Here is a 57,671-nt window from a genome sequence, read left to right as displayed (position 1 = left end):
TCTTTCACAAGCCCCTGCTGTAAAAGGAAAACTGTCTGATTTAAAATCATTATTATTAAAACGATCTGGCATAAGTTCAGTTCAATTAGGGCGTTTAGATGCGAAAACAATTTTAAAAAGCATAGACAATGAATTTGGCAATAGTCTCGAAATCAAAATCCCAGGGAATGTTAATGTGAACAAATGGAATAAAATTTAAAAGTAAATATACCCGTCATCTTTCAAGTTGCTGCTTCGTTGGCTACGTTCACTTGCCGCCACGCTGCAATTTGAAATCTATTGGGTATATTATCAGAGGTAATAATATGCTAAACAACAAATACAGTGAAAAAGTTAATCACTCAGAAAACAGAGCGGAAAAAGGCGCAATACATCCTAACCAATATAATATGAATAGCTGCACATTGGGGTTAGGATTGGATTTACCGCCAAAGAGAAAACTAAGAATAGGAGATGAAAGAAATATAAAAGATGCACAACCTTTTATTCCATCCCCCGCGAAACAAAGACAATATAGCACCAGCCCCATAGCAATGTCTGATATATTAAGCGAAAGCGCACTGACTTCACAACCGATTATTACCGATTTAATTAATCCGCAAAAAATAAAAATGTCAGAAGGCGTAAGAAATATTTTAAATAACAAAGAAGGAGGAGGAAATTTGGTATTCAAGGCACTACAAATTAAACCATCGGATGAAACTCTGCCATTCAATGCATTAAAAATCGTCGATACCTGGCAAGAAGAAATGCCGGATCAAGACATGTCTATTTTAGCTTATTGGGCACCACAAGGAGGATATGTTGATATCCCGGCCCAACCCGATCTCAGTCGCCATCCACAATATGTATTTACCCCAGGATTCAGTGGATGTTCATTTGTGGTCGATAAAATGAATAAAGATATTCTCCGGGTTCGGCACGTACAAGGTGGTCAAGAAGACGTTGAATATAATAACCAGAATATTGATCACGGAATGGGTATGATGTCGGCAATGGAATTCCGCGATTATGGATATCACGAGGCCGATGGCAAAGTGATGGAAAATACCTATGGTTTTGCCTTTTTAAAATTTAACCCAGAGAAAAAACAGTGGCAACTTCACTATCAGAAAATAGCCGCAGCCCCTAATATCATAAATATAAAAACTGAATCTAGTTGGTTGCCATTCAGTAAGCCTTCAATTGAAGCCAATACCTTTACCTCCAAAGATATGAAAGTTTCTGGGTATAATAGGAGACATATTACAGACATTAAATAGTATGCCATTATATATACCCTATGGATTTCAAGATGCATCGCGGCGGCAAGGGAGCGAATCCCCGGGAGCATATACCCAATAGATTTCAAGTTGCAGTGCGGCGGCAAGAGAACGCATCCCCGGGAGCATAGATAACTATGTGACTGGGGTAAGTGAACGCAGCCAACAAAGCAGCAGCTTGAAAGATGAAGGGTATAGATAACTCTGTGACCGGGGTGAGAGAGTGCAGCCAACAAAGAAGCAACTTGAAAGATGACGGGTATAGAAAAACCGGGAGCTGTATTTGAGAACATAGCTCCCGTTATTCCCCACGATAATTGATTTTTAAAACCAATCTATCTTCAATAGCAGAATAAAACCATTTCCCTTGTAATTTAATAATCTCTTTAAATTATTTCCATGATGATTATTTTATGATTATATTTTTCATAATCATTAGTTCACCAAAAAATTATAAACAAACTCATTTCCTCCAATTAATATAAAAATCAATTAAGATATGTAGACACATAAAATTATCAAAACCGGCCATATCAATTAATAATTACCCTTATTATTAATTAACACTCCCATTTACAAGCTCAATGCCTATAATTACACCGCTCTTTTTACACCGAAGTAATTTAAATAATCGTCAAATAACCACCTGACTCACTAAGGTTATTTCATTTGGCCTTTTTGTAATGAGGGGGAATAGGTCCCATACCCAATAGATTTCAATTTGCAGGTGCAAGCAGCCAACAAAGCCGCAACTTGAAAGATGAATATGAAAATAACCGCTATACATCAGGTTATTGCGGTAGCTATACCCAATCGTTAGGTACTAAGAAAAACAAAGTAATAGCCGTTTTTCTTATATTCAAAATGTAAACAATCAAGGAAAAAATCATGTCTACAACTCCAGAACAAATTGCTGTTGAATATCCCATTCCTACTTACCGATTTGTTGTCTCGATCGCTGATGAGCAAATCCCTTTTAACAGCGTTTCTGGCCTCGATATTTCTCATGATGTCATAGAATACAAAGACGGTACCGGCAATTACTATAAAATGCCCGGTCAACGTCAGGCGATTAATATCTCGCTGCGTAAAGGGGTATTCTCTGGCGATACTAAACTTTTTGACTGGATTAACTCTATTCAGCTTAATCAGGTGGAGAAAAAAGATATTTCAATTAGTTTAACCAACGAAGCCGGCACTGAAATTTTAATGACCTGGAGCGTGGCAAATGCCTTCCCAACCTCATTAACTTCCCCTTCTTTTGATGCCACCAGCAACGAAGTTGCCGTGCAGGAAATTACCCTGACCGCAGATCGAGTCACCATTCAAGCGGCTTAAGACTCATTTATACCCGTTATCTTTTTGAAATCCATCGGGTATATCAAGCTGTCTACTCAGAATATTGCACAATAATTGGAGGCAACATGCCAACGGTACCAACCTATCCCGGCGTTTATATCGAAGAGGACGCCTCACCCGCACTCTCTGTTCAGTCCGGTGCAACAGCAGTGCCTGTCTTTGCCGTCGCAAAAGACAATTCATTAATAACCGATGATTCTTATATTCGTGTTAATAGCTGGCTGGAATATTTGTCGCTCAAAGGGGGGCAATTTACGGCCACCGATAAGCTTGATATCGCACTACGCGCTTATTTTATTAATGGCGGTGGATATGGCTATCTGGTTAAAACCGCAGAGTTAGAAAAACATGTGCCAAAACTCGATGATGTGACATTGCTGGTTGCTGCCGGAGAAGAAATCATGACTGCCGCAGACGCCCTTTGCAAATCTGGCAAAGGATTATTCGCCATTTTTGATGGTCCAATCGCTCAAATAACCTCAGACCAAAAACCCGATGACGTGCTTAAACCCTATTCCGCTACAGCCTATGGCGCAGTTTATTATCCCTGGCTGACCGCTGAATGGGGAGAAAATAAAGCCACCATTGATATTCCACCCAGCGCCGTCATGGCCGGTATTTATGCCCGTGTCGATAACAACCGGGGCGTTTGGCAAGCACCAGCAAATGTCGCTGTGCAAGGCAGATTGCAACCTAAATATCCGATGACTGACGACCTGCAAGGGAAATATAACCAAGGTAAAGCGCTGAATATGATCCGCACTTTTCCTAAGAGCGGTACGCTGGTCTGGGGTGCTCGCACACTTGAGGACAATGATCATTGGCGTTATATCCCGGTTCGCCGCCTGTTTAATAGCGCAGAACGGGATATTAAAAATGCCATGAGTTTCGCGGTCTTCGAACCCAATAGCCAACCCACTTGGAAAGCGGTCCACCGTGCTATCGATAACTATCTTCACACCCTCTGGCAGCAAGGCGGCTTGATGGGCAGCAAAGCTGAGCAGGCTTATTTTGTTCAAATTGGTAAAGACGTCACCATGACTGATGACGATATTAAGCAGGGCAAAATGATTGTCAAAGTGGGTCTGGCGGCGGTTCGTCCAGCCGAGTTTATTATCTTGCAGCTTACGCAGAATATCGCTCAATAACCGGAGGAAATATGCCAGCTATACCAACTATGTCAACAACACCAACTTATCCTGGCGTCTATATTGAAGAAGACGCCTCACTGGCACTTTCTGTTAGCCAGGGAAATACCGCAATACCCGTTTTTATTGGGCGTTTCTTACCGAAAAAAACCAGCGCGACACCTGAAATAACCCGCGTGAGTAGCTGGTTGGATTTTACTAACCTATTTAACGTAGGTTGTGTTAGATCAATAGCAATCACATCAACCGAACCCACGCCTCCCAAACCCGAACCGACTCCTCCTGAAAAACCTCAAACAGTCGAAGACGATGTATCAGTCAAAAACAACGAAGGAGTTGAAAACGATACAGAAGTTGCCGCCACGACACAGGCTACAACGCCCAATGCAGATGAAACTCCCCCCGGATACACTTATCAGGTCGCCGTCGATATCTACACAATAAGCAGTGATGCTTTAAAACTTTATTTCCAAAATGGCGGCGGACCTTGTTATATCCTGCCAATTGCTGATACCAGCAAGGCTAATACGCTGGCATTAATCCCGGCGTTGATTGAGCAGGCTTTAGAAATCACGTTAATTGTCTGTCCTGAACAGGATGCTGATTATCAGAGCCAGATATATAACAACCTGACCCCTTCATTATTAAATAACGGCTATTTTCTTATCGCCGATAACCAAGATAAAGCAACCGCTATCAGCGCTAATGTTCCCTCACAAACTGCAACGTATTATCCCGCCGTGAAAGTCTCACAGTTGATGCAAACGGAAGAGGCTCTCGTCGCTGTTTCAGGCTATAAAGATGCCAATACAACCCCAGACAAAGTGACTAATCTGGTACAGCTCAAAGAGAAAAATCCCGATGTCTATCAGCAAGCGGTGACTGCAATACAGAACATAAGTAAAACGATTCCCGCCAGTGCAGTGATAGCCGGTGTCTACTGCGCCACCGATGCCAGTCGCGGTGTCTGGAAAGCACCCGCTAATGTTGCGCTGAGTGGGATTAGTGATGTAGCCGAACGGCTCACGGAAGATGAGCAAGGTACCATGAATCAAAATGGTATCAATGCGATCCGTTATTTCAGTAACAAAGGTTTTGTCGTCTGGGGTGCGCGTACTCTGCAAAATGATGATAATTGGCGCTACATTCCAGTTCGGCGTTTATTTAATGCGGCAGAACGGGATATCAAGCAAGCCATGCAATTTGCCGTGTTTGAACCCAACAGCCAGCCCACCTGGGAACGCGTCCGCTCAGCGATTGATAACTATCTCCATCAACTCTGGCAGCAAGGGGCACTGGCCGGTAACAGCCCACAGGAAGCCTATTTTGTCCAGATTGGTCAAGATGTCACCATGTCCGCCGACGATATTAAGCAAGGCAAAATGGTGGTGAAAGTTGGCATGGCAGCGGTCCGTCCGGCTGAATTTATTATTCTGCAATTTTCGCAAAATGTAACACCGTAACCGTATGGGGCGCGGTTCGCCGCGCCTGTTCTAGTGAGGAACCGAGAATGGAAATAAAACAGCCCGGCGTCACCATCACGGAGAACCTGATATCCCAGCATCAAGATGAGGCATTTATCGGTGTACCGGTTTTTATCGGCTATACCCAACCGGCTAAAAATAATCATGCTAAAAACAATCGTATTAGTGACAAAACCGCCGTCAAGCTCCACAACCTGACCGATTTTACCCTGTCATTTGGTGAATCAGGATTAATGTACTATTCCGTGCGCCACTTTTTTGAAAACGGGGGTCAACAAGCCTATGTGCTGTCGCTAGGGTCTGATGAACCCCGAGACAATTTTCAATCATTAACCACCACCCTACAACAAGATTGGGTTAAACAAGCGATTTCGGCACAGAGTGCTATCACGCTGATTGTGGTTCCCGATATTGTTTATCTGAATCAGATGGATGCTCCCGATTCAGAAATCGATCAACACGATAAGATTCTATTCTGGCAACAGTTTTGGCAATCCGTACTCAACCTTTGCAACAGCCGACGCGGCATCATGGGATTGCTGGATGCCCCCGATGATCCCGCACTGGCCGCTGAATGTTTAGCCCAGTTCTCTTCCAGTGATCGGCAATGGGGCGCGGTATACTGGCCAAGGCTGAACAGTGCTTATCAGGAACAAAATCAGCCTGTTGTACTTTCACCTACTGCGGCGGTGGCCGCCGTCATCCAACGTAACGATAACCAAATGGTCGTCTGGCATGCCCCCGCGAACATTACGTTAGCCAAAGTCATCAACCCGATACGCTCTTATATTGAAGCTGATGACCTGTTTAATCAGAACGGCACTTCGTTAAATCTGGTTCGCAGCTTCCCCGGCAAAGGAACAAGGATCTGGGGATGTCGCACGCTGGACAATACCCCCGGTTCTCCCTGGCGCTATATCCAGACGCGCCGTCTGGTTTCCTATATCGAAGCCCATATGACTCAACTAGGCCGGGCCTTTGTGTTTGAACCCAATAACGCCATCACCTGGATGAAGTTTAAAGGTCAGGCTTACAACTGGTTACGTCAGTTATGGCTAAACGGCGGACTGCGCGGTACACAGGAAGATCAGGCATTTGAGGTGTTACTGGGGATTGACGAGTCGATGAGTGAAGCGGATCTACGGGCCGGGAAAATGATCATGAAGATCAGGCTGGCGCTGTTAATTCCGGCGGAATTTATCGAGCTGAATCTGACATTTGATACCCGCACCGGGATCACCCATTAAACAGGGGCAAAATATGAACAATTTATACACCCCGTCGGTATCACACCGTTTTATCGCCAGTTTTCTGTTTAACAATATCCCCAGCCCTCTCGACATTGCCTTTCAACGGATATCTGGCCTCAGCCGTGAGTTACAAACTAGCCAACACAGTCAGGGGGGAGAAAACGCCAGAAATACCTGGCTGGCCGAGAAGATCCAGCATGGCAGTCTGGTACTGGAGCGCGGCGTTATGACCGTTACGCCACTCACTCTGACGTTTGACCGCGTCCTGCGGGGTGAGAAAGCCGTGTATGCCGATGTGGTTATCATTCTACTGAATGAACATTCAGTTCCCGTGGCAAGCTGGACATTAAGTAATGCGCTGCCAGTTCATTGGTCTACCGGGGATTTTGATGCCAATAGCAATACGGTGCTGGTCAATACTCTGGAGCTACGTTATCAGGATATGCGCTGGTTAGGAGTGAAAGCATGACCGTAGAAATTAAGGAGCTGATTATTCAGGCTAAAGTGACCGATTCAGCCAGTCACTCCAGCGCACCACGCACACTGGCGCAGGAAGCGCTGGATAACGCCCAACTGATTGAAAAGGTGAAACAAGCCGTGTTAGATGCCTTGCGTGAAACAGGAGGTCATTATGAGCTTAATTGAACGCAGCCTGTCCAAACTCACCCTCACCGCTTTCAAGGACCGCGAGGGGAAAATCTCGGTAGGCAGTTTGCAAGCCATGTATAACCCCGATGCCATCCAGCTCGACTACCAAACCCGTTATCAGCAGGATGAAAGCGTTAACAGTGCCAGTCAAAGCAGCCGCTATGTATTATCCCAACCGGCGGGTCTGTCATTAGTCCTGTTATTTGATGCCACCATGCCCGGCAACAACACCGCAGTAGAAACGCAGCTGGCAATTTTAAAAGCCCTGTGTGCCGTGGATGCCAGTACCAACGTTCCCCACTTTCTTAAAATTAAATGGGGCAAAATGCGTTGGGAAAACAAAGGCTATTTTGCTTGCCGTGCCAGTGGCCTTAGCATCAGTTACACCCTGTTTGACCGGGATGCCACGCCATTGCGGGCCAGCGCGACCTTATCCCTAGTGGCAGATGAAAGCTTTGTGATTCAAGCCACCGAGCAACAGTTAAAATCACCACCCGTCACCGCAGTCAATGTAACCGATATGCTCTCCCTGCCGTTGATCGCCTTAGGTGCCGGCGCTTCTTTGGCGGGTGGAATCGATTATCTCTCGCTGGCCTGGCAAAACAATTTGGATAATCTTGATGACTTCACCCCCGGGCAAACACTGCAAGCGCAGGGGGAAGCATGAAGATACCCGCAATAACCATCAAAATAGGGGGTAAAGCCCTCAGTCAATTTACGGTTATCACTCTGACAATTCACCATCAAATCAATGGCATCCCCTCGGCTAACATCACGCTGGGGATCGCCGGTGATGCCAGCCATATTTTTGACGCCAAAGCGCAAGCTGAACTGGTAAGCTGCCGTCCGAATCATGAACTTAGCGTGCAGATCGAAAAAACTGTGGTGTTTAAAGGGATCATCGTGCGGCAAACATTGGGGCTTAAAGGTCAGGACAACCTCATTACCCTAACCGCTAAACACTCGTTACAAAAATTAACTCACAACTTCCACTCACAACTGTTCAACAAACAAAGTGATGAGGCAATTCTCAAAAAACTATTCAGTCAGGCCGGTATCCCTGTCACGATAAAACCAGCGCCTCAGCTTAAAACGGTGCATGAGCAAATGGTGCAATTCCGCTGTAATGACTGGACGTTTCTAAAAAATCGGCTGTTCGCGACCCATACTTGGTTATTGCCCGGCAACGATAGCGTGACACTGGTCACCCCGGAATCCCTGAACCGGTCAACCGTGCATACCCTCCACCAGCGAGCTAACCCTCAGGATGCGGTGTTATTTGAAGCGAATCTGCAATGGGATAACCAACGCAGCCCCAAAACCGTGAGTGTGCAATCCTGGGATATCGCCCAACAAAAACTATCTCCAGCCCATCAGGCAAAAAGCAGCGGTCTGGGTCGCAATCAACTTGCCACAGATAGTCTGACATCATTGACCCACCAAGCATGGCAATGGGCTTTCAGCTATCCATTGGACAATGAACAGGCCAAACAGCTTGCTCAAGGTATCCTGAATAACCGCCGAAGTCATAACGTCTCCGGTAATTTTGAAGTCGAAGGCGATAACCGTTATCAAGCAGGGGATGTGCTGGCGTTAAGCGGCTTTGGTCATGGGATGGATGGTCAGGCGATTATCACCGGTGTCAGTCACACTATCAACCAACGGCAAGGCTGGCGTACCCGGCTAACGCTGGGGCTATTACCGGAAACAGAGCAAGTTGTACCGCAGGCAAAAGAGCTGCATATCGGGATCGTGGAAAAATACCAGCGGGATAGCCAATCATTGGGTCGTATTCCGGTCAAAATCCCCGCGTTAAACTTAACCAACGGCACTCTTTTTGCCCGGCTGGGTAAGCCTTACGCCAGTCATGAAAGCGGTTTCTGCTTTTACCCTGAACCGGGAGATGAAGTGATTATCGGCTTCTTTGACGGTGATCCGCGCTTTCCAGTGATATTAGGCTCGATGCACAATCCTAAAAACAAAGCGCCGTTAGAACCGAGTGAAAAAAACCCGGAGAAAACCTTAGTGATTAAACAAGGGGAAAATCAGCAGGCATTAACATTTAACCATAAAGATAAAACCCTCACCTTAAATAGCGGAAAAAACACCTTATCTCTGCAACAGGATAAAGATATTACGCTTAATTCTGCTAAGAATCTTATTACCCATGCTCAGGAAATTAAAATAGAGGCGCAAAAATCGCTGTCCGCCTCCGGTAAATCCGGCGTAGATATTAAAGGTGCGAAGATTAACTTAACCCAATAATAAGGTAATAAGATGACAAATAAAGCACTAGCCAATAAAGCATTAGCCGAAAAAGTATTAGCCGATATTTATGGTCGGGGTTGGGCCTTTCCGCCACAATTTTCTATTAAAGATAGTACGTATAAAGATAGTACATATAAAGATAGCGCTCATCCTGAAATACCCACGGGCGTCACCATGGCGGAAGGGGCCGAAAACGTTCGCCAAAATATGAAAATTCTTTTTCTCACCGAACCCGGCGAACGAATTATGCGTGAGAATTATGGCTGTGGCCTGAATGATTATCTGTTTGCCAATATTCGTGACGAAATGATGGCAGAAATTCAAACCCGGATTGAAGAACGGGTATTACGTTATGAGCCCCGCGCCGATATTAGCGAGATCCAAGTGAACCAGAGAACCGACCTACCCAATACCCTGCATATTCAGGTCACCTACACGCTGAGAGGCAGCGAAATCAGCCAGCAGATTGAAGGCGTCCTCGAAGTGAATGAAGGCCGGGTACAGGTGAGTTTATGAGCAAACAACTGGTGGTAGATGGCGATTTCTTGCTGTTCGAACCATTATTTGGCAACCGGCAAGTCACCATTCTGGGGCCAGCAACCATCCGGGGTAGCGGACATGCCCAAATCCAAGGCAAAAAGATCGTTATGATCGGTGATGAAAAAAAGCTGCAATTTCAGGCGCAATATATTACTCCCAGCCACCCGGTGCCCGGCATGGGGATGGTCACCATTGCTCAATTAAATGCCAGCCAACAAGTCAACTTTTGCCGCAGCCCGGCCACGGTAATTGTCGTCGGGCAACAATTTATCGCCCGATTTACCCCAACCCAACCCGCTAATAATCCATCAAGTGGCCCGGATGTAACGGTCCCCAGTATGGGGAAAGGCCGGTTTATTGCCAGTCAATATGCGGTCACTGCCGGATAAATAACCTCTTCAACTTTATTTTACATAACAGGTGATATAAATATGGGACAGGCCGAGTTAGAAAATAAACTCTCTGCTATTGTGCCGGATACTGCATTTAAACTTGATGAAAGAAGTACGCTGGATATTTTAAACTGGCTACAAGAATACGCTAAAAAAATCCCTTTCGATCAAGAGAAAAAACAGTTCTGGGACAGTTTTTACTTTATTCAAGCAAATAATCCGCAACAATTAGCGGATATTTACCAAAATGTAAATAAAGCCGATGGCCGATTACCTGCCCATCAAGCTTTTGTTTTGGCTTTCTTAACGTTATTAGAAACAACCAACCGATTATTAAATACCTTTCCGGCCCGGCACCGTGATCTTTATTACCGGGAATTATTAGGGCTGAAACCTAAAAAAGCCCAAGCGGATCAGGTTGCGCTAGGAATTACCCTCAATCCTGACAGCACAGAATCGCTGATAGTCCAAGGCACACTGTTTGACGCCGGGCAAGACAGCGCCGGCAATCCGTTACACTATGCATCAGATACAGATTTACTGGCGAACCAAGGGGAACTGACCGACCTATATTGGTACCGAAAAGATAAAGATGGCTGGCAATCAGCAACCCCACTGAACCGCTCAGATAATTTGGCATTACCCGAAAACGGTATTCGGCTTTTTAGCCCAACGGCCAATGATGTTCCGGTGCTGTCCGGTTACCTGATTACCTGCCCCTTGTTTGCCATGTCGGCAGGAGAACGCCGGATTAAAATGACTCTGGCAAGCGCATGGACGGGTAATGCTGATCACATCACCGCGACAATCAGCGCAGGAGATCATTGGCTCTGCTTGTCAGTAAAATCTATCGACAAAACCACGATGGAGCTTGGATTATCATCCAGTGATGCCGCTGTCACTGCCCCTGATGCCCTGGATAATATGGCGTTTAATGTACCGGCATTAAAACTGGGTATCACTCAAGGCCCTATTCTGCCGGAGATTACAGGCATCGAAGTCAGTATTAATGGCAACCGCAGTGTGCGCTATGCCTCTGACAACGGTATTGAACAGACGGATATCGCCAGCTTCCCGTTTGGTCAATCCCCGTCGCTGGGTTCCGGTTTTAATCTGGTTGCCCCGGAATGGTATGGCTCTGAAAACGCAACATTGACGATTACGCCTCAATGGGTTGGCTTACCGACAAGCAGTTTTTCAACATGGTATGGCAAATATAATCCGAAGCCTGCCAGTAATGGGGTGTTCAAAGTACAAGGTTACTTAGTCACATCTCAAAAGAGAGACGCTCTCAATAACGCTAAATCTCAGTCATTATTTGGTGGAACAGGCACCCCACAAGGACAAAGCCTGACATTGACTTTACCAGTGATGAATTATCCCCTTGCAGACAGCCCATCCCCCAACGAATGGCCGGCATCCGTGCGCATAGAGTTGGCTGAACAGGATTTTATGCACGCCCAATACTGGCAAAATCCCACGGATAAAAATGTCCCCTATACCCCGCAAATCAGTGCATTGCAGGTACAGTTCAACGCTAAAGCCAAACCTGAGCAATTCACTGTTTATCCTCTGACCCCTTTTGGCCGAGCCGAGGCAACAGCAAAAATGCCGACACTCACCCATGAAGCCTTCTATTTAGGCTTTACAGGCGTATCACCGGGACAAATTCTATCCTTATATTGGCAATTAGCAGGGATTCAAGCCCTCGCTTTATCTTGGTTTTATCTCAACAACAGCAATAGCTGGAACAAATTAGATGAATTAGTTGACGACCAAACCCATAACCTGTTTGACCGGGGTATCTGGCGTACCTTATTACCCCAAGATGCGGCAAATCAGGCCCCTCTGATGCCGCCGGGACGCTACTGGCTAAAAGCTGAGATAACGGCTCAGACCGATCCTCAGGATTACCCCAGCATTAAAAGTCCGCTATATAACGCCACGACAGCGACTTTAGTAAATGCCCAAACCATTGAACAAGCTCATTTTATCAACGGATTGGCCGCTGGCAGCATTAAACAGCCAACCAGCACATTAGTCGCAATCAGCAACGTCACCCAACCTTGGGCCTCCTGGAACGGTCGCCCGCCAGAAACCGAGCAAGCTTTCCTGACACGTCTGCCCGCCCGGTTATCTCACCGTAATCGGGTACTGAGTTGGGGCAACATTGTCACCTTATTAAAAGAGCAATTTGTCAGCCTGTTTGACGTCAAATATCCTTCTGCCAATGAATTAACCAAAATCCCGGCACCAGAAATACAACGACTGATTGTGATCCCTAACAGCCGTTACAAAGATAACGATGATGTACTACGACCCAAATTAAACCCTGCCCGGCTGGCAGAGATGGTCGAATGGATCAAACAACTTAGCAGTCCCTGGGCAACGATTGAAATTAATAACCCCTCCTACGTTGACGTTAATGTGGACTACCAAGTGACCTTTATCTCAGGGATTAACCCCGACTACGGCCATCATCAGCTACAACAGCAATTAAGCCGAAAATATATGCCGTGGGGCGAGAATCCGACTATCGGCGTGACAACCGGTAACCGTATTGACTACTACCAACTGTTAGCCAACATCCAACAATCGCCTCTGGTGGAACGTGTCACCCATTTAAGGATAACCATTGCTAACCGGACCACCGGTGCCATAGGTGAAAGTATCGAAGCTGCCGATGATGAAGTGCTGATTTTGGTCTGGTCAGAGAGGCAGCCCTTAAACCAAGGAGTTAACTCATGAGTCATCAGGATGCCCTGTTTCCCATCGTCAAAGATGATATTACCTTCGATGCTTTACTCACTCAGGCCAAAACAGTCATTGAGCAGCAATCCGGCCAATGCTGGAGCAATACCAGTGAAAATGATCCCGGTATCACTTTATTGGAAGCCTGTTGTTATGGTGCATCTGATCTGGCTTACCGTCATTCATTACCGCTGAAAGATCTTCTAACCCCCAAACCTGCGGAACAGATACCCGGCGACGGTATTTTCCCTCAGGAGTTCGGCCCACAACAAACACTGACCTGTGGCCCGATCACGGCAGAGGATTATCGCCGGGCTTTATTGGATTTACATAGCAACGACACAGTTAATGAGACAAACAACGGTTATTTTTTCTTTAATGATGTCCAACTGATCCGTGAACCTGAAGAACAACGCTATAAATATTGGTATAACAAACAGGAACGTAAATATACCTTTAACGATTTGGGTGCCGACGGCAAATTAACCTTGAGAGGAAATTATTGGCTTTATTTACTGCCTGGTCAGGAAACTCAGGCTGATAATAAGCTGGCTCAGCAGAAGCTCAACGATTTCCTAAAAAATAACCGTAACTTGGGGGAATCCGTCAGCAAAATTATCTGGCTGCAACCCATCAATTTCCTCTTACAGATTGATATTGAACTTAATGATAACGTCATCGATATTCCTGATATCTTCGCTCAAGTTTATAGGGCGGCGGAACAGATGGTGCTGGAAAAGCCCGTGCGCTATACCACTCAAGCCATGAAAGATCTGGGCTACAGTAATGAAAAGATATTCTCCGGCCCTTATTTACATCACGGCTGGATACCGACATTATCTCAAGCCAAAAATTACACTGGCACTACGGTATTAAATCTCAGCCATCTGGTTAACCGACTATTAGCGATTAACGGTATTCAGAGTGTCACCCGGCTAGCATTAGCTCATCCCGACAAAACCATTACGCCATTGCCGGATGATAATTGGTCCTGGGAGATTGCTCAGGGATATTACCCGAGATTATGGGGTAACGATCCACTGGCATTAATTACCTCACCAGATAGCCCACTGACTATTACCGCCAAAGGCGGCGTTAAAATTGTTGTTTCTAAACAAGATATCGAGGAAAAGCTTATTGCAGAGCCGCTGATCGATACACAGCCGGAATTACTGGATTGGGGTAAACATCGTAAAGTTCTGGATTACTACCCGGTGAGTAATAAATTACCCGCCTGCTATGGATTACAGGCCAAAAAACCTACGCCACAGCAAGTACAACTGCACCAATTTATGCTCCCTTTTGAACAAATGCTGGCTAACGGCTGCGCTGAACTTGCCCTCTTACCGAAACTCCTGGCTTTTAAACAACGGGGGGAAACCGTATATGGTGTGCAATGGCCTTTTAAAGCGGGTACGGTCAATTACAACGTGCATCAACAGATCACCTCTGACTTAACCGCAAAACTAAACTACGATTCACAAATCTATATTAATGATGACATTCAGAGGTCCAACTATATAAAAGAACTGGAAATCTTAGATCATCTATTGGGTTATTTTGGCGCTCAACTTGCCGCCAGACCACTTACCCTCGATTTTCAGGATTTTCTGGATACCCAACGCGGTTATTTAGCCCAACAACCGGAACTGACCTATCAACGTAATAATATTCGGATTGATAAAATATCGGCACTACAAAAACGGATTGCTGCCCGGTTAGGTTTAGGCGGGGAATGTTTCAGTGACACGCCTGATCTGGCTAATTTGCCATTCTATTTAATTGAACATCGCCAATTACTACCGGCAAAACCCGATATCCAATTTAATACTAAGCAAAAGCCTGATTCTCTGGTGGTTGAAGATGATCAATTAAGAATCACCCAAAAAGGGACAGCAGGCCGCTTATTGCAAGGGCAGGTCATTAACCTGATCATCACTGACAATGATAGAGAATTTACCTTGCGGGGTCAGATGATCACTGAAGTGTCAGGAGAGACATTCTCCCTTAACACACGCAATAGCTCGGGTCTAAAGCACAATCTGGAAAGAATACTGGAGGCATTTGAGCAAAACAAATTGTTCTGGCAAAACAGCCCAGTGTGGTTGGAAGATATGGATTATCAACTGGTTTATGCCGATGCCACATATCAAAATGCTACCGACGATCAACGTTGGATCACCTCCAGCGCCCAAAGCCCCTTCCCGGCCATGATTGAAGAAAATGACGAAATCACCCTGAAATATATCATTACGCCATCTGGACCATCCCAAAAAACATTAGCCCGTACAGTTCAAGCTGAACCGAAACCCGAATATGAACTCAAAGCACGTGTCATTAAATTTGATCGTATTCAAGGCAAGATATTAATTAAACGCAACCAAGAGTCACGGGATAATTTTCCGCCCGAGACAGAAGCATGGCGCTATCGCTGGTATTTCTCCAGTGAAAAATATGCCCTGGCTGATCGTTTTTCATTTGTGGTTAGCGTGGTAGTGAATCGCCTGTTAATTGAGAGCAACAAAGTTGACCCTTATAAACTGGAAGCCTGGGTAAAAACGGAGATTCTCTCTGAATTTCCCGCACATATTTCGATGATTATTCACTGGTTATCACCGAAACATTTTGAAGATTTTGCCAATACCTATAAACGCTGGCAAAACAATGATGCGCCTTTAGGGGACGAGGCATACCATATTTTAGAGACCTTAACCCTGGGAAGATTACCTTCCGCTGCAACCGGTATTGGCAGTATGCGAATTGCCACCGAACAGCAACGTATTGAGGTCATTGGTGAATCGGGCGATCAATGGCATGAAGAAGTGATAAAAGATAATCAGCTATTATATGTTCCTTATACTAAAACGGTAGTATTGGTAAATATTGACTTAAATAAAGAGAATAATAAAGAAACGACTGTTTCAGAACTTCTGTATCAACCGGTAGAGAATAAAGGAAAATTGGTATTTTTAACTGATAACAGTCAAATAGGCCCTGAATATGCCGTACTGAAATCAGATAATGCATGGACAGATTACCATATCAAAGTGAAAAAGAATAAAAATGGGGTTATTACCGATGAAATATTGCATATTAAAGGAAGAAAGAAAATCGGACTTAATTTATCATGGACGGCAATGAATTTATATGATCTTGATGCAGATAGTCGCTGGTCATTCTATTATGGATTTGTATTAGGCGATAACCCAGATCTGTCTGGTGCATTATTCCACACCGAAGAACCGCTTATTTTATCACTCAATTACATATCTGACCCTAATGACCTTAAAGGAGAAACACGGACAAAATTCAGCTTTAATTTTACGTATGATGGAAATAACCCTTAATAATATATACCCTTCATCTTTCAAGCTGCTGCTTTGTTGGCTGCGTTCACTTACCCCAGTCACAGAGTTATCTATGCTCCTGGGGATACGTTCTCTTGCCGCCGCACTGCAACTTGAAATCTATTGGGTATAAAATAAATATCTCACTGATTCATACCTCAAAACATTTCAACAATTTCGCTATTATTTGAATATATTTTAGTATAATAGCAAACATAATATAAGGTGATAAAAATGGTAAAAAAATATAACCAATATAGTTCAGACGCTAATCTGGAAAGTACGAACATTCAATCAACAGGACCTTCCGTCGGTGATTTGAAAAACCGTTTTAAAGAGGGCAGTATTCCATTACAGACCGATTATGCCGATTTGATTAATATTGCCGATATCGGTCGTAAAGCCTGTGGTCAGGCACCACAACAAAATGGGCCAGGAGCAGGATTAAAACTGGCTGATGACGGTACACTGAATTTAAAAATGGGCACGCTTTCCAGCCAAGACTTTTCTCCATTAATACTCGAAAAGGACATTTTATCTGTAGATCTTGGTAGCGGTCTGATTAATAAACCCAATGGAATATGTGTTGGTCAAGGTAATGGCATTGTTGTCAATAATGATAATGTCGCGGTCAAGGCAGCTAACGGTATTACCGTTAATAGTAGCGGTGTGGCAATCAAACCCAATAATGGCATCAATGTTGATACTAATGGCGTCTCTGTAAAATCAAAAAATTCCACGATTAAAGTCGAATCTACCGGGATATCGGTAGGAATTGGTTGGGGAGTAAAAATAGGGGGTGAAGGATTAGATATTAAAGCCAGTAATGGGATTAAAGTCGATGGTAATGGTGTTTCAGTCAAAGCCGGTTTCGGTATAACGGTTAATTCAGACGGTGTTAATATTGATGCCAACAAATTACTTTCCAAAGGAATGATTGTGATGTTTTCTGGTAGCAGCGCTCCTAGCGGCTGGGCTTTTTGTGATGGTAACAACGGAACCCCAGACTTAAGAAGCCGTTTTATCATGTGCGGTGAAACTATTTCTGAAACAGGGAAAAGCAGTAATAAAGCCAGTGGAAGTGGGAGTGGAAAAAACTTTTCCAGAAATACAACATCAACTGCGGTTTCGGTCAATGTTAGCGTGCTAAACACAACATTAACAGAATCACAAATACCCAAGCATAAACACATTGAGAGCCTGCCTTATTATACCACTCTGGGATTCGCATATGATCATACGACTATAGGAGCAACTAACTACAAAATAGACAACTCAAGTAACGGGCTTATATGGAAAAGGATATCTGGGCCAGACTATCATCCATACACATCAGATATAGGAGGTGGACAAGGACATAATCATAATGCATCAGCCTCATCGCCTTCACATACTCATAACGTTGATGTCGTTCCGCCTTATTATCTTTTAGCTTTTATTATGAAACTCTAACTTCATCCCACACAGAAAGACTAAGAGCCTATCTCAATAGGCGTAATTGTTGCAGGCAGTTTGAACACGGACAGCGCGGAAAAACCGGAGCGTACACGTAGTACGTGAGGATTTTGAGCACTGCCCAGGTTCAAAATGGCAAATAAAATAGCCCTATTGGGATAGGTAGTTAAATTATCTAATTTTTTACTCATTACCAAGGATATATTGATATGACTTCGGAGCCAAATCTGTTAAATCGGATTACCATTACTATTGAAGCTAATAATCAACAGGTGGCTAAAAAAGTATTGCATGGCTCCCTGCTTAATCAGGCCAGTATAAATAAATTACTCAATTCATATTTTGATGAATATGATATTTATCAGGATATCGCTTTAGAGAAATTAACGCTGGACCTTGGTGAAATAAGTTCCCATGATTTTAATTCATTATTCCCGGCTCGCCTCAAAGTTGCGCTGAATAAAGCGCTCAACCAATATCAGACCAATAACCCTAGGGAAGAAACTCTACTGAATAAACCCACATCCAATAAATTTACCGACAGGACTTATTTATCCAGTGAAAATCATTTAATTGATGCAGAGAATTTCATTCATTTCTTATCTCAAAAAGGTCCGCAATTCAATTCAATGGAGGTCATAACGGATAATAAAAATAGCGACATCAAGATTAAGCCATTAATCAATCAATTAATGCAGATAGAAAACCGATCAGCATTATTATTAGCGAAAAGCTGTTTATCTGAACCGGGTCTACAACGGCTTTTAGCTATCAGACAACCGGCCTTATTAGTCGCCATTAACCGCAGATTATCCGCAAGAATAAACAAACCACAACATCAGGAGGAGCGTGTCTCCTCCGGGCAACTGATACTTAATGCACTGGAATATATACAGCGGCATAATACTCAGGAAATACCTAAACCTGATGCGAAAATCATCTCGCGTATTACCACTGAACTCGATAACGGTGTACTTAACGCGGCACTTGTTATTACATCATTTCGCCAGGCGATAACCCGCAATATTCCATTAAACAAGATTCCATTAAATCGTTGGCTAAAACAACTCTGGCAAACCGTTTCTGTTTCACAGCTTTGCAAAAAGCACCTGCCCGCTGACGAATACCAATATCTATTGGCATGTTTTACGCTAAACCACACGGATAAAAATATATCCGATAAAAAACCAACCATGACTCCCGTTGATATTTCCAATATTCAGGCATACCAACACTTGCCGAAATATTTTACTGCAAACAATGCAGACAAGAATAAATCTGATACAGAATCAACCATGAGCAACATTAATTTTTCAAATGTTCAGCAACATCTGACCAATCAGAAAGTTATCACCCACGATCAGAGAATAGTATCAGCACCCGATAAGACACCTATTATAGGCAATCATTATAACCCACATCAAACTAGCAATAAGTCTCACTCTGGACGGGCTTTATTAACGGATAAAAATACACCTGATAAAAAATCAACCATTACTCCCGTTGATATTGCTAACATTCAGACATACCAACATCAAGCCAATCAACCCATCATCACCGATGATCAAAAAATAGTATCAGCACCCGATAAAACACCGATTACAGGCAATCATTATAACCCACATCAAACTAGCAATAAGCCACACTCTGGGCGGACTTTATTATCGGAACAATCCCTGCCATACCCGATAAATAATGCCGGCATATTAATTCTGTGGCCGATGCTACCCACACTATTTAATCAGCTTGGTCTCCTTGAGAAACAGAAATTTATTCATCGTCAAGCCCAGCTCAATGCTGTTGATTTACTTGACCATCTAATTTGGGGAACCGAAGAAAGACCAGCAGAAAGAAAATTACTGAATTACGTTCTGTGTGGGCTAATAGCCGATAAAGATATTGAATCAATCCCTATCGAACCAGAAAAACAATTGATAGCAGATCAATGGCTGGATGCGGTGACAGGCCAACTTACCGGCTGGAAAAAATTAAGCCGTAATGATGTCCGGCAATTGTTTTTACAACGACCGGGTGAATTATTGACAGATGAGCAAGAAATTAAAATCACAATACAGCAACAGCCATTTGATGCGCTACTGATCGATTGGCCGTGGCCATTAAATATCGCCAGACTTCCCTGGCTGGATCGCCCTTTACGCATCGACTGGCAAAATATTTAGAAGGTTTATATGGATTACCTACCTACCCATAACCACCATATAGTGGCAGAATCACATTGGATTTATCCCCATTTGGAACGTATTGATCTGCGGTTACAGCATTATTATTACCAAAAGAGTGACAAATACGATTCCTTGCCGGAAAGTTTTTTACTTGCCGAAGATGAATTAGATCAGCGCTTGAAAAAACCACAGGGCATTCCCCATTGGCTAACGAAACCGAATGATATTGTTATTCTGCCAGAAACAGAAAAAAGTCCAACTATTGATCCATTGTCAATTGATCCCTTGTCAATATTAGTTGATCGTTTTGAACTGACTGAATTTGAGCGAGATGCCTTACTATTAGGTTTATTACCCCATTTTGACAGCCGCTATCATGCGTTATTTGCTGCTCTGCACGGTAGCAGTAGAAAACAGTGGCCTAATTTTGCTTTAGCAATTAACCTATTCAGCCAACGCCAAAGTGATCGACAATTACTGCAAAACAGTTTCTTACCGCAAACACCATTAATCAATAATCAACTATTACGGCTCAATAATCACGAAGAACCTATTTGGCTACAGACGCAATTTTTAACTCACAACGCGGTCTGGCATTTTCTATCGGGCCAGCAGGTCATTCTACCACCGCTAATAACCTGTGCTTATTGGCATTCTCCTGCCTCACATCGTTGGTATCCTCAAGCCCTTTATCATTCATTCGAAAAAGTATTATTGAATCAAACCGACGAAATACGTCCATTGGTCATACTCAGAGGAAAACAGGACAGCGCCAGAGAATTAGCGGTAAGCCATATTATGGCATCTCATAATATAAGGACTTTAACTCTTGATTTAGCCCGCCTGCCCGACGAAGACAATATAACGGTAATAACTAACTTACTGACGGATGCTGTGCGGGAAGCCCGGTTATATGATGGCTGTTTATTAATTCGCAACTTTTCTTTATTCACAGAGAAAAAGAAAATATTAAATAATGAATTATCCACTTTACTGAATCAACCCAAATTACGCGTGGTTTGTCTGGCAGAACCACAAGACTCATTAATCTGGATTAAACATCTGCCAATGGTACAAATTGATATGCCCGCCGCTACTCTGGCAGACAAAAAAACCATGCTGGAAGCCAGTTTACCGGATAATATCGTTCAGAAAATCAATATCCCTCAATTATGCCAACGTTTTTCATTCACCGCAGAAACATTACCGCTCATTCTTAAAGAAGCACATCAATACCAAATACTCCGACAACCAGCAGGTCAATTGGAAGAAACCGATCTACGTAAAGCATTAAGTCTCCGTGCTCAACAAAATTTCGATAAATTAGCTCAGCGAATCACCCCCAAACGCCGCTTTAATGATTTAGTCATTTCAGATGCATTAACACAACAATTAAAAGAAATTATTGCCGCCATTCATTATCGTGACCAAATTCTTAGTGCTGGCTTTCAGGAAAAAATCGGTTATGGTACCGGCATTAGTGCACTATTTTATGGCGAATCCGGGACCGGTAAAACCATGGCTGCCGAAGTCATTGCCGGTCATCTTGGCGTTGATCTGGTTAAAGTCGATCTCTCTAGCGTGGTGAATAAATATATTGGTGAGACGGAAAAAAATATCTCCCGTATTTTCGATCTGGCCGAAGCAGATTCCGGCGTACTATTTTTCGATGAAGCCGATGCGCTATTTGGCAAGCGTAGTGAAACCAAAGACGCCCAAGACAGACACGCTAATATTGAAGTTTCTTACCTATTACAACGACTGGAAAATTATCCGGGATTAGTCATTCTAGCCACCAATAATCGCAGCCATTTAGACAGCGCATTTAATCGTCGTTTTACCTTTATTACTCGCTTTACTTATCCCGACGAAATGTTACGTAAAAAAATGTGGCAAACAATCTGGCCTGAACAATTGCAATTATCTGATGAACTTGATCTTGAACATCTGGTTAAACGCACTGATTTAACCGGTGCTAATATCAGAAATATTGCTTTATTAGCATCCATGTTAGCGAAAAATGATCATTGCGAACAAATCGAAAACAAACATATAGATCGAGCGGTTACTCTCGAATTAAACAAAACTGGCCGGCTAATTTTTTAAAACCTATACCTTATAGATTTCAAGATGCATCGCGGCGGCAAGGGAGCGAATCCCCGGGAGCATAGAGAACTATGTGACCGGGGTGAACGAGCGCAGCCAACAAAGAGGCAACTTGAAAGATGACAGGTATAACAAGATTGGAGTCAACATGACAACGATAATTGCTTCTGACAATGCTATTATTGAAATTAACCAAGCATTAAATACTATTTTATCCCAGTATTTAAATATTAATGGCAATAAAATTGATATCCGTTTTGATCTACCCGAAATTAACTCCATTCAACCAGAACCGACAGTAAGCGTATTTCTTTACAATGTACACGAAGATTTACAATTACGCTCTGCTGAACCAAGACGTTATAATCCAGCAACCCGTTCATTATTACCCGGCTGGGTAAATATCAATTGTAACTATTTAATTACTTACTGGGATGCGAATAAACCATCGAGCGACAGCTCCAGTCCAGACAGTCAACCTAATAATCAAGCCGCACAAGTCATGACACGGGTTTTAAATGCCTTAATAAATAATCGTCAATTAACCGGCATTCCCGGTGCCTATACCCGGGTTATTCCACAACAGGAAAATTTAAATAGTTTGGGTAATTTTTGGCAAGCACTTGGCAATCGCCCACGCCTCTCTTTATTATATTCCATTACCGCACCCATGAAACTCCAAGATATTAAAGAAGATATTACACCAATTAGCCAAATTTCCGCTTCTGTGGATCAGAAGCCAAATTTGGATAATTCACAAATCAATCAAGCTCTGGCAGATAAATTGTGTACCGATTTAGGTGGCACCGAAGATATTCGCCTTGCGCTGGCTAAAGTCAATTTGATCACTGAATTTTCGACAGTCAATAATGAAAGTCTGGAAAATAAAAACGTGATCCTTCATGTTTCAGGCATTACCCATTCAGATTATTTAGCTAAAATAAAGAATATTCTCTCAACCTGGAAAAATAGTCAGAATGCCGTAATTAAGATAAACGGCATAGGTATTATGATTGTTGAAGAAAATGCTGATAAATTAATTGGAATTTAGGATTAGCCTATTGTGATAGGTAAAATGCACTATATCACAATCATTTCCATACATTAAACATTCAATTCCCATACATTAAGGTGATGATATGCCAAACAAAAAATACAGTGAAAATACTCATCAAGGAAAAAATCCTCTAATGAAATCAGAGGCGAATAATGAACATGATCTACAAAATTCCCCATTAGGCATCGGATTGGATTTAAATAGCATGCTGGTAAATCGCTCTACCAGTTTAAGCCAAATCCAGGATTATTCATTTTGGAAAGAAAACATTTCCGAATATTACAAATGGATGGTTGTCGTTGAATCTCATTTAAAACAATTGGACTGGACCTTAAAATCAATGGATTCGCCTGAATCTGCCGGAACTAACGTAGCCAAAAATATGGGCGTTACTGCACTACAATCTCTATTAAATACCGGAAGCAGTATAGCCGGTGGCGCTATTGGAGGAGCCATAGGGAGCGCGATAGCACCGGGTGTTGGCACTATAGCTGGCGCGGGTATTGGCGCATTAGCCGGAACCGGATTAAATTACCTTAATGACACAGCTATTGATAAATTAAGTAAGAAATTTAAAATCGCTCATCCTTATCCTAAAACAAGAAATATGATTTTTGATATCAATAATTACGATAAAAACCCGATCATTAAAGCAATCAAAAAAAACGTCAACAAAGACAACTTAAAAGTCACGGCGGGCAGTTCATTAACATCAAAACTTGTAGGAACAATCACCTCACCAATAAAATTTCCTGCCTATAAACTTGCTGATCTGGCTATATCACATCATAGGGCATTAGAAGGACTCAGCAGTGATAAAGCCAAACATATATTAGATTTCACCAATAGTATCCGTGAAGTTCTTACTGAAAGCCATTCCGATGCCGTCGCATTTATGCGTAAAAATTATGGCGATAATGCAATGGATCTTCCTGGACTTTCTTCTAAAATAAAGGGGGAAAAATTAACCTTGAATACATTAGCAAAGAAAAAAAACAAAATAGAAAATAGAATTAATAGCATCAATAAACAAACATTGAAAGTTTCTTCAATAAGTCGAAATGAATAATTAATCTGTATTAACTCAGATTGACCAATACCACAGAATTAAGCTCGTTAATCCTCTTAACGAGCTTATACCTGTTATCTTTCAAGTTGCCTCTTTGTTGGCTGCACTCACTCACCCCGGTCACATAGTTATCTATGCTCCCTTGCCGTCGCGATCCATCTTGAAATCTATTGGGTATATTATCATTCTGTTGCCAGTAAAAATAATCCCGCCAGCAATTCTGCCCCCTCTTTTACCATTTCCAACAATAAGTTACCTTTAAAATTCACCTAAAGTAAATCTGATAAACAAGCGCTATACAGAAAAATAACAAAAAATTATTTACATAACAAATAAATATTTATTAAAAATAATTATTTTCAATATGTTCATTTGATTTTTTCATGGTAATACTAAAATATCATAAATTCTGTAATATAGAGTTAATTCATACGACTTCTGCCTAATAGATTTCTTACTTCAAACTACCTGATAGGTGAATATATGATAGAACACGAATATAGCAAAGAAGAAGAGCAAAAAAGACAACAATCCAAGCCAAATAATGCGACTCATGATGAAAGTAATCTTCCATTAGAACTAGAGAAGCATTCTAATGCCAGGACATCTGCCACTGCGTATAGCAAATGGTTCACTTATGAAAATGACATGGAGGTGGAACTGACTACAGAAAGAGTAAGAGAGATATTCTCAAATAAACAACCTAAAATTATTATTGCCGGTGATGGACACAGAAGCCCACCATTTCAATATGCAAAGAATATACCTGATGTTAATAGTAGTTTTGATTCTGGAACTCTTCAACTTTATATTGAGGCAACAGATGAGCAGATCAATAAAAATAATTCGGAGTATATACCAAAAGAATTTATGGCAAAACCAGGACTGTTGACGAATAGAAATAGGCGAGCTGGAATTGTTGGATGGGAGAATTCAGAGTTATCTAATACTATGGAAAAAATGCGTGATCTGTTGGATGACTCAACACGTAGGAAGTTAACAAAAGAAGAAATTTCTTCATTTTATGAATTACATGAGACCGCTATTCATCATTTTTTTCGCCCCGAATTTAGTCAGTTACGTAATGAATTTTTCGAAATTATGGCGAAAGTCGTAAGTAACAATGTATTTCTTAAAGCTGGAAGTGACGCGGAATCAAATAAAATCACTAAAGAAATGATAGATTTTATTGCAGTTACATGGCGTGATGAATATATCAATCCAACGTTAGCAGAGAAAATTGCAAAACATGCCGCTGAAAAAGAAAATCATACATTTATTGTCTCTGTAGGGGATGCTCACCTCAGTATTAATCCTATGCAAGAATATTTAAATAAAATGAGGAATAACGGTGAATTCCAACACCAAATTATATTTACCCGAGCTCAAATCCCCATACTTCCTGATAATGCGAAAGGGGGAAATAAAAACGGATAGATATGTGAAATAGTAAATTGTATACCCTATGGATTTCAAGATGGATTGCGGCGGCAAGGGAGCGAATCCCCGGGAGTATATATAACTATGTGACCGGGGTGAGTGAGTGCAGCCAACAAAGAAGCAACTTGAAAGATGACGGGTATAAATATTAGACTAACTATGAAACGCTAATAGCATATTATTAATATAAAAACTTGGGAGAATAATTAGGCTTACTCCTTATTATTCTCCTTGCTAAAACATCCATGCATCATTGTTTTACTTTATATATTTAACTTATCGGTAAAACGATAAACATAAAAATAAAACCAATTTATTTATCACAATCAATAAAAACATCTCATTAATTACCCTCGATTTGTCGCGATTAAAACTGAATAGTCTGAAAAACAAATAAAAAACCTGCCAATAAGAGATAATAAGGTCATCAATATTATTAAACTACGATTATCAAAGTCACATTCTATTACTTATAGAAATCAATACTGATTAACAGTCACTATTATTAATTGATGTTGTACCTGAAAATTAATTTTCCATAATTGTTTTGTTTCACAGAAAATTATTTAAATAACTATTATATAATTTTTTAAATATAAACGATAACATCTATAAATCATGTTATTGCGGTAGCTATACCCTTGATGAACAAAACAATCCAATATTATATACAAGGTGATAAAAATGGAAAAAGAATATAACCGGTCCACTTTAGAATCCAATATAGAGAATACCAATACTCTGGATCGCCATGAAATTGGTAAAACGCTTGGTCAGACTGATAATCCACATTCAGCACGAAAACCGGGTGATGACTATACACAGGCAATAAAAATTAACCCTGACGGCGGCTTAAAAGTAGATAAAGATGGACTAAATGTAAAAGCGGGTAATGGTATTAAAGTAGACAGTAGTGGCATCAGTATTGATCCCAATAATGTACTGCCAAAAGGCATGATTATGATGTTCTCCGGTGAGAATGCTCCTACCGGCTGGGCTTTTTGTAATGGTAATAATGGAACCCCAGATTTAAGAAACCGTTTTGTCATGTGTGGTGAAACTCTTGCTGAGACAGGAGAAAGCAATAGTAAAGCCAGTGGGAGTGGTAATGGAAAAAACTTTTCCAAAAATACAACATCAACTGCGGTTTCGGTAAATGTTACTGTGGGAAATACAATATTAACAGAGTCACAAATACCTAGTCATAAACATATTGGGGGTATGTCTTATTTTAATAATTATGGAATGAAATATGGCTTAGACCCTGATAACCAAACCGAATATCAAATAAATAATGACTCTACTAGCTCAATATGGTGGAAACCTTCATCAGGACAAAATTTCTATGCATATACATCAAACACAGGAGGAGGACAAGGACATAATCATCCGGCAACAGCATCGTCCCCTGAACATAATCATAGTGTTGATATTATTCCACCTTATTATTTGCTGGCTTTTATTATGAAACTTTAATTCCGTTGCACCAAAAAGATTTAAATCACCTCTTATTTTCTAATTACAAAGGATATATAACAATGAATATATCTAGTTATTTCTTCCTAAATGAAGAGAACATTAAGTTCAATAATCAATGTTTAAATACATACATGGGTTACCCTCATCCCATCGGTAAAGATTGGCCCAACCTGCCTACCGGGTTCCAAAGATATATTGACGATGTTATTAATTTAAATGGCTTTTTATATTTTTTTAAAGGCTCACTGTATCTTAAATTCGATATCGCGAAAGCACAGGTCGTTGATGGACCAAACTTCATTATAGATGGCTGGCCTGGATTAAAAGGAACAGAACTGGAAAATGGAATAGATGCCGCCATAGAATTGACTACCAACACCGTTTGTTTCTTTAAAGGCAGACATTGTATAGATTACACCATCGATTTACACACAATTAAGACCAGCACTATTTCAGACCGATGGGGAATGACTGGGAAATATGCAAAATTTAGTAGCAATCTGGATGCCATTATTTCATGGCCAGATATCGATGGAAATTTTATTTATTTTTTCAAAGGGGATTCTTTTATTCGGTTCGACCCAAATTTGAATGCACTTGATGCCGGGCCAATCATCATCTCCAGCGATAATCAGGGTTGGAGAGGGTTAACCTTCAAAAATATTCAAGCGGCTGTATCGGTCGACACCGATTTATTAGGCAGCAACCGAGACAATAGTGGCGTCTGTAGTGGAACATATGGTACTAATGACACGGGTAAACATTGTTTCCAGTTACCTCAAAGTATTAGATTCGGTTTGGTAGTCTATACTCATGCAGAGACTTTGCAAACTGTAAAAGTATATATTGACGATATTTTGGTAGATACATTAACCGGTAAAGGACAAAATAACCTCATGGCGACTAAATTCTATACATCAGGTACAGGCAAAGTCTGTATTGAGATTGAAGGAAATGGCAAACCATACAAGCTTCGTTATTTTGATAAGATATTGGGAACAGCTATTATCGGTGCTGAAAATGGTACCAATAATAATTACAATGATAGCGTGGTATTTTTAAATTGGCCTCTGGTATAAACTAAAAAACACTTGATTTCGAATAATTATTGCGCCCTCCGTGGCGCTTTTTTTCCTATTCATATGACTACCGTAAAATAAATAGTAGTATTTGGAAGAAATACAGTAATTTTGTCGGACATTTATTCAAGCTCACTCTGGCTCAGACCGGTGGTTTTCATCACTGTTTCACAATCGATTCCGCTGTTCAGCAATGCATGAGCAATTTTTAACGTTGCTTCTTGACGTCCTTCCTGACGCCCTTCCTGACGCCCTTCTTGACGTCCTTCCTGACGTCCTTCTTGACGTGCTTTATGTTCCAATCTTTGTGCTATTGTCACCAGTACCTCCTCATACCTCGGGGACTGTTCTGCCAGTCGCCGTAAGATCCTCATCTCACACGGATCGTTGAATGCTGATTGAGGACTCTCAAGACGAGTTAGTGGTGTATTTGCTCCAGTTCGTTCTGGCTCAGACCGGTGGTTTTCATCACTATTTCACAATCGATTCCGCTGTTCAGCAATGCATGAGCAATTTTTAACGTTGCTTCTTGACGCCCTTCCTGACGCCCTTCTTGACGTCCTTCTTGACGCCCTTCTTGACGTCCTTCCTGACGTCCTTCTTGACGTGCTTTATGTTCCAATCTTTGTGCTATTGTCATCAGTACCTCCTCATACCTCGGGGACTGTTCTGCCAGTCGCCGAATAAAACCCTCTGGATCGGCGGTATCTCCCACCTGTAATAAGTAGTTTAGCACGCTTTTTAGCTGTTCATCCGTATAGTAATCATACGTCAGCAGTATAACCAACTCTTGCAGCAGCTCTGCCATATCTCGCTGCCGGATATGCTTTTGCACCATTTCCAGTAGCGCGACCCGTTTGTGCGTCAAGATTTCATCATCCGGGATTACCGTCACATCTACCAGCGGGAATTTATTGGAATAGATTTCCTCCGCCAAGGCCGGATCATCGAAACAGTCGAGCCAATTGGTACTCCAGGGATACGGCTGTATTTTACCGTGATAGAACAACACCGGAATGACCAGCGGCAATTTTTCATGTCCCTGCTCCAGATGCCGTTGCATGGCTGAAATACCGTAGCGCATTAATCGAAATGCCATCATTTTGTCCGGGGAACTTTGGTGCTCGATCACACAATACACATAACCGTCACCCTGAGCCGTTTTCAATGAATACAAAATGTCGGAATAATGCGCCCGCAGATTGTCTTCAATAAACGACCCTGATTCCAACCGCAGTGTATCCAGATCACAAACTGCCCGTAATGTCGCAGGCAAATGTATCTCCAAAAAGTCTCTGGCAGTATCAATATGACTTAAAAACTGTTTAAAAACAGCGTCATGTGGCGTTGGTGTATTTTTTCTTTTCATCGGTGAATGGTAGCATACTTTCTTTTATATTGAAGGAATATTAAGCAAGAAACCAAGAGGACTGAGATGTCTTGAATTTTCTTTGACAAAAACTTTGATCGTATCTCAGATACTTTAATTTCCTTCTTAAGCGAAGTTCAGGTTAGTTACCTTTCCTGCAAATTTCCGCTATTTACCTGCTCCAATGATTTAAGTAAATGTTTTGCATTAGCGGATGAACGTAGTAAATAAGCAGTTTCTTCAAGGCTTGCATATTTTCTGCACTTGAAATAATAACGCAATCACCGCCGTTTTGTCTGGTAATCAATATTGGTGTACAATCCTGAACAACTTGATCCATTATCGAAGCAAGATTTCCCTTTGCAACGCTATATATTGTCTTCCGCATAATATGCCTTTTTCACCGTAGTATAAATATCATACAAAGATTGTATGACAAAATAGTATAATATCAAGCTAAACATCTATTTGCGCCATCCGTGGCGCAATCTCTTTATTCGCACGATCCCTATCCGCCCATAGGTAAAAGTTGATAGCTTTATCTGATTGCAAATTACCTTTGATTTGCACCATGTTACTTGACCAATTTCAGTTTAAAGAATAAAATAATGGTCAAGAAATAGGAGATCTTATGAACACCGCAACCAAACAACGTAATTTGAATGAGCTACAGGTGTTACTGCAAAAACGCTTTGACATAATATTCGGCTCATTGATGCCTGAGTTTGCTGAAAAGGCGAAGGCCAGCAATGCTCTTGTTCTTCCAGATAGCGAACTTTTTGGGCTGCTGTACTCAACCGTGCTTGAAAAGAGTGCCAGGACTCCCGATCGCGAACTCCGCAAACTAAAGCGTCGCGCTGAGAACCTGTCCAATTTTTATAAGGAAATTGAGCGCATGGGTGGCGTGATTAAAGCAGTGGATGTTGCTGATATTCTCGGTATCACGCGTCAAGCCGTTAATTTGCGAGTGAAGGGAAATAAGCTGCTCGCTTTCAAGAAGAATAGTGATCATGTCTTCCCGCTCTTTCAATTCAAAGAGGGAGGACTGTTACCTCACTTTGAAAACGTCATGAAAGCAATGAGCAATGATATCGGGCCTATTTCCAGAATATCGTTTTTGACTACCCCCTTGAGCGACAAGAACGGTAAAGGGAAAACCCCTATCGAGATCATGAAAGAAGATAGCAGCATTGATGATGTTTCAAAAATTCTTCGTGCAGCGAAACAGATGGGCGAACAGATCGCCAGTTAAAAGCGTGTCCTTTCGAAAAGGACACGCCTGGCACAAACTTAAAGCGGGACAACCTTGAATCGGAGCACGTCTTCGAGCAGTTCTTCAGCCGTGATGCTAGAGTATTTCCAGTTCAATAGCATGTATTCTGAATCGTAGTATTCCGAGAGATTCTTCATTCCTACATCTTCAAACCTTTCTTCATCCGATTCCCAGACTGCATAGCAGAAATCAGTGGAAGGAAAATGCCTCGATAAGTAACAAACACCGTCAAACTTATCTCTGGCAAGCTTGTAGAGGCACGCAATTACTCTCTGTGTCACTGTGTAGTCATCTCCGACTGAGACGTCTAACGTAATATGCAGCATTCCCAGAAGTTTCCCCACATCGACAAAAACGAGTGGCCGGAGTGGGCGAATCAGACACATTCGTGAGTTTTCAATAACAGACTCCTCAACAAATTTCCGCCCATCTTTATGTATCAGGCGCCCAAAACTTTCAGCAAGCGCTGAAACGGCCTTGTCTGCCATGTAGCAAACACCAAAAGTATCATCCGGAGCATTATATCGACCGTCACCAGTGGAGAAATTTATAGCCGATGGCCATTCTTTCCTCTGCCAGCGTTTTAAGTCCCCATTACCAGGTGAATGCGTCGGTAATGAATCATCTTCAAAGATTGCCGTAATTTCTTGATCTAAATTTGGATAGTCAAACTTTGAAAGAAAAGTCTCCTTTGTTTGCATTGTGAGGTACCCCCATAAATAAGTTTCGCCATAGGCTTCTCCTTAATGTTTTTTTGAAATGGTGCCGTGTGCTTGCCCACTGACACCGCTATGCCGTGATTGGCACCACAATTATACGACGATTAAAGTGGTTTTAAATTGATTGATTTTTTGGGGTTTATTAGACCACTACATTTCTCGTATTAATAATACCGAATCTAATAAGCAAAAAATAACGGTACAATTTTTCAAGCTAAATATCTATTGCGCCATCCATTTTCCTCATTAACCCGGTTTAATCCCCCACCAAGGCGTTATTATTGTGGCAATACAATGGGGAGACTAATTCGCGGATAAATAAATTCGAAATCAATGGCGGCATCGACTTGACGGACCAAATGATTTTTAGGAACCAACTCGTCAAGCGAGTGCGTTTCTGGCGGGAAAGTCTGGAGAGGGGGTGTTCTTAACATAGTGGCAAGCCCCGTTTAGTGAACGGAACTGAATTAAAACAAAGTACCGGATAAAAAAACAGCACTTTGTCAATAATCTGATATTATTTTATCAAAAAAATGTTGTCGTGCAATGCGCGACACGTGTTATGCTGTCTATCGTAACGCAACAGGACGCAAACAATGATTAAAAGTTGGAAGCATAAAGGGTTACGAAAGTATTACGAGAAGGGAACCACGGCGGGAATTGTTGCCCACCATGCTAACAGGCTAGACCTGCTGTTAAACGCATTAGATTTAGCAAGCTGCCTGAATGATTTGAGTTTACCGAGTTTTCAACTCCACCCACTTACAGGAGATCGAAAGGGTATTTGGGCGGTAAGCGTATCGGGTAACTGGAGGTTAACTTTCGAATTTAACGATGGTGATGTTTATACCTATGGATTTCAAGATGCATCGCGACGGCAAAGGAGCGAATCCCCGGGAGCATAGAGAACTATGTGACCGGGGTGTGAGTGCAGCCAACAAAGAGGCAACTTGAAAGATAACGGGTATATATACTGAACTACGAGGACTATCATGAATGACTAAACGTATGCCACCCCATCCGGGGCGCTATATCTCTGACGAGATGGAGCACTTAAATATTAGTCTTAGAGCGCTTGCGCGTGCGCTGGATGTCTCACCGTCAACTATTGGGCGTGTTGTTGAAGGTAGCGCGGCAGTAACGCCAGGAATGGCGGTTCGTTTAGCCAGCGTGATCGGCAGTACGCCGGAAATGTGGCTGAGACTCCAGGAAGCGTATAGCTTGGCACAAGTTAAACAGGAAATAGATTTAACTCGTCTAACTCCCCTGTTTACACCAACACCTTAACATGGCGGCAAACTCCGTCTGGTGAACGGAGCTGAATTAAAACAGGGTGCTGGATGAAAATCAATAATCTGTTGCGCCATCCGTGGCGCACTCTCTTTATTTTTATGGCTATCGCAAGTCACCCATTTAATTAAGCAGTAACATCTGAAATCAATTGAGTTGCCGGAACATCCTGCCCAAATCCTCTCAGCCCAACCACATGCACATGTTCGTGGTTTTTAAATACCTTACGCACCAGTTTATAAGTGGTCCCTTTTTCAGGGCTGATATTTTCCGGGGCAGCGATAATTAACTGCATTTGCAGGCGCTCACATAGTTCAAACAAGGTAGCGATAGATTTAGCATCCAAACGCGCCGCTTCATCAAGGAATAACAATCGACAAGGGGAAATATCTTTACCACGCAAACGGCGAGATTCTTCTTCCCAACTCTGTACCACCATCACCAGAATCGACATGCCGGTACCGATCGCTTCACCTGTCGATAGCGCCCCACTCTCTGCTTTTAACCAGCCATCCGATCCACGGTTAACTTCAACATCCAGTTCCAAGTAGTTACGGTAATCCAATAACTCTTCACCTATGGTTTGCGGTAAGCGCTGCCCCATATCTACTTGCGGATTCAGGCGCTGATAAAGTTTTGCCATTGCTTCCGAGAAGGTTAATCGCTGGCTGTTAAAGAGATCCTGATGCTGTTCTTGCTGTTCAGACAACACATCCAGCAATAGCGCGTGGCTTTCACGCACGTTGACATTCAACCGCACACCACGAACTTGTCCAAAGGAGACTGCTTGTAACCCTTGGTTCAGCATGCGGATGCGGTTCTGCTCGCGCTGAATGGTTTTGCGGATAATATTCGCCACACTCTTCGAACTGATAGCTAATTTCTGCTCGCGGGCTGTCAGCTCTTCTGTCAGACGAGCCAGCTCAATTTCCATCTGTTCAATGGCATCAACCGGATCGTCAGTGCGGATAATATCCTGACGAATACGTTCACGCAGATGCTGATAAACCGCAATGAAGAATTGAATCTTACGTTCAGGACGTTTTGGATCTTCGGATAAACGCAGCGCATCACGTAGATGTTCGTTATCAGACACTGCCAGACGCAATGCACCCAACGCCTTATCCGACATGGAACGTAACGCGCCCCCCTCCATATAAGCCAGTTCACGACGATGCAGACGACGCTCAACGCCATTGTCTTTCACCATGCGCATTACTGCACACCAACCCGATTTAGCCGCAACCACTTGCTCGCGGATTTGATGGTAATCGCGTTCCAGTTTCCGCAGTTTTTTCTGCAAGCTTTCCATCTCTGCTTCACAAAAAGCGATCTGCTTCTCAAGCTGGTTGATTCTGGAACGGTTAGTGCTGAGCGCTTCATGGAGCCGATCACGGCGCTCACGGGCACGAATTTCAGCATTCGCATCCGCTTGAACACCAATCTCTTTCATCTCCTGTTCCAGCTCTTTCAGCATATCTTGTTTGGTTTCATAAGAGCTTTTCAGGGAGGCCAGCACCTGGTTAAATTGGGAATACTGCGCTTGCTGTTGACGCAGTTGTTCGCGGGCGCGGCTGCGGTCCGATCCTGCATGTTCCAGACGCTGACGCAGTTTGTCATTCAAATCCACATTTTCGTTGAGCATACCCGCAGAATCACTGTAGCTAAAATGCGCTCGACGCTGTACCACTTCCACCAGCGCAAATGCCTGTTGTTTAGCTTGATGCTGGCTATGTTTGGCGATTTCATAGTCCCGTTGCAACTGCTCATGTTGCTGTGGATCGCTTTGCAGAACCGCAACCATCGGTTCCAACTTTGCCAGCGCCGAACCATGCTGTTGTAGGAAACGGGCCGCTTCCTGTGCTTCGTCCAGCTCTTCACGTACTTCCTCTACGCGATCGATTAAGGTTTCATCCAGCAATAGCGTAACTTGAGGGATTAGGCGATTTAATGTCGTCAGGCTCTCTTTAGCCTGAGTATATTGCTGACGCTGTTGTTGGGTTTGATCTTCAAACCGGGATAGTTCACGTTCCAGTTCCGTGTGACGCTGCCTTAGTTCACGGATTTCCGCTTCCGGATCGGTATCAAATGCCACAGAGAGGTGTTTACCGACAAACTGACTGAACGCCTGATGAGCACGCTGAATTTTCTGTACATCAAAAGAGAGCGTGGCATAACGCTCCGCCAAGGTATCGCGCTCCAAATTCAAAACTTCTAAACGATTTTCTCTGGCAGCACGGCCAAACAACGGCAATTCAGGGTAACGAGAATAACGCCATTGGCGGTCAGAAGATTTAACCAATACCGCATTTGTCTGCTCTTCGGCATTAAATACGCTGTCATCAAAGGATTGAGGATCACCTTCAATGAGATAGAGATCTTCCGGGCAATCTTCCAGCGTTTCAAGCTGTGGACGAACCAGAGAAAGATCGGGCACCACAATACCGTGACGCGCTGGCCCATACAGGGCCGAGAAATAAGGCGCGTCATCAATGGTGATATCGTCATAAATTTCTGACAGCAAAACCCCACCGAAACGTTCCGCTAAGGCAATCATCCGGCTGTCTTCCGCACCACTCGGCTGGCTGAGGCGCTCGATCTGCTTTTCCAACTCACGTTTCTGCGCCGCAATTTCATCACGCTCTACCGTTGCCTCACGTTCACGTTCAAGCAACTGCTGCATATATTCCGTCACGTCATTACTGCTCGCCAGCGCTTCACCATTCTGTTCACACAGTTGGTTCAGGGTATCCTGCGCAGCCAGCCAGACCGGGGCGCGGGCAGTCAGTGACTGAATTTTCTGTTTTAGCTGTTCAAGCGCCTGTCGCATTTCCATACGACGCTCACCGCTTTCATTGACACTTAAACTTAATGCTTCCTGCCGGGCTTCAAGTTCATTTTGTAATCCTTCCAGATCTTCAGCCTGATATTGCTGTCCCTGACGTTTACAAAATTCGCTTAATAAACGTTCCGCATTTTGTTGGTTGTTCAAGCGCTGCTCCAGTTCAGCCAACTGCATGCGAAACGGCTGAACGCGATCCGCCAGATGTCGCTGTGACGGCCAATCACGCAGCAATTCACGAGCGCTCTGCCAGGCTTCACTACGGTTGATTTCACCAACCATACTTTTAACCAGTTGATACGCCTGTTCGAACTGATTATGAGCCGCATCTGCCACACTTAATTTCTGTTCCAACATCAACAGAGCTTCTGTCGCCTGCTGCTCTTTAGCCTGAAAAGTTTCCAGCCATGTTTCTGCATTATCGGCGGCAAGATCCGGTAGCTGACAAAGTTCACGGGCGCGCTCCAGCGCTTGTAACGCCTGTTGATACTGAATAGCACGGGTTTGCTGAACATCCAGTGCCTGCTGATAATCAGCCAACTGACTTTTCAGCTCATCCACTTCCTGTTCAGCTGCTTCCGCTCTGGCTTCATACTCAGCCTGAAGCTCGCCGGCTTCTTCAACAACTTCGGTCTGTTCTTCCAGACGATAGGAAAGTTCTTCCAGATCCACCTGATAACGATCAATCTTTTCCTGCTGGCGCATGGCGGTCTGCACCAGATTTAGATGATCACTGGCAGCCTGATAATCCGTTTCTAAATCGGAGGAGGCGCCATTTTGCTCAGCCAACTCCCGCGCCATTTCAACATGGCGATATTGCTCAGTTGCCAGTTGTCTGTGGCTACCAAACAGTTCACCCCGCAATGCCAGTGCTTGATCCAGATAAGTGCGCCGCTCATTGGCATGGCGCATATAGTCAGCTGACACGTAAGAAGTTGCTTCGGTGATCAAGTGTTTGAACAGATCACGATCAGATTGGGTGACTCGAATAGCTTCCAGCGTTATGCGGTTTTCGCGCAATGCCGCTTCCATATCCTGAAATGCTTTCCGAACACCGCTGTTTTCCGGCAACAGGTAATCACGCAGGGAACGGGTAATGGCGCTGGAAATACCGCCGTACAGGGAAGCTTCGATCAGACGATAGAATTTACTGCGATCACCCGCTGAACGTAGGCGTTTGGGGATAACGCCCAAATCAAACATCAAGGCATGGTAATCCGTGATGGAGCTAAATTGCTTGAACTGCACACCTTCCATTTCATCAAGACGGTCTTTCAGTTCATTCAACGGCAATACACGCGCCTGTCTTTCACCGACATTTTCAGTCAGTAACTGAGTAGGTTGGATAGCAGTTGGCAATCCTTGGATCATAAAAGGTTTGATATCAACTTTGCGATCACGACCCGCCACCTGTTGCAATCTCACCCCAACCACCACCCGCTGATGACGGGAGTTAATCACATCCAGCGTTGAATAACAGACCCCGGCACGCAACTTGCCATGCAACCCTTTATCACGGGAACCGGAAGTGGCACCGGCTTCGGTGGTGTTACGGAAATGCAACAAGGTTAAATCAGGGATCAATGCGGTGACGAAAGCTGCCATGGTGGTGGATTTACCCGCACCATTACCGCCTGATAAGGTTGTTACCAGTTCATCAAGATCAAAAGTTCTGGCAAAAAAACCATTCCAGTTAACCAGCGTCAGTGAACGAAATTTACCGCGTTCAATCATGGTTGTTCATCTCCCGCACCCTCTGCTGAGCTATCCGGTGTTTCATCATTTTCACTGTCATCAAGCGACAAGCTGCCTTCAACCGGCATTGCCTCACCATCACGGATCATCCTCAGTTGTACTTCACGAGGATCGTCGCCACTACGTACATCTGCACCAAAACGGAATACCGCTTCAGTGATGGTAAATTTGCTATTGTCATTTGGCAGGAAATAGACCATGCCCAAACGACGCAGGCGATTAAGCGCAGTACGCACTTTTTCCTGCAATTTCTGTTTATCCAAGTCGGAACCGGAGGATCGCTGGTTGACAAACTTCATCAGTTTGCCCTCATCAGCCAGCGAGATCAGCTCTTCATATAGCTCCTGAGAAGTAAAAATCCCTTGATTAGTCAGACGTTCCGGGCTGAGATAGAGATAACAGAGGATTTTTCCTACCATCATATCCAGCTCTGATAATACTGAGCGCGGGATCAATGTGGCTGAACGAGGCCGCAGATAGAAGAAACCTTCTGGTGCACGGATCAACTCCACATTATAGCGGGCGTAAAACTCTTCCAATTGCTCCTGAAAATCCATCAGAAAAGCGTGATTATCAAGATCATCCAGCCCAATATGACGACCCGCGCGAAGCTGGCTGTCCAGTTCCGGGAAAAGTGAGTTGGCTAACGCCTGTGCCAGTTTAACCGGCATAAATTGTTCAATATGTGTCGATGACATGTGCCTGCACCTTGGCTCCGTAATCATTAATCGCTAACCATTCCGCTGGCAACCCAGAGAAATCTGCTTCTGCCACACCCAACCGTACAGCTTGATCCACCAAAATACGTGCCACATCAAAGTGACGAGGAAGCGGATGCTGAGCAAGATAATCCCTTAGCACCGCACCCAAATCCAGTGGGCGTTGTTCCTGCTGATATATCAACAGCGCTTTTTCAATCATTTCTGCCAGTTGTTCGTTTATTTCACTGAATTCTTCATATTCCAGTTCTAACGGCAATTCACCGGTAACTTCTTCATTGGATAACGTCAATTCTTCATCCCGCATATCCAGCAAACGCTCCGCGTTAGCCACAATGAGGGTCCACGGGTTATCAAAATAGTGTTGAACTGATTGACGTAAGCGCTGAGAGAAAATACGGTTTTTATCCATATCAATCGCAGTACGGATAAATTTGTGAACGTGACGGTCGTAGCCAATCCATAAATCAATCGCCTGCTGACCCCAGCTGATAATACGGTCCAGCTTACTTTGCAGATCAAATACCAGTTTATCCACCAGCTCTGATCCGCCACTGTCCATATTCGCATCCTGAATACGCAGCAAATTAGCCTGGAGTTTATCTCCAGCCGCTTCTAGTGTGTCCTGGAGTTCCCGCAATGTACCGGATGTTTCGGATAACAGTTGCTCACAGTTGGCAATCGCTGCCTGCCAATCTTGATTCAACAACGCCGCAATATCTTCTTTAACCGAGTTTTGCTGCTCATCCATCACTCGCTGGGACATATCAATACTATCGAAGATTTCTGCAACCGAATATTTCAGCGGGGCAAAAACATTCCGGTGCCAGTGAAATTCATCTCCCCCTTCTTCCGCTGCCTCTGCCGCCCGATGTAACTCACTTGCTACAATCGAAAGTTGCATCGAAAGACGTAAGGTAGAAAATTCCCGCTGGCGGATGTAGTAGTCACTGATGCTGATACCAAGCGGGGTTAAACGATAGATTGCATTACCGTCTGCCAGTTCACTGGTAAAACGGTTGAGAAGTTTCTGCCGCACCATATCATTGATAGCATTGTTAGCCCGCACCGCGACCGATTCTGTGGTCTGCTCAAATCCTTTGCAAACTTCACGAAAAGCATCAACCAGTTCTCCTTCGCTCATCTCACCGTCAAGGCGTTCGCTATTCAACACCGCAATTGCCATCAGAAGAGCTAATCTTTCCGCCGGCAATGAAATGGAAAAATCATTTTTCCTCGCCCAAGACACTAATTCCGGGACAGTCTGGGAATACTCACTCATAATTCTTCCTTTAACGCTGGCTTGCGGGCCATGACATGAATGTAGCGCCCCAAACTGATATAAGGTTCCTGTCGGCAATAACGCTGTTCTAATGCCAACAACGCCGGAAAGTTCTCATTCTGTAATTGACGACTTTGCAAATAATCGTGAAAAATCCGTACACCCGTTTTACCGATAATTGCCAAATTTAATTCAGCAAGCCATTGATATACCTGTTCAGGTGCTAATGGATTTTGCGGAGACAATGAACGTTTTCTGCGACGTTGCATATTGGGTGTCGCTAAATGAAAATTACCTAAAATAGCATTACGCATTACCAAGCCATTAGCATTGTAAAACATTAAAGACAAAGCACCGCCAGGATTAATGATATTCGTTAACACTTCTATTACATATTTCTGTTCGGTAATCCATTCCAATACCGCATGGAATAATATCAAATCTACCGGCTGCTCTATATATTGGCTAATTTCCTGTACCGGGCTTTGTATAAATCGCATATTTTGGCTGACCCCTTTTTCTTCTGCGGCCAGCCTTGCTCGTTGGATCATCTCTTCTGATAAATCACAAAGTATCACTTGATGACCTAATTCAGCTAATTGGCATGCCATATTACCCTCACCGCCACCTGCATCTAAAATACGCAATGGACGTTGAGGTAATTGAGCCAGTAATTCGCTGATATCCTGCCAGACAACGGCTTGCCTGATTTTACCTTTGGTTGTGCCGTAAATATTACGAGAGAATTTGTCTGCAATATCATCGAAATTGCGATCCCGCATGAAAAACTGCCTCACTAATGGAATAAATCTGATTTATCTGTTGAGATTTCATTATGCTAGCTGCTATTTTGGCACAGCATTCATTGATATAACCACTTTTGACTACAAATCGTGGGCCATATGGTTAAAACTCAACCAAATTAAGGCAAATAAATGCTATTCTTATTCAAAAAGTACTTGGGGGCAATGGTGATGCCTCTATCATTAATATTACTGATTTCACTTGTTGCCTTATTATTGTTGTGGTTTACCCGTTGGCAAAAAACAGGAAAAACCGTTCTCACATTGAGTTGGCTTGCGCTGCTTCTGCTAAGCCTGCAACCCATTGCCGATAAGCTGCTGTTACCACTGGAATCAACTTATGCTAAAGGTTATCAATCTGAGCCTAGTGACATCAATCCACCGGTTGATTATATCGTAGTTCTTGGTGGTGGCTTCACTTATAACCCAAATTGGGCACCCAGTTCAAACTTACTCAGCAACAGTTTGCCTCGGGTAACAGAAGGTATCCGTTTATATCACCTCAATCCCGGTTCTAAAATGGTTTTTACCGGAGGTAAAGGAACGAATTCTAAAAGCAGCGCGGAAGTCGCCGCTATAGTCGCACAATCACTCGGCGTACCCGCCGAGGATACAATTGCACTAACAGAACCCATGGATACTGAACAGGAAGCCAATGAAGTTGAAAAATTAATTGGTAAGCACTCTTTTATTCTAGTTACCTCCGCCAATCATATGCAGCGGGCAATCACTTTCTTTCAACAACAAGGGCTAAATCCCATTCCCGGCCCAGCAAATCAGTTAGCGATCACTTCACCGTTACATCCCTGGGAAAAATACCTGCCATCTGCTTATTATCTGTCTCATTCAGAACGGGCATGGTATGAAACGTTAGGCACTATCTGGCAACGTATTAAACCATCGAGAGATTCAGAGCCTCCCAAAAAATCAGATAATTCTCAGCCGGTAAATTCACAACTTGATCCGTAAACCATTTCCTGAAAAACGGGGAGAAACGAAAGCGCAATTAATTAATGCCGCACTTTCGTTAATCAAAGAATATACCCTTCATCTTTCAAGTTGCTGCTTTGTTGGCTACGTTCACTTACCCCAGTCACATCGTTATCTATGCTCCTGGGAATGCGTTCTCTTGCCGCCGCGCTGCAAATTGAAATCTATTGGGATAGGTTCAAACCAGTAATCAAATTTCAGTCAATGCCTTTCTGACTGCGGCTAAATCTTCTGGAGTATCAACCCCCGCTCCCGGTGCTTTCAGTGCTGTTCCCACATGAATTTTTTCGCCGTACCAAAGCACTCGTAATTGCTCCAGCATTTCAATCTGCTCTAATGGACTCGGCTCCCATTGTACATAACGACGGATAAAACCCGCACGATAGGCATAAATACCTATATGACGCAGGAAATTCTCGCCAATCGTTTCTCGCGATTGAATAAAACGATCACGCTCCCACGGGATCGTCGCCCTAGAGAAATAGAGTGCATAACCCTGTTTATCCATCACCACTTTCACGGCATTAGGGTTAAAAGCTTCTTCTGCATTATCAATCTGGACGGCCAGAGTTGCCATTCCCGCTTTGCAACCCGCCAAATTCTCTGCAACCTGCTTAATAATCTCTTCAGGAATTAACGGCTCGTCTCCCTGAACGTTAACGATAATTTCATCATCGGCGAACTGATATTTGTCGATAACCTCCGCTAACCGTTCAGTACCAGAATGATGATTCGCACTGGTCAGGCAAGCCTCTCCCCCCGCAGCAACAACCGCTGAAACAACGTCGTGATTATCCGTCGCCACAATAACGCGTTTAGCACCGGAGCGTATAGCCCGCTCCATCACACGAACAATCATTGGCTTGCCGTGAATATCGGCTAATGGCTTTCCGGGTAAGCGGGTCGAAGCAAAGCGGGCAGGAATAATAACTGTGAACATACTTTATCTTTCCTCATCCAGAGGTAATTCACGAGCTTCGTGATCTAACAGGACTGGAATGCCATCTCGCACAGGAAACGCAAGTCGATCTAGCTTACAGATAAGTTCGAAATTCTCTTTATCGTAGCTGAGTTTTCCGTTACATACAGGGCAAGCAATAATTTCGAGTAAACGGTGATCCATACATCCTCCAATTATGGAGCCTTGATTCAATACGGCTCAGAATAACATAAGCCCGGTATCATCGTTAACTCTTGTTATTTGATCTTTCGATCCTTTTCCCAATATTATCCACAAGAATTCAAATAGGGTAATTTGTTGAAGATTTAGAACTATCTCAGGAGAGATATTGGGTGCAAACCATGCTAGTTAACAAATCGTGAACACAAACCACAAGCAGCGAGAAACCGGAGCGCAAACGTGATATGTGAAATAATGACACACTTCGTTCTCCCTCCGGACTCACCGAAAGTACCTTCAAAAAGAGCTATTGCCTTTGTCCGAAACATGGCTCAAGCTCCTTCTTTATTAAAGAATAACAATAAAATAACTCCATAAGATAGAGAACTAGAATGCAATCACATCTGCTGCGGTTAAACTATAACCGTTGCGAATAATTGAGAACTCTACATTCTGCCCTTCTGTAAGTGATTTATTTTTTGTATTGGCAATCGCTTTTCTACTGACAAATATGTCTTGCCCGCCATCCTGTGGAGAAATAACACCATATCCTTTATTCTCATCAAACCATTTTACTCTGCCCATTTGTAATTGTAATGTCATGATAACTTTCCCTTCTGTTCATCTCACAATAATTCAATCTATTGTTTTTGATGTTTGCTACTCTTTATTAAGTTTTCGAATAAAGCTCCATCTCCATTTCAATACTTAAAATACCCTTAACTTGAGTAGTGCATTTGCTTGAGTAATTGGATACAAACAAGTATCCCGCCAACATTGCGACTGCCTGAATCAACTATACAATTTGAATCAACTACACAAAACGGTTGTTCAGCCACTCCGCCACAATGGATAATTTTAATATCATTCAACAATAGCAGAAAATCAAATAAATCTGGGAGCAACTATTAAAATTGTATAAATTGGCAAAGAATAACTCAGCAAAAACATTAGAAATTCTTATCTAAATGAGGTTATCGTAAAAAGCCCAACCAGCAGAGCAGTCACTGCATACTTTTGAAATTTACTCAGTTTTTTTACTGACGGACAATTTACTAACGGACAATAGTGAACAGATGCTATCCAACATCACTTGCCCCTTTTCCTGCGGTAATTGAGCATCTACCGGTAAGTACCACCAATTGGACTGAGCAAAATTAAAACACTTAACTGCATCTTTTTCCGTCATGAGTAAATTCTGGTTTGCATCAGCCAGATGGTTCAATTGATCTTTGGTGTACATTTGATGATCGGCAAACGCACACTCTTTTTGTAAGTCAGCACCTAACTGTTGCAGAGTAGCAAAAAACCGTGGCGGATGCCCAATTCCGGCCATAGCAACAACATCAGGTATAAGGTTCACCATTCGCTTTTCACCACTAACCATATTCACCGCCAGCCCACCAGCTAATGTCATGGATAATTCGCCTGACTGAGGCGTACCACCATTTGTAATAATGGTATTAACCGTATTCAATCGCCCAGATAATTCACGCATCGGACCAGCCGGCAGCCACCAACCATTACCAAAGCGGCGCACACCATCAATCACAGCGATTTCAAAATCCCGTTGCAAAGCATAGTGCTGTAAACCATCATCAGTAACGATGATATCCAGTGGTGTACTTGCCAATAATGCTTTTACTGCTTCAACCCGCCTTGGAGCAACCGCCACAGGTGAACCAGTACGACGATGAATCAGCACAGGTTCATCACCTGCTTGAGCCGTTGTGATATTTTCAGTCACCAGCAAAGGGTAATTTTCTGCTTTACCACCATAACCGCGAGAAACAACACCAACCCGATAGCCTTTTTTCTGTAACTGTTCCACCAGCCAGATAACTACCGGAGTTTTACCATTACCTCCGGCAGTCAAATTACCCACGACCACAACAGGTACAGGCGCTTTCCAAGACTTACTCAGCCCAATTTTATAACTCAACCGCCGTAATCCACTTATCAGCCCATAAAGGGCTGAAAAAGGTAACAACAGCAAATAAAGCCATGAGCGGCCTGACCATATGCGCTCAATCATTGCCCAAATTGCATCCGATGTAGTTGTGAGTAAACGCCATTTTTCTCCAGCAGAGAGAGATGATTACCTCGTTCAACAATATGCCCATCTTCAATAACCAGAATTTCATCGGCTTTCTCAATGGTTGACAGACGATGTGCAATCACCAGTGAAGTTCTATTCTTCTGCAATTCATCCAATGCCGCCTGAATTGCCCGCTCGGATTCAGTATCCAGTGCCGAAGTTGCCTCATCAAGAATAAGAACCGGAGAATCACGCAATAAAGCACGCGCGATAGCAATACGTTGACGCTGACCACCAGAAAGCAACACCCCATTTTCACCAATCATGGTATCCAGGCCGTTATCCAGTTTCCTGATAAAATCCATTGCATAAGCCATTTCAGCCGCCCGCTCAATCTCTTCACGGCTATATTGGTTTTCACTGGCATAAGCAATATTGTTCGCTACCGTGTCATTAAACAAATGCACATTCTGCGATACCAGAGCAACCTGTCCGCGCAAAGAAGAAAGCGTATATTCCCGTAAATCATGGTCATCAAGCAGAATACTGCCTTCATTGACATCATAAAAACGAGTCAGCAAATTCGCTATTGTGGATTTACCCGAGCCAGAGCGCCCAACTAAAGCAACAATTTTTCCAGCCGGAATATGTATAGAAATGTTTTGTAACGCTGGCAGTTCTTTAGTCGGGTAACAGAAAGTCACATTACGGAATTCAATATTACCGTCCGCTTTTTTAAGCTCCAATTTGCCTTCATCTTTTTCCTGCTCCATATCCAGAATAGCAAACAGAGTCTGACAGGCCGCCATGCCACGCTGGAATTGTGCGTTAACATTAGTCAAAGATTTTAACGGACGCATCAACGCAATCATTGATGAGAATACCACGGTAATTTTACCCGCAGTCAGTGTATCCATAATCTCCGGAAAACTTGCTGCATACAGGACGAAAGCCAAAGCAAATGAAGCAATAAGCTGAATAATGGGATCAGAAATCGATGAAGCAGAAACCATCTTCATGCCTTGCTGACGCATATTGTTACTGACTTTATTAAAGCGTTCGGTTTCTACTTTTTGCCCACCGAAAATCAACACTTCTTTGTGCCCTTTCAGCATCTGCTCAGCACTGGCAGTCACTTGTCCCATGCTGTTCTGCATATTTTTACTGATATTGCGAAACCGCTTTGATACCGAGCGAATAACCAATGAGACTATCGGCGCAATCACAATCAGGATCAGAGATAATTGCCAGCTATAGTAAAACATCAAAATAAACAGACCGATAATTGATGCCCCTTCCCTAACCACGGTAATTAATGCACTAGAAGAGGAAGAAGCCACCTGCTCAGAATCGTAAGTAATACGGGAAAGCAGAGTGCCAGTGGATTGCTGATCAAAAAATGATACCGGCATCCCCATCATATGACCAAACAGACGACGGCGCATCTGCATCACCACTTTACCGGAGACCCAAGAGATACAATAACTTGATACAAACCCGGATAGCCCACGCATAACCATCAGAGCAATCACGATCAGCGGCATCCATTTCAGTACATCAGTGCTTGCTTTGCCGAAACCTTCATCCAGTAAAGGCTTAAGCAATGAAAGCATTAATGTATCACCGGCAGCATTAATAATTAGTGCAACCGCAGCAACTATCAGCCCAATCCTAAACGGAGAAATGATTGGCCATAGTCGGCGAAACGTCTGCCAGGTAGAAAGGTCTTTATCATTCATTATTGAGTTACCAACACCAAAAGAAATAGCAGGTTATTCTACTCATGATCGCCTCGAATACCAAACCACTGATGATACCAGCGTGACATAATTTGTTGTCTGTATCCGATAATCTCAACGTGATCGCTGTAAAAACAACCGGTTATCTGCCCGGATACTGAGGTACTACGCCATTCCACCCCGGCTTTGCGATAACGTCGTTGTACCTTAATCGACGGAAGCCGCCATGGGCTATAACGTGCGACAGAAGCAAATGCATATTGTGGAGCAACCGTGTGAATAAAGGCAGCTGTAGATGAGGTATTACTACCATGATGTGGAACCTGCAATATTGTCGATCTTAAATTGTCTTTTTCTATTCCCAGTAGCTTATATTCCGCCTGTTTTTCCAGATCCCCGGTCAGCAACACGCTATGTTTACCATCTTCTACACGAATGACACAGGATTCATTATTACCCGCATTCACTACCCTTTCTGGCGGCCATAATACCCGGAAGCTCAATCCTTGCCATTGCCACTGTTCACCGCGTATACAGGGAAGATGTTTATTGTCGGTTAAAGGACTTCTGACAGCAATATCAGGATATTTCCGTTGTAAGAATTCCAACCCACCGGTATGGTCCAGATGATTATGACTAATAATAATTTGCTCCAGCGTTAATCTGTGCCAGCGCAAATAAGGAATTATCATTCTCTCAGCCACACTGCCCGTTTCCCAGCGATTACCGGTATCAAAAATCAACGCCTTGCCATCTTTCTCAATGAGAACAGCAAGCCCATGCCCAACATCCAGCATAGAAAATCGCCACAGATATTCTTCATTACGCCTCAAATAACAGAGCATGACACCTAAAAAAATGCCAATCAGTAACTTATATGATTGCCACCAAGCGAATCGCCAGATAATAACGACAAACCAGCCAATAAACGTTATCAAGATGGGAAAACCACCCGTTTCACTCCATGACTGTTGCAAAACAGGCAAAGGGATCAAAGAGAAAGTCACAGAATAATCAACCAATTGCCATAGTAAAGCGTGAATAAAAGGACAAAAAGCGCTGATTAATGCCAACATGATCAACGGAACAGTAATAAAAGAGATGATTGGCACTGCCCAGAAATTAGCAAATAGAGCGGAAAAATTAACGCCATGAAACAATAATAGTTGGAGGGGAATAAGCATCAACATCATGCCCATTTGCATATATAACCCACGCAGCCACAACCATTTCCAACCATAACGAAATGGTTCAACCAACGGTGCCCAGCGAAACCAGAACATTAGCGCCATCACGGCAAAGAAAGAGAGCCAAAAGCTGTCAGAAAGCACGGTCAGAGGATCAAATAACAGAATAATTGCAGCAGTCCACAATGCCCATTGCCAAGGGAAACACAGAATATTTCTATAACGTAAATAAAGCCAAAGTGTCAAACCCAGTAAGGCGCGAATAGCCGGAATACCCCAACCCGATAGCCATACATAAATCATTGCGACTATCCAGCCAGAGATCAGTGGGAATCTGTGCCCTATCCAATGGATAGGAAAAAAGAGTTGCAAGAATCTTGCCATCCACCAACCAAACATACTGGCAACAGTAATATGTAACCCTGAAATCGCCATAAGATGCGCCGTGCCTGTTTGCTGTAATAATAAATTATTCTCCTTGCTCAACCATTGACGCTCACCAAAGGCTAATGCCATTGCAATGCCACTATGTTTTAACTCACGAATAGCCGGCGCAATATTACTGACCAATTGCTGGCGTAAATTACATTTTTCATCAATTAATTCAGCATGGATCACTTTTCCTGTCAGAGGTTGACGAATAGCCAATGCTCTACGCTGACTATCATAACCACCTTGATTTAGCTGGCTATGAACAGGTCGTAATTTCATGTTTAACTGCCATTTTTGACCAGCACACAAAGTGTCAGAGGGAAAATCCCAATAAGCAGAGACATACAGCGGCGGAAAAATAATTTTATCTTCCGTTTTAATCAGGCGAAGAAGAACTTTGTTTTTTCCCTCATCACCCAACGACAAGCTTTCAATAATAGCCTGCGATATATGTCCTCTCTCACTAAGATAGATTATTTGTTCAAGCAGATGATTTCCCTGCCAACACCCTAGCAGAAATGCCAGCAATGAAATTGAGATCATCCGGCAAATACAAAATGGCAAAAATAAACAGAATAGAGCCAATAACAAAAATGTAATAATTTGCCATTTCTGGGGTAATTCAGGCAAAAAAAGCAAGGGTATAATACCGATAATAATTGCTATCGCAGCCTGATTAACGCTGATTACCGGAATCGGTTGCTTCCAATTTATCGTTATCCTGTTTATCAAAACTGAAAGCCACATCCTTATTCATCCTTACCCTTTTATTTTCGCAACAGAGTATTCCTTATCTTTTCCAAAGCAGCCATAAGCACCTAAAGAATTATCAAACACCTTCACAAATTAATTTTATATTAAGAAAAATTTCAAAAACTAATGCGAGCCGCTTCGCAAAATATTTTTTACGTGAATTTCAAGTTAGTTATATGATGAGTTTTTTACTGATGCGAGCATATTGTTTTTTATTTTTCTTCTTTATATTCGACAAAAGTATCAAGTAAAATATATCGCGATATCATGCCCGCATTACAGATATACCCTTCATCCTTCAAGCTGCTGCTTTGTTGGCTGCGTTCACTTACCCCAGTCACATCGTTATCTATACTCCTGGGGATGCGTTCTCTTGCCGCCGCGCTGCAAATTGAAATCTATTGGGTATAAAAACGCACAATCTAAACCATAAATAATTCACGAAAGAAATCACATTATCTATTTATCATCACAATTGAATATTAAATTAACTTCTTTTTGAAATTGTTATTTCCAGATATTATATTAAATTAGTTAAATCAATTGAAATTCACATCTAATTTTTAGAATTAAAATCACATTGATTAAATATTATTACTTAATATAGAATATTGAAAATATTTTCCAGCACGTTCTATGTGGAAAAAATCATCTAAAATCATGTTAGATATAACAAGGTGGTTTTTATGAACAATGAAATAATTGTATCAGATTCTTTACGAGAACATGATCTTACTAAGTTATTTAATAATGAAGCGTTAGCAATTCATATAAAACAGTATGTAGATAGTCATCTTGCAAACAAACTCTCTGATTTTTTTCTCTCCCATAAAAATCTGGAATGTCACCCTCATGACTTGAAAAAAGGAGATGATATTGTTTTAGTTGATTATGGTGTTGATAGAATCGGCGTTTCTTACAACACAACTTTTGGCAAATCCAAAGATAGCGATAGTTATAAAAAATATTTTGATAATGCATTATCCGCAATAAGAGACGTCAGAAATTTCTGTGCCCCATTGCTAGCGCCTTTCGACAAATTCCGTCTAGAGTTGGATGAAGTGTGGTCTGCCGGAGCCAGTATCGCAAATTTTGAAGGTAAAAAGATGCATGCTGGGATTGCCAGGGTTATGAGAAGGCCCGAACGCTCTTTCATGGTTGAAAAACAACCTCATTTTGATGGCCTTCAACAACAATCCATCAATTTACTGGGTCAATTCTCTGTGAATATATACATAAAAACACCGACAAATGGAGGAGAGCTAGAGCTGTGGGATGTCCCTGCTATTCCTATCACCGAATTAATTGAAGACAATCCAGAATATGATTGGCGAGGCTCTCTCCCGCAGTCCATTCTCATAAAACCAGAACAAGGGGATTTAATAATAATAAATACCCGGAAACCTCATGCAATTCGCAGTTTTTCTGACGGGTGTAGAATATCATTGCAAAGCTTTATAGGATTATCACTAAATAAACATCTAATGTTATGGAATTAACTATATGATCGCTGTAATGAGTACATTAGGGACATTTTTTCTTTTAGGTCTGGGAGCTGCGGCTCCCGTTGGTCCTATAAATATAGAAATTATGCGCAGGCACTTGAATATCAGTTGTCTTCATGCAGTGGTTTTTGGTTTAGGTGCTTGTTTTGCTGATATAATTTATTTATTACTTTTAGGATTTGGTATATTACAATTGTTTTCTAATACTATTTTTATGCCTATTTTTGGTTTTTTAGGTGCATTAATGGTAATTTGGTTTGGTATTATCAGCTTTATAAATAGGAAAAATGAAGAAAATATCAATATCATCTCCACTCCCTATCATAGACAGTTTTTTGATGGTGTATTGTTAACACTATTAAATCCCTACAATATTATCTTTTGGTTATCTGTAAGTGCACAACTCAACAATATTACATCAGACAAATACGGTTTAGCTATCGGTGCATCGGGAACAATTATTGGTGTTATTTTTTGGGTTGCATTTATTAACACCATTATATTTTTCTCCAAAAAAATGCTTAATTATCGTGTTATCAAGTTTATTAATTATGCCAGCGGTGTCACTTTGATTATACTTGGGCTATATTTCTTTTCATATTCAATAACATTATTTAATCTGAGATTTTCTTATACATGAGCTTTAAGTAAATCAAAATGCTGACCAAAAAGCTGAACTATTAATAAAAACAGCACCCAAAGGTGCTGTTTGAAATTAAAAATAAGTAATAACTCGTTATCTTCAAACTTAATCGTAGATATTTACGCGATCACGTAACTCTTTACCGGGTTTAAAATGAGGAACGTATTTACCTTCCAATTCCACTTTATCACCCGTTTTAGGGTTACGACCTACACGCGGAGCACGGTAGTGAAGAGAAAAACTGCCGAATCCGCGCACTTCTATCCGCTCACCATCTGCCAAAGTTTCAGCCATATGATCGAGCATTTCTTTCACTGCATCTTCAACGGTCTTGGCCGAAATATGAGATTGCTGACCAGCAAGCCTTTCAATTAATTCAGACTTGGTCATTAGTACCTCCCTAAACTACCGTTTGGATAACACACTAATGTGTTATCCATCGTTATCACTTAAATTATTCGCCTTTAGCTGCTTTGAAAGCTTCAGCCATTGCATTGTTAGCAAAGTTCGCATCTTCTTGTTTGTTCACAGAAGCGATAGCATCTTTTTCGTCAGCTTCGTCTTTAGCGCGAACAGACAGGTTGATTACGCGGTTTTTGCGATCAACACCAGTATATTTAGCTTCAACTGCATCGCCAACGTTCAGAACCAGAGTTGCATCTTCAACACGGTCACGAGAAGCTTCTGATGCACGCAGATAACCTTCAACGCCGTCAGCCAGTTCTACTGTCGCACCTTTAGCATCAACTGCGGTGACTTTACCAGTAACAATAACACCTTTCTTGTTTACAGACAGGTAGTTATTGAATGGATCTTCCGCCAATTGTTTGATGCCCAAAGAGATACGCTCACGCTCTGCATCAACTTGCAGAACAACAGCGGCAATTTCGTCGCCTTTTTTGTATTCACGAACTGCTTCTTCACCGGTAACGTTCCAGGAGATGTCAGACAAGTGAACCAGGCCGTCAATACCGCCATCCAGACCAATGAAGATACCGAAGTCAGTGATAGACTTGATCTTGCCTTCAACGCGGTCATTTTTGTTGTGAGTTTCAGCAAACAGCTGCCATGGGTTAGCTTTACACTGTTTCAGACCCAGGGAGATACGACGACGTTCTTCATCGATATCCAGAACCATAACTTCCACAACATCACCAACGTTAACAACTTTGGATGGGTGGATGTTTTTGTTGGTCCAATCCATTTCTGAAACGTGTACCAGACCTTCAACGCCCTCTTCGATTTCTACGAAGCAGCCGTAATCAGTCAGGTTAGTTACGCGGCCAGTCAGTTTAGTACTTTCTGGGTAACGTTTAGCGATAGCTACCCAAGGATCTTCGCCCAGTTGTTTCAGGCCCAGAGATACACGGGTACGCTCACGGTCGAATTTCAGTACTTTAACTGTGATTTCATCACCCACATTGACGATTTCACTTGGATGTTTAACACGTTTCCAAGCCATATCGGTAATGTGCAGTAAGCCATCAACGCCGCCCAGATCAACGAATGCACCGTAGTCAGTCAGGTTCTTAACGATACCTTTAACTTCCATACCTTCTTGCAGGTTTTCCAGCAGTTGATCACGTTCTGCACTGTTTTCAGATTCGATAACAGCACGACGGGAAACAACTACGTTGTTGCGTTTCTGATCCAGCTTGATGACTTTAAACTCAAGCTCTTTACCTTCCAGGTGAGTAGTATCACGAACTGGACGAACATCAACCAGAGAACCAGGCAGGAATGCACGGATACCGTTCAGTTCGACTGTAAAGCCGCCCTTCACTTTGCCGTTGATAATACCGGTAACTGTTTCTGCGTCTTCGTAAGCTTTTTCCAGCATCAACCATGCTTCATGGCGTTTTGCTTTCTCACGGGACAGTACAGTTTCACCGAAACCATCTTCTACAGCATCCAGTGCAACATCAATTTCATCACCAACCTGGATTTCCAGCTCACCCTGAACATTTTTAAACTGTTCTACAGGAATAGCAGATTCTGATTTCAGACCTGCATCAACCAGTACAACGTCTTTATCGATAGCGACAACTACACCGCGAACAATAGCGCCCGGGCGAGTTTCGATAGATTGCAGGGATTCTTCAAAGAGTTGAGCAAAAGATTCTGTCATGTTAATGGTCTTCAAGAGTTTTAATTTAACGTCCACTTAGCCTCCAGCCGAATGGGGTTGTTTTACATGCCTTGCCACAATTCCCTGTTACAAGGTTGCCTGGTATGCAGAAAATTTTATTAACCTACATACCTAATTTTTAGTACATCACCCTCAATTATAAGCTAAAAACTTAAAATCGCTTAGGTAATGAAAGAATTTTTTTCGCATAACTTAGCGCTTTATCGATAACTTCTTCGATAGACATACTGGTTGAATCCAGTATTAATGCGTCTTCTGCGGGCGCTAATGGTGCAACTGCCCGATTACGGTCACGATAATCACGCTCCTGTATCTCGGACAAAAGACATTCAAAGTTAACACTAAAGCCCTTTTCCTGCAACTGTAGCATACGTCTGCGCGCGCGTTCTTCTGCACTTGCATCAAGAAATATTTTCACTGGCGCATCAGAAAATACAACGGTTCCCATATCACGACCATCAGCAATCAAACCCGGTGCACCCCGAAAAGCACGCTGGCGCCGTAATAACGCTTCACGAACCCGTGGGAAAGCGGCTACCTGCGAAGCGGTATTTCCGACCGTTTCAGTACGGATTTCATTACTGACATCTTCGCCTTCGAGTATCACACTGAGCTTCCCTTTTTCCGGGACAAAGCGTACATCAAGATTAGCAGCCAGAGGAACTAATGCATCTTCGGACCGAATATCCACCTGATGATGAATCGCTGCCAGCGCTAATACCCGATAAATAGCACCGGAATCAAGTAATTGCCAGCCTAAAACTTCTGCCAATGCCTGACATAAAGTTCCTTTACCTGCACCACTTGGCCCATCAACAGTTATCACTGGGGCTATCGCCACCATTATTGTTCTCCTTTAGCATGGCAAATTCACTCTTCGCCGAATGCTGAATCTTACTCAATAAAACAATCAATATCTGTAGCTTATTATACTCACTCAGAGGGTGATCGGAATAAGCACATTCTTGGTTTCGATCAAAGAAATGTGCTTGATTGAGTCATAATCATCGATGATTATGACTTACGCTGACTCAATCTTTCCAATTGATTGAAATAATCAGGGAAAGTTTTTGCTGTACAACCTGGATCGAGAATAGTAACCGGTGTATCAGACAGAGCCACCAATGAGAAGCACATTGCCATCCGGTGATCGTTATAAGTACCAATTTCCGCAGGTAATATTCTTTGTGGTGGTGTGATTCGGATGTAATCTCGCCCTTCTTCTACCTCAGCACCAACTTTACGTAATTCAGTTGCCATTGCATGAAGCCGATCGGTTTCTTTTACCCGCCAGTTGTATATATTGCGAATCACTGTTTCCCCCTGCGCAAATAATGCAGCCGTTGCGATTGTCATTGCCGCATCGGGGATTTCATTCATATCCATATCAACGCCAGTCAATATGCCACGTTCACATTCAATAAAGTCATCACCCCAGCGAATTTTCGCGCCCATTTTTTCCAATACATTGGCAAATTTGGTATCTCCCTGAAGGCTGTATTTACCAATCCCGGTCACGCGCACAGTACCTCCTTTAATTGCTGCTGCCGCCAGAAAATAAGAAGCAGAAGAGGCATCACCTTCAACCAAATAATGACCCGGAGAGCGGTATTTTTGCTGGCCTTTAATATAGAAAACCTGATATTGATCGTGCCCGACGGTAATACCGAAGCTTTTCATTAATGCCAAAGTGATATCAATATAAGGCTTAGAAACCAATTCACCCTGAATATGAATCTCACAATCATTTTCTGCCAATGGTGCGGTCATCAGTAATGCAGTGAGAAACTGGCTGGAAACACCACCATCTACGGTGACTTTACCGCCGATAAAACCGCCTTGAATGTGTAACGGTGGATAATTTTCTTGTTCCAGATAATCAATTTCTGCTCCACCTTGGCGCAAAGCATCGACAAGATGACCAATTGGGCGCTCTTTCATCCGAGGTTCACCGGTAAGAATAATGTTATTCTTGCCAAAGCATAAGGCGGCGGCCAGTGGGCGCATTGCCGTCCCAGCATTACCCAGAAACAGCTCTACCGGCCCTTTACCCGTAATCAATCCACCCATACCGTCAACTTCGCAACGGGTACGATCATCAGACAAACGATAACTAACACCTAGCTCAGTCAATGCATTGAGCATATGGCGGATATCATCACTATCCAACAAGTTAGTCAGACAGGTTGTACCTTCAGCAAAAGCCGCCAGTAATAATGCGCGGTTGGAAACACTTTTTGACCCTGGCAGGTTAATGGTTCCATTAATGGAGGAAATAGGTTGTAGCGTCAGGGATTGCATAAACAACAAGATCTCCGGTTGTTGATTAAATTATTCTATACCCGTTATCTTTCAAGTTGCCTCTTTGTTGGCTGCACTCACTCACCCCAGTCATAGAGTTATCTAGGCTCCCGGGGATTCGCTCCCTTGCCGTCGCGATCCATCTTGAAATCTATTGGGTATATACCTCTATATGTTTGAGGAAATATTGCTAGCACTGAATATTCCGGGAACACATGTTCCCGGTTAAAGTTGACAAATCAACCGTTACGGCGCTCAAAATCAGCCATAAAATCGACCAAAGCCCGAACACCTTCTATCGGCATAGCATTATAAATAGAAGCGCGCATACCGCCGGAAATACGGTGCCCTTTCAGTGCCTGCAATCCTTGTGCATCCGCTTCTGTCAGAAATTTGTTATCCAGTGAAGCATCTGCCGTTTGGAACGGTACATTCATCAGAGAACGATTTTCAGGGGCAATCTGGTTACGATAGAAATCACTGTTATCAATGGCATTATAAAGCAGCTCAGCTTTAGCCTGATTACGTTTTGCCATCTCTTGTAATCCCCCCTGCTCTTTCAGCCACTTAAAGACCAGACCCGAGAGATACCAGGCAAAAGTTGGCGGCGTGTTGAACATGGAATCATTCTTTGCCAAAACAGCATAATCAAGAATGGACGGGATTTCTTGACGGGCTTGACCTAATAAATCTTCACGAACAATAACCAGAGTAAGACCTGCAGGACCAATATTTTTCTGCGCTCCCGCATAAATCATACCGTAACGGCTGACATCCAGTGGTTTGGAAAGTATTGAGGAAGAGTAATCAGCAATAACAACTTTGTTATCATCAAAATCCGGTTCTTGATGAATTTCGATCCCATCAATGGTCTCATTTGGGCAATAATGAACATATGCTGCATCATTACTCAATACCCATTTGCTCATTGGCTTAATGCTTTTCAAGCCATTAATCTCAGTTTTAATATTAATCACATTCGGCGTGCAGTATTTTTCTGCTTCTTTAACGGCACATGCAGCCCAATAACCACCATCAATATAATCAGCTTTAACCTTGTTACCCAGCAGGTTCATTGGGATAGCAGCAAATTGACCGCGGGCACCACCATGGCAAAACAAGACCTTATAGTTTTCAGGGACTGACAATAAATCTCGCAGATCATTTTCTGCTTCTTTTGCCACCGCGACAAACGCCTTCCCACGGTGACTAACCTCCATAATCGAAGTCCCAATGCCCTGCCAGTTGCACAGTTCCTGTTCTGCTCTACGCAATACTTCAACCGGCAGCATAGCGGGACCCGAACTGAAATTATATACCTGATTCATTTACCTCACCTTAATCTGACGAAATAACAATGATTGATAACAATTAAGAATCTGATATATCGGTTGTATCATTCCCATTTCATTGCTGCAATGGTTATTCAAGCGTTGAACAAAACTATTGCAAAAATAGCCAATAAACTTGTTCATTCAGCGCTATCACAGGTGAACTTCTTATTTTTTCTCCTTTTTATTCACCGCCGTTAGGGGGAGGAATAAGTTAAATGGCGAATCGGGTAAAGCAATAAAACCGTGATACTGGTAAAATTGCGCTGCATTATCATCTTTTGCGTCAACAAACAGTGCACAAGACGCAATTTCGGAACGAATGGTTCTCTCAAGAGCATCGGCCAGCAACGCTCCACCTAATCCCTGATTTCTGAATGCCCGATCAACGGCTAACCCCCCCATCCGCACTGCCGGCACTGTTGGGTATCGTGGTAGTTTCTTGATCATGGCCACCGGGAGGTCGGTCAACTGTATACTGGCAGCAGCCAGAGTATAATATCCAGCCACACGGTGATCATGAAGCGCAACAAAACAAGCTGCTACGCGGCGCCTAACATCTTGACCAACCTGTCTCTGAAAGTAACCATCCAGAGGTTCTGAACCACTGTAGAATGAATCACGATCGTGTTCTGCGTTGAGTTGCATAACATTAAACATCATGGAACTCATTCTGATCGTAACAGAGAGCGGCGACGTGCAAATGCACGCTCAAGCGCCGGAGTAGGTTCCGGTGGATTCAGTAACGCCTGCGCAAAACACGTCTGATCAGCCAGAGACAAACGGAGTACCTCTGATTGCTCAATCGCGCGCCGCGCGGCATCTTGTGCAGCAGACACGACAAAATCAGTCATAGTACGTCCCTGAATTTCAGCGGCACGTTTAATCAGGGCATGTAGATCAGGACTCATGCGCGCCTCAAAACGCGCTGTGGAAGTAGCCATAATACACCTCAGGTGACTGCTCCCCGCCGTAAACGGCGAGTCCTCCCACTTCTCAGGCCGCAACCGTCTGTGTGACGGATTTACGCTGGCCTCCATGGGCAGAAACGACGAGTCCCGCCGCCTGTAATTCCTGTATGCCCTTGCGCCGGATGTTGAGCGCCGCATTGATA

Annotated in this window: 48 protein-coding genes and 4 pseudogenes (1 of these 52 running past the window's edge); 28 read left to right on the top strand and 24 right to left on the bottom strand. The window is 42.9% G+C overall.

Annotated features, from left to right (window positions below; translation table 11 throughout):
- The 22 genes from EAE89_RS13990 to EAE89_RS13880 form a co-directional block, all read left to right on the top strand.
- Positions 1-199 carry the final stretch of a hypothetical protein gene (locus EAE89_RS13990; protein WP_054480006.1) on the top strand. 794 nt of this gene lie to the left of the window's left edge, so the window shows 199 of its 993 coding nt (coding positions 795-993); its start codon lies off the left edge, out of view; it ends in the stop codon at positions 197-199.
- 106 nt (positions 200-305) lie between these two features.
- Positions 306-1,262, top strand: a complete 957-nt coding sequence (locus tag EAE89_RS13985) for a hypothetical protein (RefSeq protein ID WP_214086077.1) — start codon at positions 306-308, stop codon at positions 1,260-1,262.
- A gap of 888 nt (positions 1,263-2,150) precedes the next feature.
- Positions 2,151-2,600, top strand: coding sequence for a phage tail protein (locus EAE89_RS13980; protein ID WP_054480004.1), 450 nt, complete (start codon positions 2,151-2,153; stop codon positions 2,598-2,600).
- A gap of 86 nt (positions 2,601-2,686) precedes the next feature.
- On the top strand, positions 2,687-3,769 hold the full coding sequence (locus EAE89_RS13975) for a phage tail sheath family protein (RefSeq protein ID WP_214086076.1): 1,083 nt from the start codon (positions 2,687-2,689) through the stop codon (positions 3,767-3,769).
- Positions 3,770-3,798: 29 nt separating this feature from the next.
- Positions 3,799-5,232: a phage tail sheath family protein gene (locus EAE89_RS13970; protein WP_214086090.1), complete on the top strand. Its 1,434-nt coding sequence runs from the start codon at positions 3,799-3,801 to the stop codon at positions 5,230-5,232.
- A gap of 47 nt (positions 5,233-5,279) precedes the next feature.
- Complete coding sequence (locus EAE89_RS13965; protein WP_214086075.1) at positions 5,280-6,500, top strand: phage tail sheath C-terminal domain-containing protein; 1,221 nt, start codon at positions 5,280-5,282, stop codon at positions 6,498-6,500.
- A 13-nt stretch (positions 6,501-6,513) separates the two neighbouring features.
- Complete coding sequence (locus EAE89_RS13960) at positions 6,514-6,972, top strand: phage tail protein (RefSeq protein WP_011145950.1); 459 nt, start codon at positions 6,514-6,516, stop codon at positions 6,970-6,972.
- A complete protein-coding gene (locus EAE89_RS13955; protein WP_054480017.1) occupies positions 6,969-7,148 on the top strand; it encodes a DUF5908 family protein in 180 nt (59 codons plus the stop codon). The genes EAE89_RS13960 and EAE89_RS13955 overlap by 4 nt, the downstream gene beginning before the upstream one ends.
- Positions 7,135-7,818, top strand: a complete 684-nt coding sequence (locus EAE89_RS13950; protein WP_149617240.1) for a CIS tube protein — start codon at positions 7,135-7,137, stop codon at positions 7,816-7,818. The genes EAE89_RS13955 and EAE89_RS13950 overlap by 14 nt, the downstream gene beginning before the upstream one ends.
- Entirely contained in the window at positions 7,815-9,416 is a 1,602-nt protein-coding gene (locus EAE89_RS13945; RefSeq protein ID WP_214086074.1) for a phage baseplate assembly protein V, read from the top strand. The genes EAE89_RS13950 and EAE89_RS13945 overlap by 4 nt, the downstream gene beginning before the upstream one ends.
- A gap of 12 nt (positions 9,417-9,428) precedes the next feature.
- Positions 9,429-9,935, top strand: coding sequence for a GPW/gp25 family protein (locus EAE89_RS13940; protein ID WP_149617223.1), 507 nt, complete (start codon positions 9,429-9,431; stop codon positions 9,933-9,935).
- On the top strand, positions 9,932-10,348 hold the full coding sequence (locus EAE89_RS13935; RefSeq protein WP_149617222.1) for a hypothetical protein: 417 nt from the start codon (positions 9,932-9,934) through the stop codon (positions 10,346-10,348). Before EAE89_RS13940 ends, EAE89_RS13935 begins: the two co-directional genes overlap by 4 nt.
- A gap of 42 nt (positions 10,349-10,390) precedes the next feature.
- Complete coding sequence (locus EAE89_RS13930; RefSeq protein ID WP_214086073.1) at positions 10,391-13,099, top strand: hypothetical protein; 2,709 nt, start codon at positions 10,391-10,393, stop codon at positions 13,097-13,099.
- On the top strand, positions 13,096-16,449 hold the full coding sequence (locus EAE89_RS13925; protein ID WP_214086072.1) for a hypothetical protein: 3,354 nt from the start codon (positions 13,096-13,098) through the stop codon (positions 16,447-16,449). The genes EAE89_RS13930 and EAE89_RS13925 overlap by 4 nt, the downstream gene beginning before the upstream one ends.
- Positions 16,450-16,683: 234 nt before the next feature.
- Positions 16,684-17,901, top strand: a complete 1,218-nt coding sequence (locus EAE89_RS13920) for a tail fiber protein (protein ID WP_214086071.1) — start codon at positions 16,684-16,686, stop codon at positions 17,899-17,901.
- Positions 17,902-18,113: 212 nt separating this feature from the next.
- Complete coding sequence (locus tag EAE89_RS23640; RefSeq protein WP_244866452.1) at positions 18,114-20,084, top strand: contractile injection system tape measure protein; 1,971 nt, start codon at positions 18,114-18,116, stop codon at positions 20,082-20,084.
- Between the two features lie 9 nt (positions 20,085-20,093).
- The gene (locus EAE89_RS13905) at positions 20,094-22,193 is read left to right on the top strand and encodes an ATP-binding protein (RefSeq protein ID WP_149617217.1); all 2,100 of its coding nucleotides are present in this window, start codon (positions 20,094-20,096) and stop codon (positions 22,191-22,193) included.
- Between the two features lie 148 nt (positions 22,194-22,341).
- Positions 22,342-23,244, top strand: coding sequence for a Pvc16 family protein (locus EAE89_RS13900; RefSeq protein ID WP_054479919.1), 903 nt, complete (start codon positions 22,342-22,344; stop codon positions 23,242-23,244).
- A gap of 88 nt (positions 23,245-23,332) precedes the next feature.
- Complete coding sequence (locus tag EAE89_RS13895) at positions 23,333-24,319, top strand: hypothetical protein (RefSeq protein ID WP_214086070.1); 987 nt, start codon at positions 23,333-23,335, stop codon at positions 24,317-24,319.
- Between the two features lie 483 nt (positions 24,320-24,802).
- Positions 24,803-25,756 (top strand): hypothetical protein, encoded by a 954-nt coding sequence (locus EAE89_RS13890; RefSeq protein WP_214086069.1) that lies wholly within the window; start codon positions 24,803-24,805, stop codon positions 25,754-25,756.
- Positions 25,757-26,443: 687 nt separating this feature from the next.
- A complete protein-coding gene (locus EAE89_RS13885; RefSeq protein WP_214086068.1) occupies positions 26,444-27,235 on the top strand; it encodes a tail fiber protein in 792 nt (263 codons plus the stop codon).
- A 62-nt stretch (positions 27,236-27,297) separates the two neighbouring features.
- The gene (locus tag EAE89_RS13880) at positions 27,298-28,317 is read left to right on the top strand and encodes a fucose-binding lectin II (RefSeq protein ID WP_214086067.1); all 1,020 of its coding nucleotides are present in this window, start codon (positions 27,298-27,300) and stop codon (positions 28,315-28,317) included.
- Between the two features lie 122 nt (positions 28,318-28,439).
- Here EAE89_RS13880 and EAE89_RS13875 read toward each other — a convergent pair.
- The 3 genes and pseudogenes from EAE89_RS13875 to EAE89_RS13865 all read right to left on the bottom strand — a co-directional run.
- Positions 28,440-28,682 (bottom strand): annotated as a pseudogene (locus EAE89_RS13875) (ISNCY family transposase); the annotation flags it as partial.
- Positions 28,683-28,735: 53 nt separating this feature from the next.
- Positions 28,736-29,686: an Rpn family recombination-promoting nuclease/putative transposase gene (locus EAE89_RS13870; RefSeq protein ID WP_214086066.1), complete on the bottom strand. Its 951-nt coding sequence runs from the start codon at positions 29,684-29,686 to the stop codon at positions 28,736-28,738.
- Between the two features lie 146 nt (positions 29,687-29,832).
- A pseudogene (locus EAE89_RS13865) lies at positions 29,833-30,074 on the bottom strand (type II toxin-antitoxin system prevent-host-death family antitoxin).
- A gap of 243 nt (positions 30,075-30,317) precedes the next feature.
- Between EAE89_RS13865 and EAE89_RS13860 the strand changes: the two are divergent.
- The gene (locus EAE89_RS13860) at positions 30,318-30,938 is read left to right on the top strand and encodes a DNA-binding protein (RefSeq protein ID WP_214086065.1); all 621 of its coding nucleotides are present in this window, start codon (positions 30,318-30,320) and stop codon (positions 30,936-30,938) included.
- A 38-nt stretch (positions 30,939-30,976) separates the two neighbouring features.
- Here EAE89_RS13860 and EAE89_RS13855 read toward each other — a convergent pair whose 3' ends face one another.
- Complete coding sequence (locus EAE89_RS13855) at positions 30,977-31,660, bottom strand: RES family NAD+ phosphorylase (protein WP_214086064.1); 684 nt, start codon at positions 31,658-31,660, stop codon at positions 30,977-30,979.
- Between the two features lie 295 nt (positions 31,661-31,955).
- Positions 31,956-32,112 (bottom strand): annotated as a pseudogene (locus tag EAE89_RS13850) (transposase); the annotation flags it as partial.
- A 162-nt stretch (positions 32,113-32,274) separates the two neighbouring features.
- Between EAE89_RS13850 and EAE89_RS13845 the strand changes: the two are divergent.
- Both EAE89_RS13845 and EAE89_RS13840 read left to right on the top strand, forming a co-directional pair.
- The gene (locus EAE89_RS13845) at positions 32,275-32,583 is read left to right on the top strand and encodes a type II toxin-antitoxin system RelE/ParE family toxin (RefSeq protein WP_054479911.1); all 309 of its coding nucleotides are present in this window, start codon (positions 32,275-32,277) and stop codon (positions 32,581-32,583) included.
- Positions 32,584-32,674: 91 nt separating this feature from the next.
- Positions 32,675-32,965 (top strand): HigA family addiction module antitoxin, encoded by a 291-nt coding sequence (locus EAE89_RS13840; protein ID WP_054479910.1) that lies wholly within the window; start codon positions 32,675-32,677, stop codon positions 32,963-32,965.
- Positions 32,966-33,095: 130 nt separating this feature from the next.
- Here EAE89_RS13840 and mukB read toward each other — a convergent pair whose 3' ends face one another.
- The 4 genes from mukB to cmoM are packed head-to-tail and all read right to left on the bottom strand — an operon-like array spanning position 33,096 to position 40,348.
- Positions 33,096-37,544, bottom strand: coding sequence for a chromosome partition protein MukB (gene mukB, locus EAE89_RS13835; protein WP_149616551.1), 4,449 nt, complete (start codon positions 37,542-37,544; stop codon positions 33,096-33,098).
- Positions 37,541-38,263: a chromosome partition protein MukE gene (gene mukE / locus EAE89_RS13830; protein ID WP_054479908.1), complete on the bottom strand. Its 723-nt coding sequence runs from the start codon at positions 38,261-38,263 to the stop codon at positions 37,541-37,543. Before mukE ends, mukB begins: the two co-directional genes overlap by 4 nt.
- Positions 38,244-39,566: a chromosome partition protein MukF gene (mukF, locus tag EAE89_RS13825; protein ID WP_214086063.1), complete on the bottom strand. Its 1,323-nt coding sequence runs from the start codon at positions 39,564-39,566 to the stop codon at positions 38,244-38,246. The genes mukE and mukF overlap by 20 nt, the downstream gene beginning before the upstream one ends.
- Positions 39,563-40,348, bottom strand: a complete 786-nt coding sequence (cmoM, locus tag EAE89_RS13820) for a tRNA uridine 5-oxyacetic acid(34) methyltransferase CmoM (protein ID WP_149616550.1) — start codon at positions 40,346-40,348, stop codon at positions 39,563-39,565. The genes mukF and cmoM overlap by 4 nt, the downstream gene beginning before the upstream one ends.
- Positions 40,349-40,501: 153 nt before the next feature.
- On the opposite strand from cmoM, the gene elyC reads away from it, so the two are divergent.
- The gene (gene elyC / locus EAE89_RS13815; RefSeq protein WP_054479905.1) at positions 40,502-41,338 is read left to right on the top strand and encodes an envelope biogenesis factor ElyC; all 837 of its coding nucleotides are present in this window, start codon (positions 40,502-40,504) and stop codon (positions 41,336-41,338) included.
- A 211-nt stretch (positions 41,339-41,549) separates the two neighbouring features.
- Here the strand turns inward: elyC and kdsB are convergent, their stop codons facing one another.
- The 7 genes from kdsB to EAE89_RS24015 form a co-directional block, all read right to left on the bottom strand.
- The gene (kdsB, locus tag EAE89_RS13810; protein ID WP_054479904.1) at positions 41,550-42,299 is read right to left on the bottom strand and encodes a 3-deoxy-manno-octulosonate cytidylyltransferase; all 750 of its coding nucleotides are present in this window, start codon (positions 42,297-42,299) and stop codon (positions 41,550-41,552) included.
- Between the two features lie 3 nt (positions 42,300-42,302).
- Positions 42,303-42,482, bottom strand: a complete 180-nt coding sequence (locus tag EAE89_RS13805) for a Trm112 family protein (RefSeq protein ID WP_054479903.1) — start codon at positions 42,480-42,482, stop codon at positions 42,303-42,305.
- 384 nt (positions 42,483-42,866) lie between these two features.
- Complete coding sequence (locus tag EAE89_RS13800) at positions 42,867-43,082, bottom strand: cold-shock protein (protein ID WP_054479902.1); 216 nt, start codon at positions 43,080-43,082, stop codon at positions 42,867-42,869.
- A 421-nt stretch (positions 43,083-43,503) separates the two neighbouring features.
- Positions 43,504-44,514 (bottom strand): tetraacyldisaccharide 4'-kinase, encoded by a 1,011-nt coding sequence (gene lpxK / locus EAE89_RS13795; protein ID WP_054479901.1) that lies wholly within the window; start codon positions 44,512-44,514, stop codon positions 43,504-43,506.
- A complete protein-coding gene (gene msbA, locus EAE89_RS13790) occupies positions 44,511-46,259 on the bottom strand; it encodes a lipid A ABC transporter ATP-binding protein/permease MsbA (protein WP_054479900.1) in 1,749 nt (582 codons plus the stop codon). Before msbA ends, lpxK begins: the two co-directional genes overlap by 4 nt.
- A 35-nt stretch (positions 46,260-46,294) precedes the next feature.
- Complete coding sequence (locus tag EAE89_RS13785) at positions 46,295-48,622, bottom strand: ComEC family protein (protein ID WP_149616547.1); 2,328 nt, start codon at positions 48,620-48,622, stop codon at positions 46,295-46,297.
- A 218-nt stretch (positions 48,623-48,840) separates the two neighbouring features.
- Positions 48,841-48,969, bottom strand: a complete 129-nt coding sequence (locus EAE89_RS24015) for a hypothetical protein (protein ID WP_262499926.1) — start codon at positions 48,967-48,969, stop codon at positions 48,841-48,843.
- A gap of 345 nt (positions 48,970-49,314) precedes the next feature.
- Here EAE89_RS24015 and EAE89_RS13780 point away from each other — a divergent pair, with 345 nt between their 5' ends.
- Positions 49,315-50,127, top strand: a complete 813-nt coding sequence (locus EAE89_RS13780; protein WP_054479898.1) for a 2OG-Fe(II) oxygenase family protein — start codon at positions 49,315-49,317, stop codon at positions 50,125-50,127.
- 4 nt (positions 50,128-50,131) lie between these two features.
- The gene (locus EAE89_RS13775) at positions 50,132-50,773 is read left to right on the top strand and encodes a LysE family translocator (protein WP_054479897.1); all 642 of its coding nucleotides are present in this window, start codon (positions 50,132-50,134) and stop codon (positions 50,771-50,773) included.
- A 108-nt stretch (positions 50,774-50,881) separates the two neighbouring features.
- On the opposite strand, the gene ihfB is transcribed toward EAE89_RS13775, so the two are convergent.
- The 8 genes and pseudogenes from ihfB to EAE89_RS13735 form a co-directional block, all read right to left on the bottom strand.
- Positions 50,882-51,166 carry an integration host factor subunit beta gene (gene ihfB / locus EAE89_RS13770; RefSeq protein WP_036774195.1) on the bottom strand — a complete coding sequence of 95 codons (285 nt, stop codon included), beginning with the start codon at positions 51,164-51,166 and terminating at the stop codon, positions 50,882-50,884.
- A 64-nt stretch (positions 51,167-51,230) separates the two neighbouring features.
- On the bottom strand, positions 51,231-52,904 hold the full coding sequence (rpsA, locus tag EAE89_RS13765; protein WP_054479923.1) for a 30S ribosomal protein S1: 1,674 nt from the start codon (positions 52,902-52,904) through the stop codon (positions 51,231-51,233).
- 172 nt (positions 52,905-53,076) lie between these two features.
- Positions 53,077-53,769 carry a (d)CMP kinase gene (gene cmk / locus EAE89_RS13760; RefSeq protein WP_149616546.1) on the bottom strand — a complete coding sequence of 231 codons (693 nt, stop codon included), beginning with the start codon at positions 53,767-53,769 and terminating at the stop codon, positions 53,077-53,079.
- Between the two features lie 170 nt (positions 53,770-53,939).
- The gene (aroA, locus tag EAE89_RS13755; protein WP_214086089.1) at positions 53,940-55,226 is read right to left on the bottom strand and encodes a 3-phosphoshikimate 1-carboxyvinyltransferase; all 1,287 of its coding nucleotides are present in this window, start codon (positions 55,224-55,226) and stop codon (positions 53,940-53,942) included.
- Between the two features lie 239 nt (positions 55,227-55,465).
- A complete protein-coding gene (gene serC, locus EAE89_RS13750) occupies positions 55,466-56,554 on the bottom strand; it encodes a 3-phosphoserine/phosphohydroxythreonine transaminase (protein WP_214086062.1) in 1,089 nt (362 codons plus the stop codon).
- A 171-nt stretch (positions 56,555-56,725) separates the two neighbouring features.
- Positions 56,726-57,217, bottom strand: coding sequence for a GNAT family N-acetyltransferase (locus EAE89_RS13745; protein ID WP_214086061.1), 492 nt, complete (start codon positions 57,215-57,217; stop codon positions 56,726-56,728).
- Between the two features lie 8 nt (positions 57,218-57,225).
- The gene (locus tag EAE89_RS13740; protein WP_214086060.1) at positions 57,226-57,501 is read right to left on the bottom strand and encodes a type II toxin-antitoxin system TacA family antitoxin; all 276 of its coding nucleotides are present in this window, start codon (positions 57,499-57,501) and stop codon (positions 57,226-57,228) included.
- A gap of 52 nt (positions 57,502-57,553) precedes the next feature.
- A pseudogene (locus EAE89_RS13735) lies at positions 57,554-57,671 on the bottom strand (RNA-guided endonuclease InsQ/TnpB family protein); the annotation flags it as partial.

Origin of the sequence: Photorhabdus heterorhabditis (assembly GCF_018448905.1) — a bacterium.
GTDB lineage: Bacteria > Pseudomonadota > Gammaproteobacteria > Enterobacterales > Enterobacteriaceae > Photorhabdus > Photorhabdus heterorhabditis.
This window is presented reverse-complemented; position numbering and strand designations above follow the sequence as displayed.

Coding starts and splice junctions, on each gene's coding strand:
- kdsB (WP_054479904.1), bottom strand. CDS start 42,299: ATGTTCACAGTTATTATTCCTGCCCGCTTTGCTTCGACCCGCTTACCC.
- ihfB (WP_036774195.1), bottom strand. CDS start 51,166: ATGACCAAGTCTGAATTAATTGAAAGGCTTGCTGGTCAGCAATCTCAT.
- EAE89_RS13900 (WP_054479919.1), top strand. CDS start 22,342: ATGACAACGATAATTGCTTCTGACAATGCTATTATTGAAATTAACCAA.
- EAE89_RS13845 (WP_054479911.1), top strand. CDS start 32,275: ATGATTAAAAGTTGGAAGCATAAAGGGTTACGAAAGTATTACGAGAAG.
- mukB (WP_149616551.1), bottom strand. CDS start 37,544: ATGATTGAACGCGGTAAATTTCGTTCACTGACGCTGGTTAACTGGAAT.
- EAE89_RS13890 (WP_214086069.1), top strand. CDS start 24,803: ATGATAGAACACGAATATAGCAAAGAAGAAGAGCAAAAAAGACAACAA.
- EAE89_RS13840 (WP_054479910.1), top strand. CDS start 32,675: ATGACTAAACGTATGCCACCCCATCCGGGGCGCTATATCTCTGACGAG.
- EAE89_RS13885 (WP_214086068.1), top strand. CDS start 26,444: ATGGAAAAAGAATATAACCGGTCCACTTTAGAATCCAATATAGAGAAT.
- EAE89_RS13805 (WP_054479903.1), bottom strand. CDS start 42,482: ATGGATCACCGTTTACTCGAAATTATTGCTTGCCCTGTATGTAACGGA.
- EAE89_RS13860 (WP_214086065.1), top strand. CDS start 30,318: ATGAACACCGCAACCAAACAACGTAATTTGAATGAGCTACAGGTGTTA.
- EAE89_RS13745 (WP_214086061.1), bottom strand. CDS start 57,217: ATGTTTAATGTTATGCAACTCAACGCAGAACACGATCGTGATTCATTC.
- EAE89_RS13960 (WP_011145950.1), top strand. CDS start 6,514: ATGAACAATTTATACACCCCGTCGGTATCACACCGTTTTATCGCCAGT.
- EAE89_RS13975 (WP_214086076.1), top strand. CDS start 2,687: ATGCCAACGGTACCAACCTATCCCGGCGTTTATATCGAAGAGGACGCC.
- EAE89_RS13945 (WP_214086074.1), top strand. CDS start 7,815: ATGAAGATACCCGCAATAACCATCAAAATAGGGGGTAAAGCCCTCAGT.
- EAE89_RS13855 (WP_214086064.1), bottom strand. CDS start 31,660: ATGCAAACAAAGGAGACTTTTCTTTCAAAGTTTGACTATCCAAATTTA.
- EAE89_RS13870 (WP_214086066.1), bottom strand. CDS start 29,686: ATGAAAAGAAAAAATACACCAACGCCACATGACGCTGTTTTTAAACAG.
- EAE89_RS23640 (WP_244866452.1), top strand. CDS start 18,114: ATGACTTCGGAGCCAAATCTGTTAAATCGGATTACCATTACTATTGAA.
- elyC (WP_054479905.1), top strand. CDS start 40,502: ATGCTATTCTTATTCAAAAAGTACTTGGGGGCAATGGTGATGCCTCTA.
- EAE89_RS13955 (WP_054480017.1), top strand. CDS start 6,969: ATGACCGTAGAAATTAAGGAGCTGATTATTCAGGCTAAAGTGACCGAT.
- serC (WP_214086062.1), bottom strand. CDS start 56,554: ATGAATCAGGTATATAATTTCAGTTCGGGTCCCGCTATGCTGCCGGTT.
- mukF (WP_214086063.1), bottom strand. CDS start 39,566: ATGAGTGAGTATTCCCAGACTGTCCCGGAATTAGTGTCTTGGGCGAGG.
- mukE (WP_054479908.1), bottom strand. CDS start 38,263: ATGTCATCGACACATATTGAACAATTTATGCCGGTTAAACTGGCACAG.
- EAE89_RS13740 (WP_214086060.1), bottom strand. CDS start 57,501: ATGGCTACTTCCACAGCGCGTTTTGAGGCGCGCATGAGTCCTGATCTA.
- EAE89_RS13880 (WP_214086067.1), top strand. CDS start 27,298: ATGAATATATCTAGTTATTTCTTCCTAAATGAAGAGAACATTAAGTTC.
- EAE89_RS13930 (WP_214086073.1), top strand. CDS start 10,391: ATGGGACAGGCCGAGTTAGAAAATAAACTCTCTGCTATTGTGCCGGAT.
- EAE89_RS13800 (WP_054479902.1), bottom strand. CDS start 43,082: ATGACATTACAATTACAAATGGGCAGAGTAAAATGGTTTGATGAGAAT.
- lpxK (WP_054479901.1), bottom strand. CDS start 44,514: ATGATTGAGCGCATATGGTCAGGCCGCTCATGGCTTTATTTGCTGTTG.
- EAE89_RS13935 (WP_149617222.1), top strand. CDS start 9,932: ATGAGCAAACAACTGGTGGTAGATGGCGATTTCTTGCTGTTCGAACCA.
- aroA (WP_214086089.1), bottom strand. CDS start 55,226: ATGCAATCCCTGACGCTACAACCTATTTCCTCCATTAATGGAACCATT.
- EAE89_RS13950 (WP_149617240.1), top strand. CDS start 7,135: ATGAGCTTAATTGAACGCAGCCTGTCCAAACTCACCCTCACCGCTTTC.
- cmoM (WP_149616550.1), bottom strand. CDS start 40,348: ATGCGGGATCGCAATTTCGATGATATTGCAGACAAATTCTCTCGTAAT.
- EAE89_RS13895 (WP_214086070.1), top strand. CDS start 23,333: ATGCCAAACAAAAAATACAGTGAAAATACTCATCAAGGAAAAAATCCT.
- EAE89_RS13920 (WP_214086071.1), top strand. CDS start 16,684: ATGGTAAAAAAATATAACCAATATAGTTCAGACGCTAATCTGGAAAGT.
- EAE89_RS13965 (WP_214086075.1), top strand. CDS start 5,280: ATGGAAATAAAACAGCCCGGCGTCACCATCACGGAGAACCTGATATCC.
- EAE89_RS13925 (WP_214086072.1), top strand. CDS start 13,096: ATGAGTCATCAGGATGCCCTGTTTCCCATCGTCAAAGATGATATTACC.
- EAE89_RS13780 (WP_054479898.1), top strand. CDS start 49,315: ATGAACAATGAAATAATTGTATCAGATTCTTTACGAGAACATGATCTT.
- EAE89_RS13905 (WP_149617217.1), top strand. CDS start 20,094: ATGGATTACCTACCTACCCATAACCACCATATAGTGGCAGAATCACAT.
- EAE89_RS13970 (WP_214086090.1), top strand. CDS start 3,799: ATGTCAACAACACCAACTTATCCTGGCGTCTATATTGAAGAAGACGCC.
- EAE89_RS13980 (WP_054480004.1), top strand. CDS start 2,151: ATGTCTACAACTCCAGAACAAATTGCTGTTGAATATCCCATTCCTACT.
- EAE89_RS13775 (WP_054479897.1), top strand. CDS start 50,132: ATGATCGCTGTAATGAGTACATTAGGGACATTTTTTCTTTTAGGTCTG.
- rpsA (WP_054479923.1), bottom strand. CDS start 52,904: ATGACAGAATCTTTTGCTCAACTCTTTGAAGAATCCCTGCAATCTATC.
- EAE89_RS13785 (WP_149616547.1), bottom strand. CDS start 48,622: ATGTGGCTTTCAGTTTTGATAAACAGGATAACGATAAATTGGAAGCAA.
- cmk (WP_149616546.1), bottom strand. CDS start 53,769: ATGGTGGCGATAGCCCCAGTGATAACTGTTGATGGGCCAAGTGGTGCA.
- EAE89_RS13940 (WP_149617223.1), top strand. CDS start 9,429: ATGACAAATAAAGCACTAGCCAATAAAGCATTAGCCGAAAAAGTATTA.
- EAE89_RS13985 (WP_214086077.1), top strand. CDS start 306: ATGCTAAACAACAAATACAGTGAAAAAGTTAATCACTCAGAAAACAGA.